We start from the raw sequence: 48,975 nt of genomic DNA, 5'->3' as shown, positions 1-48,975 counted from the left end.
GCAGGGCCGCCTCCAGGTCGAGGTCCTGCCCCGCGGCACCGCATGGCTGGACACCGGCACCTTCGACTCCCTGCTCGAAGCCTCCGACTACGTCCGCACCATCGAGCACCGCCAAGGACTCAAGGTCGGCTCCCCCGAAGAGGTCGCCTGGCGGCGCGGCTTCCTCACCGACGACGCCCTGCGCGAACGCGCCGAGAAGCTCGTCAAGTCCGGCTACGGGTCCTACCTGCTCGGACTGCTCGAGACCGACGCGCGTTGACTGCCGAGCGGGCCGTGGGAGAGACGCCCTCGTCGCCGCCCGCCCGCGGCCGCCGACGACTCCTCCTGCGAGACCCCGACAACGGGGCCACCTGGCAGCAGTGGCTGCTCCTCGCGGTGGCCCTGGCGTCGGCGGTGGGCATGCGGTACGCGCTCGCGCCCAACTCGACCGGCGACTACGAGTACTACATGGGGCCGTGGCTCGAGACGCTGCGGGCCGAGGGGTTCGCTGCGCTGGGCACGGACTTCGCCAACTACAACCCGCCCTTCCTGTACCTGCTGTACCTGGGCACCTTCCTGCCCGTCGAGTACGACCTCACGGTGGTCAAGCTCGTCGCCGGCGCGTTCGACGTGGTGCTGGCGCTGGGGGTCGCCGCCATCGCCCATCGCTTGCGCGGCAGCATCTTCGTCGCCGCGTTCGCGGGCGTCGGGATCCTGTTCGTCCCCGAGGTGTTCCTCAACTCGGCCTTCTGGGGCCAGGTCGACGCGATCTACACGTCGCTGCTCGTGTGGGCGATGTACTTCCTCCTCCGGCGCCGTGACGTCCCGGCGTGGGTCCTCTTCGGGCTCGCGTTCTCGTTCAAGCTGCAGGCGCTGTTCTTCCTGCCGTGGATGGCCGTCGCGTTCATCGTGCAGCGGCACCGGTGGCGGGCGGTGGCGGCGGGCGTGGGTGCACTCCTCCTCACCTACCTGCCTTCGTTGCTCGCTGGGCGGTCCGTGGCCTCGCTCGCCGGGATCTACGCCGAGCAGACGAGCACGCAGCCGGTCCTGGCCGCCAACGTCACGAACATGTACCAGTGGGTGCCGCAGCTCTTCTTCGACACGGTCTTCCCGGCCGGTGTCTTCTTCGCGCTCGGCGTCGTGGCACTCCTGTGCGCGCTCTACCTGAGGCGTGGGCCGCTCCTGGCCGCACCCGAGACCTGGCTGCTCCAGGTGGGTGCCGCGATCGGGGTGGTGGTGCCGTTCGTGCTGCCCGAGATGCACGACCGCTACTTCTACGCCGGCGGGGTCTTCACCCTGCTCTGCATCCTGCTTGACAGGAGGTATGTGGTGCCGGCTCTCCTGCTGCAGGTCACGGCACTGACGGCGTACTCCCAGTTCCTCTTCAACGACCCGGTGATGCCGTTGCGCGCCGCCGCCTTCCTGCAGCTCATCGCCGTCGTGTGGGTGGTCGCCCTCTCCCTCGTCGCGATGCGGACGTCGGCGCGGCCCCTGCTCGGCCTCCCCGACGCCGGGTCGACGGCTCCCGGAGTGTCCTCCCGCGACTAGTGCCACCGCGTGGTGTGCTGGTGTGGTCGAGAGGCCTGCCGTGACACCGACCTTCCCGCTGCTCACCATGACCGTGGCCGCCACCCTGCTGGTGGGTGCTGCCGGTCCGTCCGCTCTGCCCGCGACCCGGGCGGCCCAGGCACCCGCGAGCAGCACAGCTGCGCCCACGTCCGACGGGTCGACCGTGGAGCTCTCGCTCACCGGCGTGGACGCGACCGCGTTGTCCACCCTCCCCGGGTCCGCCCCGCCGCCCGCCGAGCAGTCCGTGGACGTCGCGCCGCTGACCGAGCCGGAGTCAGGGGACGCTGTCCCGCCTGCCGAGCAGGAGCCCGACACCGTCGTGCCGCCGACGGACGAGCCGCAGGAGGTCGCGCCGCCCACTGAGCAGCCCGAGGAGGTCGCGCCGCCCGAGACGGGTCGGGTGCCCTTCGCGGAGCCCCCCGCGACGACCGAGGCACCGACGGGTCCCCCTCCGGCCCCCGACGTGCTGACCGCCCCCATGGACACGGCCGCGTTCTCCGTCCTGGGCGTGACCTGGGACGAGGCTCCCAGCGGTGACGACGTCGTCATCCGGTACCGCACCAGGCAGGCGGACGTGTGGAGCGACTGGGAGGCGGTCGCGGCGTCGGACATCAGCCCGGACCCGGGGTCGCCGGACGCCGCCAGGTCGGGCACGCGCGGGGCGACGGACGCGATCGTGGCGCTGCACGCCGACGGCCTGCAGATCTGGGCGGAGTCGGCTGCCGGCGACGTCCGGGGGCTCGAGGCCGTGCTCATCGACCCGGGCGAGCAGGCCGGCGACGCCCAGCCCGCGGCGGCGACCGGTGCGGCGCAGACCCGGAACGCGGCCTATGTCCAGGCGGCCGCACCCCCGCCCCCCACGATCATCCCGCGGTCCGGCTGGGGTGCGGACGAGTCGCTGCGCACCTGCCGCCCCGACCTGTCGACCGAGGTCGTCGCGGCCGCCGTGCACCACACGGCCTCGACCACGAGCTACAGCGCCGCCGACGTGCCGGCCCTGATCCGCGGCTTCTACGAGTACCACACACGCCCCGAGGCGGCGGGTGGCCGCGGCTGGTGCGACATCGGCTACAACTTCCTCGTCGACCAGTTCGGGCGCGTGTGGGAGGGACGGGCCGGCGGCGTCGACGTCGACGTCGTGGGCGTGCACACGGGCGGATTCAACTCCCGGACGTTCGCGGTCTCGGCGATCGGCAGCTATGACACGGTCGCCCCGACGGGCGCCATGACCGAGGCGATCAGCCGGACCATCGCGTGGAAGTTCGCGATGCACCGGATCTTCGGCTCGGCGAACGTCGCGATGGTCTCGGGCGGCGGTGCGTCGAAGTACCCCGCAGGGACGGTCGTGGTGTTCCCGACGATCTTCGGCCACCGCGACGCCCAGCTGACGTCGTGCCCCGGCCAGCTCCTGTACAACCAGCTCGGAGCCATCCGCGCGCGCGTGTCGGCGCTCACCGACGCGGCGTCGAACAGCACACCGTTCGGGTCGTGGGACGGGCACACCACCACGTCGCGCAACCTCACGGTGAGCGGCTGGATCATCGACCCCGACTCGCCCGCCTCCCTGACGGTCCGCGTGGCGGTGGATGGGGTGGAGACCAGCGTCGCCGCGGACATCGACCGGCCGGACGTCGGTGCGGCCTTCCCCGGCAGCGGGTCACGGCACGGGTACTCGGTGACGATCCCCGCGAGCGCAGGTCCGCACGCGGTCTGCGTCCGGGCGACGAACATCGGCGAGGGCGCCGACCGCCTCCTCGGCTGCCGCTGGATGACGATCCAGAACGCACCGCCCGTCGGTCAGGTGGACTCCGTCGTGCTCGGGCTCGGGACCGCCACGGTCACCGGGTGGGCGCTCGACCCGGACTCCCCCGAGCCCCTGCAGGTCCATGTGTACGTCGACTCGGGCGGGACGCCGACGACGGCGAACCTCGAGCGCGGCGACCTCGCGCGGTACTTCTCGACCACGAACCACGGCTTCCAGGTGACCGTGTCGATGCCGGCTGGCACGCACCGGCTCTGCGTGTACCCGATCAACGTGCCGCCCGGCGACAACCCGGCGATCTCGTGCCGCGACGTCACCATGCCCGACCGGCCCCCCGTCGGGCAGGTCGACTCGGTGGTCCTCGGGCTGGGCACGGCGACCCTGACCGGCTGGGCGCGCGACCCCGACACCACCGCCCCGATCTGGGTGCACGTGTACGTGGACTCCGGGGCCACGCCCACCCTCGCGAACCGACCGCGCGGCGACCTGGCCCGCTACTTCCCGTCGACCGAGCACGGCTTCGAGGTGACCGTGCGGGTGCCGACGGGCACGCACACCGTGTGCGTGTACGCGATCAACGTCCCCGCCGGGGACAACCCCTCGCTCGGCTGCCGCCGGGTCACGATCGTCGACAGGCCCCCGGTCGGACAGCTGGACTCCGTCGCGCTGAGCACTGTGAACGGCAAGGGCGTCGCCACGGTCAGCGGCTGGGCCGTCGACCCCGACACCACCGCGCCGATCTGGGTGCACGTGTACGTGGACTCGGGTGGGACACCCGTGCTCGCGGACCGGGAGCGAGGTGATCTCGCGCGGTACTTCTCGACGACGAACCACGGCTACGAGGCGACCGTCACGTTCCCTGCGGGGACGCACCGGCTCTGCGCGTACGCCATCAACGTGCCCGCAGGTGGCAACCCCGAGCTCGGCTGCCGCGTGCTGACGCGCTGAGGCCGATCGGGCAGGCACCGTCACCCGGGCCGGTAGGCTGACCCGTCGTCGTCGCCGCCCGACGTCGCCGCCCGACCGAGAAGAGGAACCCGTCGTGGAGTACCGCGAGCTCACCGTCCCTGGCGCCTGGGAGATCACGCCCCGGCAGTTCGGAGACCCGCGGGGAGTGTTCCTCGAGTGGTTCAAGGCCGAGGCGTTCGAGCAGGCCGTCGGTCACGCTCTCGACCTCCAGCAGGCCAACTGCTCGGTCTCGGCGGCGGGCGTCGTCCGGGGGATCCACTTCGCCGACGTCCCCCCGGGGCAGGCCAAGTACGTGACGTGCGTGTCCGGTGCCGTGCTCGACGTCGTCGTCGACATCCGGGTGGGCTCGCCGACCTTCGGCCAGTGGGACACCGTGCTCCTGGACGACGTCGACCGCCGCGGCATCTACCTGAGCGAGGGTCTCGGCCACGCGTTCATGTCCCTCGAGGACGGCTCCACAGTGGTCTACCTGTGCTCGACGGGCTACTCGCCCGGCCGTGAGCACGGCATCCACCCGCTCGACGCCGACATCGCCGTGGCCTGGCCGACGACCGCGCGCGACGGGTCGCCCCTGACCCCGCAGCTGTCGGAGAAGGACCTCGCGGCGCCGACGCTGCAGCAGGCGCTGGCCGACGGCCTGCTGCCCAGCCTCGAGGCGGTCGACGCCCACCTCGCCTCGCTCCGGGGCTGACATGACGGCTCCCAGCCCGGGAGACGACCGCGTCGACGAGCCGCGCCGCATCGTGGCCGTGGTGGTCACCTACCGTCCCGACCTTCCCGCGACCGCAGCCCTGCTCGCGGCTCTGCGCCCCCAGGTCGACCTGACGCTCGTCATCGACAACGGGAGCGCTCCGCAGGACGTCGACGCGTTGCGCGCCCTGCTCGCCGGGTCGGACGACGACGTCGTCGCGCTCGGCAGCAACCTGGGCATCGCCGCCGCCCAGAACCTCGGCATCGCCCGGGCCCGCGAGCGGGGCGCGACGCACGTGCTCCTCTCCGACCAGGACTCGCGCCCGGCGTCCGACATGGTCGACCGCCTCGTCACCGACCTCGTGGGGTCCCCGGTGTCCGCAGCCGGTCGCCCGGTCGGGGCCGTCGGGCCGGTGATCGTCGACGAGCGCAACCCGGGGGCGATCCTCGTGTTCGCGGCCCGCCGCTGGGGTCCCCGTCGCGCCGACCTTCCTGCTGCGGACGGTGCGCGGATCGACGCGGTCTTCCTCCTGGCGTCGGGCTGCTTGATCGACGCCCGCGTCCTCGACGACGTCGGGCCCATGAACGAGGGCTGGTTCATCGACCACATCGACCTCGAGTGGGGCCTGCGGGCGCGGCGTGCCGGCTACGACCTGTTCGCTGTGGTCGGCGCGCACCTGGAGCACTCGCTGGGCGACCGCACGCAGCGCATCCCGGGCCGGGAGCGCGACGTGCACGTGCACTCCCCGGTGCGCAACTACTACATGGTCCGCAACACGCTCCTGCTCGTCCGCTCCGGCCTGCTGCCGGTGGCGTGGCGCTGGGGCTACGCCGCCTGGATCACCAAGTACTCCGGGTTCTACGTGCTCGCGGTCGCGCCGCGCGTACGGCGTGCCCGGCTGATCACCCGTGCCGTCGTCGATGCGGCCCGCCGCCGCACCGGCCCGGTCCCCACCACGACCGAGGACGCCACCGCGGCGAGCCTCCCAGCCTCCGCAGGAGCCGACTCGTGAACGCCGCCGCCGCACCGATGACCGACGTCCACCCCAGGACGGAGCGCTCTGTCCAGCGGGCACCCCTGCGCGCGCGGCTGCGGGCCCGGCTGCCCGAGATCGCGACGGTCGTCGGCCTGCTCGTCCTGCTCGAGGCGCTGCTCTTCCTGGGCTTCTTCCGCGGCGACGTGAGCCCGCAGTTCGACTTCATGGGCGGCTACAACGCGGAGGCGTTCGCCTGGTGGCGTGACGGTGGATTCGTGCACCCGCTCGAGTGGATGCCGTACACGTGGGGTGGATATCCGCAGGCCGTGGCGCTGCAGACGTCCTCCTGGTACCTGCCGCTCGGCATCCCGGCGTCGATCGTCGACTACACCAACCACGTCGCCGCGATCATCCAGGCCCTGCACGTGGCGTTCGGTGCGCTCGGGTTCTACGTGCTGGCCCGCCGGTGGGAGCTCGGTCGCGTCGCGGCCACGCTCGGTCTCGTCGCCGGGTTCTTCGCCCCGGGGTACTTCGCCAACGCCCAGCACCTCGACATCGTCCGCGGGTACGCCTGGGCGCCGTGGATCCTTCTCGTCCTGTCGCCGGTGTGGCCGTGGAAGCGCTGGTGGGGAGTTCCCCTCGCGGCCGTGATGGTGTTCCAGGCCATGGTGGGCATCTACCCCGGGATGGTCGTCGCGTTCGTGTACGCCGGCCTCGTGTGGGTGGCCATGACGCAGCTGCTCGTACGGCCGCGGCTCCGCGAGTACCTCCTGCCCATGCTCACCGCGGTCGTGCTCGGCGGCCTGATGGCGACCCTGAAGTTCCTCCCCGCCGTCCTCGTCCGAGGGGCGGGCTCGCCCACCACCTCCGAGCTGTCGGTGTTCAACCTCGGCATCCTGGGCACCGTCTTCTTCCCGTACGACGGGGAGAACCTGCCCACCGACATGTCGATGCGCTCCTACTTCCTGCCGGCGACCGTCGTCGCGCTGCTGGCGCTCGTCCCGTGGCGTGATGCCCGTGTCCGTACCGCCGCCGCGACGGCGACGTTCTGCGCCCTCGTGTCGCTGCCGATCTGGCCGTGGTTCCACGCGCTCGACGCGCTCCCCGGCTTCGACCTCAGCCGCTTCCGGTTCAGCGACTACCGGCCGCTCCTGCTGGCGGCCGTCCTCCTGATGGCGCTCGTGGCACTCTCCCGCGCGGTGCACCAGGACGGCACCCGCCGGCTCGCCGGCACCGCCTGGGCGTTCGCGTGGCGTCGGCCCGTCGCGCTCACCATGCTCGCGGGCCTGCTCCTCGGCGCGGCGCTGATCGGCCAGCTGGCAGCCTTCAGCGCGCCGCGCTGGGTGCCGCCGTGGACGATCCTGGCGACGGCGGCGTTGTTCGTCGCGGTGCTCGTGGGCGTCGGCAGCCCGCGGTGGCGCGTGCTGGTGCCCGACACGCGCCTCGTGGCGGGCGCGCTGGTGGCGCTCACCGTCGTCTCCGGCGTCTCGTGGGCGTACTCCACGACCCGCCCCTGGCGTGCGGACCGGCAGGCCATCGAGCTGCAGACGTGGGGCCGGACGGTCGACAGCATGATCGCGGCGCGGGAGGACCCGGCCACCGTGGCCCTGAGCGCCGTCGTGCCGTCGCAGCACCGACCACCGCGGACCGAGCAGACCCAGCGGCCGGTGCCGTTCCTCGAGTCGCAGAACATGTGGAACACCGCGTACTACACCGGCATCGCCTCGGTGGGCGGGTACGCCAACCTCAAGGGGCTCGAGTCGTTCACGAGGCTGTTCCACGCCTACGAGGACCCCGCCACCAGCGAAGACGCCCTGGCCCTCTACGCGGCGGGGGGCGTGGTGATCTCCGGCGACGCCGACACCGTGCCGAACCGTCGGGCGCTGCGCGACTGCGAGGCGAGCGGTGAGTGCGGCGACGACCTCGTCGTCGAGCCCGTGGAGTACGCGCCCGGCCACCTCGTCTACGACGTCACGACGTCGGGTGGTCCCGTGCAGCTGAACGAGGCCTCGTACGTCGGGTGGGAGGGCACGCTCTGCGCCACGGACGGGGGCGCCTGCCAGGACGTTCCACTGACGATCGCGCGGGCCGGCAACATCGCGGCCGACCTCCCGGCAGGCTCCTGGCAGCTGACCGTCGACTACGTGACCCCGGGGCTCAGGACGGCCTGGCTGCTGTTCTGGGCGGGCGTCGTCGGCATGGTCTCGTGGGCCGCGGTCACGGGTGCTCTGGCTCTGCGGGCGCGCCGCCGCCCGGCGTCTCCGACCGATCCTGACCCGTCCACCCAGTCGACCCCGGTAGCCTGACCCCCGGCATTCCGGCCCGAAGACCCTCCTGAGGACATCGTGACGAGCACCACCGAGACCACCGACCTGCGCGACCCGGCGCCCCCGCGGGCGACCACTCGCCTCCCGGCGTGGGTCCCTGTGGTGCTGCCGCCCCTGCTGATCGTGCTGGCCGCGTTCCTGTCCGTCGGGCTGCACGTCCGGGCGTACACGCTGGTCGGCCCGGTCGACGAGCTCCAGCACATCGACTACCTCTACAAGAGCCCGTCGCTCGTGGCCCCGGGCGACCGGGTGGACGACGAGGCCATGCAGGAGGAGGCGTGCCGCGGCCTCGACTTTCCCGGCTTCGAGCTGCCGGCCTGCCGGCCCGGTGCCGACTACACCCCCGGCGACTTCCAGGAGGACGGCTACAACACCGCGTCCGCCAACACCCCGCTCTACTACTCGGTCACGCACCTGCTCGCGCTGCCGATCCTCGCCCTGACACCTGCCGACAACCTGGTGACCGCCGGTCGGCTGGCGGGCGCCGTGTGGCTCGCCGGCGGGCTCCTGCTCGCCTACGCCGCCGGGCGGCGACTCGGTGCCCGGCGATGGGCGCTGACGTCGGTGCTCGTCGTCCTCGCCTGCGTCCCCGCGGTGGTGTATCCCAGCTCCACGATCACCCCGGACGCCGCCACGTTCGCCGTTGGGGCGGGCGCGCTGCTGGCTGCCCTGTGGTGGGAGGAGCGACCGTCCCGGCGATGGCCGGTGCTCGCCGTCGTGGGCGTCCTGGCGCTCGCGATGAAGATGACGAACGTGACGGTCCTCGTGGCGATCGGTCTGTACATGCTGCTCCGGCTGGTCATCGGCCGCTGGCGCGCGACGCGCGGAGCACCTCCGGCCCAGCCGGCCGCCGAGGACGCCGCCTACGTCACCTCCACGGCCGTGGTGGACGACCCGGGCGCCCGCGTGACGCCGCGGGGCTGGATCATCGGCGGGGTGACCCTCGCGGCGACCGCGGTCGTCGTGGCCGGCGGGTGGCTCGTGGTGCAGGGTGCGATGACGCACGGCAACCTCGACGCGATCCCGATGAACCAGCGCTTCAAGGCGACCGAGCTGTCGCTCTGGCCGCTGGTCAGCTTCCTCGGCAGCTGGCTGACGCCGCTCTCGAGCCCGTGGACGGCCGTGGGGCGCGGTGAGCTGACGGAGGTCCTCCAGCGCATCGGTGGCCTGCTCCTGGCCTCCGGCTTCCTCGCGGCCGCGATCTACGGCCTGCGGCCGCTGCGCGAGCGCGTGCTCGCGTGGGCGACGCTCCTGACCGGGATCACGGGCGCGTCGTTCTTCATCGTGCTGAGCTTCTACGCGCAGTCGGTGTACGTGCCGCCGCCGGCCCGGTACGGATACGCGCTGGTGCCGATCATGGCGGTCCTCACCGCGGCGGGCCTGCGGACCCGGACCGCCGTCCTGGCAGGGGGCGCCCTCGCGGTCGTCGCCGTGGTCTTCTCGGTCGTCCGGCTCGTCTGACCGGACGAGTCCCTGTCCGGACGGGTCGCTGTGAGGCGGGTCGCCGTCAGGCGGCGAGCGAGCCGCTGATCAGCCGTCGGAGCACGTCCGCGTGCACCGCGGCGATGCCCGCGGGCAGGGAGGTGCGCGGCATCGCGACGAGCTCCGCGTCGGTGGTCCTCGCGGCCAGCCGGGGCACGTGCAACGCGCCGAGCGCCGTCTGCACCTGACGGACGTGGGTGCGCCGGTGCGCGACCGCCTGCACGAGGTGCGCCAGCTCCCCCACGGTCGACGCCCGGTGGCTGCCGACGATGCGCATCATCGGCCCCTGCTCCCCCGGTCCGGCGGCACGCTCCAGGAGCGTCAGGCACAGGGCCGCGGCATCGTCGGTGTAGACGTAGTCGCGGGCCGTGTCGATCGGCACGTACAGCGAGATGACGCCGCGGCGGATGACCTCCATGCACATCGAGCTGATCAGCCCCTGGCCCTTGCCGAGATTCTGGCCGGGTCCGTACAGGGTCGTGATGCGGGCGACGGCGAGGCGCGGGCCCGTCGGCGCCGAGAACAGCGCGGTGAGCAGCTCCTCCTGGCGGAGCTTGGCGGTCGCGTACGGGCCGACGGGGACCGCGACGTCCGCCTCGGTGTACTCGGAGCGGCCTCCGGCGCCGTAGACGCTCGCGGACGACGCGAACAGGAAGGCACCCGCGTCGTCGGAGCGTGCCGCGACCTGCGTGGCGAGATCGAGCAGCACCCGCTCCTGGGCGGCCAGCTGCTCTGGCGTGGAGGCGACGACACCGGTGCCGGCAGCCCAGACGACGCCCCACGGCGCGCCCGGTCGACGCGACGCGTGGAACCGCTCGTGCTGCTCGGCCAGGACGGCCGAGCTCGCCTCGGGGTCGCTCCACGGGATCGCGCCCGCGGGGTGCACCCGGTGCCGGCCCGCGGCGACGCGTGCGACCGCGGAGCCGAGCAGACCTCCCGCGCCGATCAGCCAGAGGTCCACGGCGGGTCCGACGGCCTCGAGGGTGTCCGCCGGTCCAGGGTGGCGAACGCGTCCGACGTCACGACGAAGAGCGGCTTGCCCATCGACATGCCGGCGGCCATGCCGACGTACTCCGCGATGACGCCGAGGGCCAGCAGGATGATCCCGCCCACCAGGAGGACGGCCACGATGGTCGACGTCCAGCCCGCGACGTCGACCGCGCCGGCGATGCGCTGCACGATCAGGAAGAGCGCGAGCAGGAGCCCGAGGACCGCGGTGATGACACCGAGCCCAGAGACCACACGCAACGGCCGGGTGCCGGTGGAGAGCACCAGCCGCCAGAAGTGCGAGAGCAGCCGCCGCAGGTTGTAGCCCGCCGCCTCACGACCCTCGGTGCGCAGGGTCACCGGGCACGTGGCGACCGCGCCGATCACCCAGCCGAGCGCGACGTCGAGGTACACGCCGGGGCCGCAGTACGCCGACACCGCCCGTGCGTGCTCCCCGAAGATCAGGCGGAAGCTGTGGAACGGCACGGCGGTCGGTCCGGTGAGCCAGCGCAGCACGACACCCTTGGTGAGGTTCGAGGCGACGTTGCGGAACGCGGCGTGCGGCGCCTTGTTCACGGGCGAGGCGTACACGAGCGCGGAGCGGGACCCGTAGGCGACGTCGAGCATCCGGCCGATGTCCGCCGGGTCGTGCTGGCCGTCCTCGTCCATGGTGACCACCCAGGCGCCGCGAGTCGCGGCGATCCCGGCGACGGTGGCGGGGTGCTGCCCGAAGTTCCGCGAGAGCCAGACCGGCCGGACCCAGGCGTGCTCGGCGGCCAGCCGTCGGATGGCGTCGTCGCTCTTGTCCGGACCGTTGTCCCAGACCAGCACGACCTCGACCACGCGGAACGTCCGGCCGTCGGGGGTCGTCGTGGTCCGCGTCAGGGGCTCGAGCTCGGTGACCACGTCCGCGAGCGTGACCTCGCCGCGGTACACGGGGACGACGATGCTGACCTCGACCTCGTCGGCCGGAGCGACCCCCGGCTGCGTCGGTCCGGCACTCACGCGGCACCTCCCTGCTCGTGGCCGCGGTCGCGGAAGACGACGCGACTGTACAAGACGTAGTTCCACACGGCGGCGACCCCGATCGCGACGACCTTGCTGATCACGCCGACGACCGCCGGCTCGTCGACACCCGCGCTCTCCAGCACCGCGGTCATGCCCAGGATCACCGCGGGCTGCACGGCCCAGATCCCGATCCCCGCCACGAGCAGGAACAGCGGGAGCTGGCGGCGCCGGCTCGCGGTGGAGCGGAAGACGTACCGGCTGTTCCCGAGGAAGCTCACGGCGAGGCCGGCCGACGTCGATGCGAGGTTGGCCGGGACCGGGCCGACGCCGAGCGAGAACAGCAGGACGTACAGGCCCAGGTCGACGAGGGTGTTGAGGATCCCCACGGAGGCGAAGCGCCCGAGCACCGATCCGCGGACGGCTGCCAGCAGCCGGCGGATGCCGTGTCGCTCGACCCGAACCCCGGCGGGCACGACGACCTCGTGGTCGGTCATCGGGCGACCGCGCCGACGGGAGCGTTCACGACAGCACGGTCCCGGCCGCCGCCCGCCACCGGTCCGCCCAGTCGCCGATGGGCTCGACGTGCGCGGCGCTCAGCGAGTCGTGCCCGAGCACCGAGTACGCCGGCCGCGGGGCGGGCCGGACGTAGCCCTCGCTCGTCGTGGGCTTCACGATGTCGGGGTCCAGACCGGCCGCGGTGACGACCGCCTGCGCGAACCCGTGCCAGGACGTGCTCCCGGACGACGTCCCGTGATAGGTCCCCGCGGGCGCCTGCGCGACGACGAGGCGCACGATGAGGTCCGAGAGGTCCGCGGTCCACGTCGGCTGACCCACCTGGTCGTCGACGACGTCCAGGCCGCCGCGCTCCCGGGCGACCCGCGCGATCGTCTTGGGGAAGCACGCACCGCCCGCGCCGTACAGCCACGCCGTGCGGACGACGAGGTGGTCGGGAGCCTCGGCCCGTACCGCCCACTCGCCCGCGGCCTTGGTGCGTCCGTAGGCCGAGCGGGGCAGCACCGGCGCGTCCGCCGCGTACGGCGTCGTGGCCACACCGTCGAAGACGTAGTCGGTCGACACCTGCACCATGCGGGCTCCGTGACGCGCGGCGCCCCGCGCGAGGTTTGCCGCCCCGACGGCGTTGACCGTGAAGGCCGCGGCTTCCTGCGCCTCCGCGTCGTCCACCGCGGTCCACGCCGCGCAGTTCACCACCACGTCGTGGCCGCCCACCGCCTCGAGCACCGCGGCGAGGTCCGTCACGTCGAGCTCCGCCCTGTCGAGCGCCGTCACGTCGTCGCCGCGTCCGCGCAGCTGCGCGACCAGATCCTGGCCGAGCATGCCGCGGGCGCCGGTCACCAACCACTGCACGGTGTCACTCCTTCATTCGTGGGTCACGGAGTCGATCCGTCCGCTGGACAGGGTAGTCGGGCGCGGCCGTGGGGCCGCCGTCGGCGCCCTGGCCCGTCGACTAGAGTGCTCCGCGTGCCCAGCCCGATCTCGCGCGTCCTCGTCGTCCTCCCCGCGTGGAACGAGCAGATCGCCCTCCCCGCCGTCCTGGCCGAGGTGCAGGAGTACCTGCCCGAGGTCGACGTGCTCGTGGTCAACGACGGCTCGACGGACCAGACCTCGGCGGTCGCTCGCGCGAGCGGCGTCGCCGTCCTCGATCTCCCGGTCAACCTCGGCGTCGGCGGCGCGATGCGCGCCGGATTCAAGTACGCGCTGCGGCAGGGGTACGACGCGGTGATCCAGCTCGACGCGGACGGCCAGCACGACCCCCGCAACGTCCGGGACCTCCTGACCGCGATCGCCGACGAGGAGGCCGACGTCGTCATCGGCGCCCGCTTCGCCGGGACCGGGACCTACGAGGCCCGGGGGCCGCGGCGCTGGGCGATGTCCGGCCTGTCCGCGGTGCTCTCCCGGCTCGTCGGGACCCGGCTGACGGACACGACGTCGGGGTTCAAGATCTCCGGGCCCCGCGCGGTGCAGCTCTTCGCCGGCAACTACCCCGCGGAGTACCTCGGGGACACCGTCGAGTCCCTGGTCATCGCGCACCGTGCAGGGCTGACGATCAGGCAGGTCGGCGTCTCCATGCGGCCACGAGCCGGCGGTGAGCCGTCGCACAGCCCTGTGCGTGCGGCGATCTTCCTGCTCCGCGCGGGCCTCGCGCTCGCCGTGGCCCTGACCCGGCCCGGGACACCGCTGCCCGGCGAGGCGGTCCGATGAGCGGCTACCCGTTCGCGCTCGCCCTCTGTGCGCTGACGTTCGGCTTCCTGGTGTGGCTGCTGCGCTCGCGACGGCTCCGGGAGAAGTACGCGGCCATCTGGCTCGTCGTGCTCGTCGTCGTCATCGTGCTCGGCGCGTTCCCGGGCGTGCTGTTCGGGCTCGCCAAGTTCGTCGGCGTCGAGACGCCCAGCAACCTGCTGTTCGCCTCGAGCCTGATCGTCCTGCTGTTCGTCTGCATCCAGCTGAGCATCGAGATCTCGTCGCTCGAGGAGGAGACGCGCACGATCGCCGAGGAGCTCGCGCTGCTGGGACGCCGGGTCGACACGGTCGAGGGTGCGGCGCACGACCCGCAGCCCGACGTCTCGAGCGTCACGCTCGAGACCGACGACGACGCAGGTGGCGGCGGGGACGCTTCACGGTGACCTCGGCGACATCCCTGGTGCGCCGGGTCCCCGGCAGCATCCTGTGGGTCGGCGTGGGCATCGGCGTCTACGGCCTGTCCTCCTTCGCCTTCCTGGCGATCGCCGCGCAGACCCTCGGCCTCGGCGCCCCGTACACCGCGCTGGCGCTCCTGTGGACCCTGGTCAACGCCCTGGGCATCGGCCTCTACCTGCCGGTCGAGCAGGAAGCCGGGCGGAGCATCGCCGCGCGACGGTCCCTCGGCAACCCGACAGCTCCGTCCCTGCGCGTGCCCGCGAGGTACGCCGGGATCTCGCTGCTCGTCGTGGCGGGCGTCGTCGCGCTGGCGAACACCTGGATCACCGACGTGGTCTTCGACGGCCAGCCGGGCATCGCATGGGCCTTCGTCGGGTCGCTCGTCGGGATGGCCCTGGCCTACCTCGCGCGCGGCGTGCTCGCCGGCACGGGCCGGTTCCCCCGGTACGGCCTCCAGCTCGCCGTCGATGGCGCCCTGCGGGTGGTGGGGGCCGCCGTGCTGGCCGCCAACGGGGTCGACGACGCGCTCTGGTTCGGTGCCGTGCTCGGGATCGCCCCGATCGTCGCGACCGGCCTGGCCATGATCCGGACCGGCCCGGTCCTGTCCCGCGGGCCCGGCCCCCGGGTGGCGGCGGTCATGATGCCGCTGGTGCTCGCCTCCCTGACGTCGCAGGCCCTCGCGAACGCCGGCCCGGTCGCGGCACAGCTGCTCAAGGGTCCCGGGGAGGAGACCACGGCGGCCAACCTGGTCAACGCGCTGACCGTCGCGCGCATCCCGCTCTTCCTGTTCGCCGCCGTCCAGGCCGTCTTCCTCCCTCGCCTCGCCCGGTACGTCGCTCGCGACGAGCGCACGGCGTTCGTCGCCGCCCTCCGGACCGCGTCCCTGGTCACGGCGGCGATCGGGGTCCTGGGTATCGGCGCCACCGCGCTGGTCGGCCCCCAGGCCGTCCGGCTCCTCTTCGGCCCCGAGTTCGAGATCGGCCGGGGGGACATCGCGCTGCTCGCGGCGTCCGCGGCGCTGTTCATGAACGTCCAGGTGCTGGTGCAGGGTCTGCTCGCCCGCGGCCGGGACGCCGCCGCGACGGGCGCGTGGTCGATCGGCCTGGTCGCGCTGCTGGTGGCCCTGCTCATCCCGCTCCCCCTGACGGCCCGCGTCGCCTTGGCGCTCGTCATCGGCTCGGGCGCGGCCCTCGTCGCGGCGGCAGCCGCCGTCCGCCGCACGCTCGCTCGATGGTGAGGCCCACATGACGACGCCCCCGCCCGACCTGTCCGTCGTGATGCTCGCGTACGGCGACGAGCCGTACCTGCACGACGCCGTCGCCGCCGTGCTGGCCACCGAGGGCCCGACCGTCGAGCTCGTGCTCGTGGACAACGGCTGCACGAGCGACGCGGTCCGCACCCTGCCCGCGGACGACCGTGTCCGGGTGCTGCGACCGGCGCAGAACCTGGGGTTCACCGGCGGCGTCGAGCTCGGTGTGGCGCAGGTGCGCGGCCCGGTGCTCGCGCTGGTCAACTCCGACGCGATCGTCGCGCCCGACGCCTTGCCTCAGCTCGCCGCGGCTCTCGAGGACCCGGCCGTGGGGCTGGTCAGCGGGCAGATCCGGCTCGCGGACGACCCGGCCACGGTCAACTCGGTGGGTAACCCGGTGCACGTGCTCGGGCTCTCGTGGGCGGGCGGCATGGGCGACCCGGTCACGTCCCACGAGCGCCAGGTCCCCGTCGCCAGCGTGAGCGGCGCCTGCATGGCTGCGCGGACCAGCACGTGGCGGGACCTCGGGGGGTTTCCCGTGCCGTTCTTCGCGTACCTCGAGGACCTCGAGATCAGCTGGCGCTGCTGGCAGCGTGGGCTCCGGGTGGAGTACGTGCCCTCGGCCGTCGCCGTGCACCACTACGAGTTCGGGCGGAGCCCGCTCAAGATGTACCTGGTCGAGCGCAACCGGCTGCTGTTCCTGGCAACCTGCCACGAGGCCCGCACTCTGGCCCTGCTGGCGGTTCCGCTGCTGGGGTTCGAGCTCGCGATCACCGCGATCGCGGTCGCGCAGGGCTGGGGTCGGCAGAAGGTCCGGGGCTGGCGCTGGATCGCGACCCACCTGACCTGGGTCCGGGAACGGCGGCGCGAGGTCCAGGCGACGCGTGAGGTCTCCGACAAGGAGCTCGCCTGGCTCCTGACGGACCGGTTCGACCCGGCGCAGTTCCCGCTGCCGCCCGGCGGCGGTCTCGCCGAGGCGCTGCTGCGCGCGTACTGGCGGACGGTGCGCAGGCTGCTCTGAGCAGCCCGTGCCCCACGGCTGCGAGAGAGCAGGACATCCGTCCAGGAGCACCCGCTAGTATTCCCTCGCCGCGCGCCTCGCCGGCCCGACCGACGAGCCGCAAGGATGCGCAGACGTGAGCCCAGGGACGATCCTGCCCGGCGCGCACCGGCGCCCACTCGCACCCGTCGCCGCGGGCCTCGTGCTCGCGATCATCGCGGCCTGGTCGCTCGCGATGCCGCTGATGGCGTCGCCCGACGAGCCGAGCCACGTCATCAAGGCCGCGGCGGTCGTGCGAGGGCAGCTCGGCGGCGAGGTCGGCGCCGCTCCGGTCGACACCATGACGCCCGGTGCACCCACCTACGTCGACGTGCCGTCCGACCTCGGAGCGGCCGAGGACCTGGCGACCTGCTACCGGTTCGACGACGAGGAGTCGGCGGACTGCCAGCCCGGCATGCCCGAACGCGGCGCGGGGCCCACGACCGCGATCACGTACGCGGGCCAGTACCCGCCGCTCTACTACGCGCTCGTCGGCTGGCCCTCCCTGTTCCTCGAGGGCGAGGCCGCCGTCTACGCGATGCGACTGGTGAGCGGTCTGCTCGGGGGCGCGCTGATCCTGTGGGGGGTGGCGACGACGGTCCGGGGAACCGGTCGGGTCGCCGGCCTCTGGGCGGCCGCTGTCGCCCTGACGCCGATGGTCCTGTTCCTCGCCGGCACGGTGAACCCGAACGGCCTCGAGATCGCGGCCGGGTTCGCGTTCTGGGCCGCCTGCCTGGAGCTGGGTCGCAGCGCCGTTGCGCGCACGTCGGTCGTGGTGCAGGCGGTGGTCTCGGGCGCGGTGCTGGTCCTGGTCCGCACGTCAGGCCCCGTCTGGGCGGTCCTCGTGGTCGCGATCGCGCTGGTGGCCGCGCGTCCCGGCACGGTGCGGCGGCTGGCTCGCACCCGGTCGGTGCGCGCCGCGGCGCCCGCTGCCCTGGCCGTCGCCGCCCTCGCACTGGCCTGGTTCGCGTCCCACAGCGACGTGGTCACCACCAGCGGGCTCTTCCCCGAGCTGGCGGCGCCCCGGCTCGTGATCGCCCTGATGCTGCTGGCCACCCAGGACTTCCTCGAGCAGATGGTCGGCAACTTCGGGTGGCTCGACACCGCCTCCCCCTTCCCGACCGTGCTCGCCTGGTTTGCAGCCGCCGCCGTCGTCCTGCTCGTCGCGCTCGTGCTCCCCGGTGCCCGGCGCGGGCGGGCAGCGCTGGGCGCGCTCCTGCTCGCGGTCGTCGTGGTCCCCATCGCGCTCACCGTGCCGACCGCGGAGGCCGCGGGCATGGTGTGGCAGGGCCGCTACGTCCTCCCGCTGGCGGTTGGTGCGCCGCTGCTCGCGGTCCCGCTGGTGACGGCATCCATCCACACGTCGCCCGTCCTGCACCGCGGGCTGGCCAGGGCCACCGGGTTCATGCTTGCCGCCGGCCACGTCCTCGCCTTCTACTGGGCCGCTCGACGGTATGCCGAGGGCTCGGACGGCCAGTGGGTGACCTTCTCCCCCAGCTGGGAGTCACCGCTCGGCTTCGTGCCCGCCGTGGCGGTCTATGCCGTGCTCGTCGGCGCGCTGCTCGCCGTCGCGGTCAGGTACGCGGCCGACGAGCGGGACGTGGCGCTGCTCGAGCCGCTGTCGGCCGCGCTCCCGCCGGCGGCGGCCGCCCCGGCCGAGCTCACCAGCGTGGGCTAGCCCGCCGGGACCACGACGGTCCGGCAGCCCAACGACGTGTGCGCTCCGACACCACCGTTCACGATCGTGACGCACACCGTGCGGGAACCCGGCTGCGCGACGACGGTGCCGCTGAACCCGAACCGGCTCCCGTAGCCCGGGAAGGCCGCCGCGATGTCGCCCCGCTCACCCGACGCGAGCATGTACTGGCCCCGCCCGTCGAGCTCCACCCACAAGTAGGGCGACGACGTGCTGTCGGGGTCGAGCGCCCACCCGGTGAGCTGGACCCCGCCGGGGGTGCCCTTGGCCACCTCGAGGTTGCCCACCGGCGACCCGCCCGGCACGGTGACGCGCCAGCACCCGAGCTCGGTGTGCGGCCCGGCGCCGTCGTCGAGGGCCGTCAGGCAGACGGTGCGCTGCCCCGAGGCGGCGGCGAGCATCGCGGAGAACCCGTGGTCGGCGCCGAGTGCGGGGAACGCCGCGCCGACGTCCGCCCGGCGGCCCGAGGCGAGCAGGGGTCCGCTGGCGCCGTCGACGTCGGCCCAGAGGTAGATCGGGCCCGTCGTGTCGGGGTCGAGCGCCCATCCCGACACCTGCACGCCGCCCGGCCGACCGGCGACGACCTCCACGTTGCCGCGAGGCGCTCCGCCCGCGACGGTGACGGTCGCACAGCCGAGCGCGACGCCCGCACCCCCGGTCGAGTCGAGCGCCGTGACGCACGCGACGTGGGTGCCGGCCGCCACGGGGAGCACCGCGGAGAACCCGTGGGCGGATCCGTAGCCCGGGAACGCCCCCGCGATGTCGTTGCGGGTCCCGTCGGCGCGGACGGTCCGGCTGGTGCCGGCGACGTCGACGCGCACCGACACAGGATCGGTCGTGTCAGGGTCGAGGGCCCAGCCGACCACCCGCACGCCGCCGGTGTCGCCGACGATGACCTCCGCGTTGCCGCGGGGCGGTCCACCGGGCACCGTGACCGTCCGGCAGCCCAGCGTCACGGCCGACCCGGACGGCGTGTCCACCGCGCGCACGCAGATCTCGCGCTGGCCTGCGGCAGCCGTCGCGGTGAGCCGGTACCCGTGCGAGTCACCTACCCCGGGCAGCGCCGCGCCGACGTCCGGGCGCGGGAGGTTGCCCGTCGCCGTCGCCGTGAGCACGCCGTCCACCAGCAGCTGGACCGAGACCGGTGCCGTGGGGGCGTCAGGGTCGACAGCCCAGCCCTGCGCCGCCACGGTGGCGCCCGGGCTGCCGCTGCCCGGGGCCGCGGCCACCGAGTCGAACGAACCGAACGGGGCACCGGCGGACACGGTGACGGAGGCGCACCCGAGGCTCAGGTCCGTCCCCGACCCGACGTTCACCACCGTGACGCAGACGGAGACGGGACCGGCAGAGGCGGGGAAGGTCTCGTCGAAACCGTGCAGCGAACCCGATCCGGGGAAGGCCGCGCCGACGTCCGCACGCTCGAGCCGGGCGACGGTGCTGCGGGTCTGTCCGCCGTAGGTCACGCGGACCGTCACCGGGTCGGTCGTGTCGGGGTCGAGCGCCCAGCCCTTCACCCGCACACCGCCGACCGTGCCGACCGCCACCTCGAGGTTGCCTCGCGGCACCCCGACCGACGTCGGGCGCCACCAGCTGGACAGCAGGCCGAAGGCGGGGGTCGCGATCGTCGCGGTGCCCGTCGTGCACTCCAGCCGCGCGGACAGGATCCGGCCGCCGAGGTCACCCAGGCCGTCGCGGGTCAGGACCATCCTCTGCAACGTCCCGCCTGCCGGGCACGACTGCTGCACCCTCGCGACGGTCAGGGTGTCCGTCCAGCGCGTCCGGGTGTCGCCCGGCGCGGTGCCGGAGTACGGGTCCGGCTTGGCCACGAGGTACGGCCGCGAGCCGACCTTCGAGTAGCCGCCGTTGGTCGACGAGAACTGCGTGAACGCCGGGCCTCCGCCGTAGTAGCGCGCGATCCGGGCGGTCGCCAGGACCGCGGCGTCGGTGGTCGACGCGTACAGCTCGGTGACGGCGCCCGCGGCCGTCGAGGACGCAGCGCCGCCGTAGACCTGGCAGGCCGTGGTGTCGCAGAGGTCCGCGGTCCCCGACCCGGCCCGCACGGCCAGGGCGTACGAGCGGGCGGCGACGGCCTGTGCCTGCAGCGCGGCAGGCGCCCAGCCCGACGACGACTCGCGGGGCACCACGCCGCGCAGGTACTGCTCCATGGGCACGTGGGCGACCACCTCGAGGGAGGCGGTCCCGGTGGCGTTCGAGCGCAGCGTGGCGGGGTAGCGCACGCCCGCCCCCGACGCCTGGTAGGCCCACGCCTGGCCGCCGGCCACGTCACGGACGTCGACCGGCCCGGTCACGGTCGTCGCCGACCCGAGGGTCAGCGGCGTCTGCACACCGCCCAGGACGGCGGTGGCGGTGAACCCCGCCGCCGTCTTCGCGACGACGATGCGCGCCCCGGGCGCCGCGGTGACCGACTGCCCCGACGCCGTGTCCACGACGACGAGCGAGGACCCGGTCACCGGCCCGAACGTCGCGGACGCCCCGCCGAGAGCGGACAGCCGGACGCGCAGCGCATAGTCCTGACCGATGTCGAAGCGCGTGGTGCCCGGGTAGTAGAAGTCGAGGATCTGCTCCGCGGTGAGCCCCTGCAGCGCGGCACCTTGGGCGCCCCACTGGGACATCCCGATCCCGTGTCCCCAGCCGCGCCCCTCGACGGACCACGAGCCCGAGGCCGGGAGCGTGACGACCTCCTCGGCCGCCCGGGCAGGGAGCGCGGGCAGCACGGAGGCCACGACGACAAGACCGAGCCCGGCCGCCATCGCCATCCCACGGATCACTCGTCGCACGTCACTCCCCGTCGCCTGTGGATCGCCTGCCGGCGTCGGACCGATGAGCACCGTAACCCGCGCTGACCTCGCCGACGAGAGTGCGGGACGGCGTGCCGCCAGACCTCTAGGCTCTCGGTGCCGGACGGACCACGAGGGGATCAGGACGATGCATACGAATACGGGACGGACCGCCGCCATCGTCGGACTGGCGGTCCTCCTCTCCCTGCAGGTCGCACCCGCACAGGCAGCGGAGCCCACGCCCGCCCCTACCCCGTCCGCGTCGGCGTCGGCGTCCCCCGGCGTCGAGCCCGACGGCGCGGCTGACGGTCCGACGGCCGCGCCGGCGACGACCTCCGCGCCGAGCCCGACGGAGTCCAGCGCGCCGGTGCAGGCCCCCACCAGCGAGGCCGCCGCGCCCGCGCCGTCGGCCGCACCGGCGACGTCGCCGGCCACGACCCCCACGGCGACGCCGAACGCCGGGTCGACGGCGAGCTACCACGGCGTGACCGTGCCGGTGCCCGCCGGCTGGGCCGTGATCGACCTCGACGCCGACCCGTCCGCCTGCCTCCGGCTCGACGTGCACGCCGTCTACCTCGGGAGCCAGGGGCCCACCCCCACGTGCCCGTCGCGCATCGTGGACCGCACGTCGACCCTCCAGCTCCAGACCGCACCGGCGGAGCTGCCCTTCGGGACCGTGACGCTCACGCCCGGCCTCGGGTTCGGGCCGACCGCCGCGCAGCGCCTCGCGGGCGAGGTCACCGGAGTCGTCAGCGGCACCGACGTCCTCCTGACCGGCACGTTCGTCGCCGGTGACGCCTCGGTGCTCTCGACCGCGCTCGCCGGCCTGCAGACCACCGGTGCCGCCTCGACCGATGCCACGTCACGCGTGGCGGCTGCGGGCACCGTCGCCGCACTCGCCACCACGCCCCTGGACCGGTCGTTCACGTGGCACCACGGCAACGGCTTCGACGCGTGCACCGCACCCGCGCTGTCCTCGATGCAGGCCTGGAACGCCTCGCCGTACCGCTCGATCGGGGTCTACATCGGCGGCGTGTCCCGCGGCTGCCAGCAGCCGAACCTGACGGCGAGCTGGCTGCGCAGCGTGGCCTCGATGGGCTGGAAGGCCCAGCCCATCTACGTCGGGCTCCAGGCGCCGTGCTCGACCTACACCAACAAGATCACCCCCGGGCTCGAGTGGGACCAGGGTCGGCAGTCCGCGCTCGACGCGATCGCGCGCGCCCAGGCCCTCGGGCTCGGTGGCGGCTCCGACATCTACTACGACATGGAGAGCTACACGCGGGGGACGGAGTGCAGCGGCTCGGTCCGCGCGTACCTGTCCTCGTGGACGCAGACCCTGCGCGCCGGCGGCTACAGCTCGGGCGTGTACAGCAGCGCGGCCACCGGTATCGCCGACCTGGCGATCGGCGCCGCGCAGCCCGGCTTCGTGGCGCCGGACAAGATCTGGATCGCGCGGTGGAACGGGACCGGCTCCATCTACGGGCACACCGCGTGGGTCGCCGACAACCAGTGGGCGCCGTACAGCCGCATCCACCAGTACAACGGCGGGCACAACGAGACGTTCGGCGGCGTCACGATCAACATCGACAACAACCTGCTCGACACCGACCCGAACCAGGGCTCGCCCGTCGGTCAGTTCGAGGGCACCAGGACCGCGCCGAGCAGCGTGACCGCCTCCGGGTGGGCGATCGACCCGGACACGGCGTCACCGATCCTCGTGCAGCTGTACGTCGACGGCTCCCCCGTCTCCATGGCCTGGGCGGGCGGGTCGCGGCCGGACGTCGGTGAGGCGTTCCCGGCGGCGGGCCCCAACCACGGCTACCAGGTCACCGGTACCACCACGCCCGGCAGGCACACCGTCTGCGTCATCGCGGTGAACACCGGGCCGGGCACGAGCAGGGGCCTGGGCTGCCGGGCTGTCGACGTCCCGACCAGCAACCCGTTCGGCCGGGTCGACGCCGTCAGCGGCACCCCGGGCACCGTCATCGCGCGCGGCTGGACGATCGATCCCGACACGGCGTCGCCGATCATCGTGCAGATGTACCTGGAGGACGGGACGAGCGTCATGGCCTGGGCCAACCAGGAGCGCGGCGACGTCGGGGCGGCGTTCCCCGCGGCAGGCCCCAACCACGGCTACACGCTCACCCTGCCGGCGTCTGCCGGCCGGCACACCGCCTGCGTGTTCGCGGTGAACACCGGTGCGGGGAGCACCAGCTCCCTGGGGTGCTTCGCCGTGGACGTGCCGTCGAGCAACCCGTTCGGCCAGCTCGACGCGGTCTCCGCGGCCGGCGGGGTCATCACGGGCAGCGGCTGGGCGATCGACCCCGACACGGCGTCGCCGATCATCGTGCAGATGTTCGTCGACGGCTCCAGCTACGCGATGGGCTGGGCCAACGCGACGCGCGGGGACATCGGCGCGGCGTTCCCCAGCGCGGGCCCCAACCACGGGTTCACGCTCCAGCTGGCCGCCTCGCCCGGGCTGCACTCGGTGTGCATCTACGCCGTGAACACCGGCGCAGGAGCGAGCGCGACGCTCGGCTGCCGGACCGTCCGGGTCTGATGCTCCCGTCCACCCGCGCCGAGCGCGGGTGGACGGGAGGGCGTCAGCTGCGCCGGCGGCCCGGCAGCCAGCCGCGGACGCGCAGCTTGGTGCGCCGCACCAGCAGCCGTGCGGGATGGTCGTTGAGCTCCGCGACCTCGGCGCGCGCCTGTGCCAGCTCGGCCTGCAGACGCTCGGCCTCGGCACGCGCGTCGCCGAGCTGGTCCCCGGTCGCGAACAGCAGGTCGCGCGTCGACACCGCTTCCTTGAGCGCGTCGGACTCGGCCCGCCACAGTGGCGCGGGTGCGACCCCGTACGTCGGCTCGTCGAGGTTGCGCCGCAGCTCGGCCTCGACGGCGCGGCGGATCCGGGCGTGGTGCGGCGTCCCCTCGGCGGCACCCCCGATCGTCGCCTGCAGCTCCGCCTCGGTGCGGATCGCGCTCTCGACATCCTCCTCGGTGAGGACCTCGCCGGCGGCGGCGGCGATCCGCTGCACGAGCGCGGTGGCGCTCGACTCGCCCCACACGTCCAGCGGGGCCTCGTCGAGCAGGTCGCGCGCCAGCAGCAGGCCGCCGCGCACGGTGGCCTCGCGAGCGGTGAGGCTGGTCGAGCGCCACTCGTCGTCGATGATCCGCGCCTGGCCGTCGACGTAGTGGATGTTGTGCGGCAGCACGTCGAACGGCGTGCCCTCCGCGCTGGCTGCGGCCCGGCCGCGGAACAGGTCCGCCCAGACGGCGACCTCGGCGTCCAGGGTCGCGGGCTCCCGGACGATCCGGTCGACCAGCGACTCACCCTCCTCCCAGCGCTCGCCGTACGGCAGGACGGTCACGGCGCCCGCGGTCCCGGACCCGAGCCGACGGCTCGTGATCGTCACCTCGTCGGCGGCGCGGGTGACAGTCTTGGCCACCTGGAAGGGGCGCCGGCGACGCATCGAGAAGTACCGCGCCAGCTGGTCGTCCGCCCACAGCGCCGGCGCCTCAGGCCCGTCGGTGCCGGCCACGACCAGGAACGAGTTGGAGAAGTCGCCACCGACGCCGGCGGTGACCAGCTCCTGCCACAGGCTGCCCTCGTCGAGCAGCACCGGACGCGGCGTCACCCAGTCCGGGCTCGGGAAGTGCGGCGCGTTCACCGCGAGGCCGGGGGCGTGCTCCAGCAGCGAGTCGTCGAGCACGATGCGCGTCAGCTTGTAGTCCGGGAAGGCACCGAGCACGCGCGTGCCCGTGTACCCCGCCGCGGTCATGAGCTGGACCAGCCGGCGCCGGCTGAAGGTCCGCGCGGGACCGTCGTGGACGTAGCCCTGCACGGAGTGGAAGACCTCGTTCGAGTGGTCCTCCGGCGCGCCGGCGAGGTACTTCACGCCCAGCTCGTTCTCGATCGCGAGCACGAGGCGACCACCGGGTCGAAGGGTGGCCCGCAGGCGCTCCAGGAACTCGACGTACGGCGCCTCGTCGGCTCCCCCGTTGCCGACGTACTCCAGCACCCCGACGACGACCACCAGGTCGTATGCGGGCTCCTGCGGCAGGTCGTCGACCTCGGCATTGATGACGGTGACACCGGGCAGCTCCGCCGTGCGCGCGGCGGCGACACGTGCCCGGGCGAACGTGGGCTCGAGCGCGTCCACGGTCGCGCACGCCTCGCCCAGGTAGCGCGTGATCGCGCCGCAGCCGCACCCGATCTCGAGCACGGCCGCCTCGGGCGGCAGGTCGAGCGCACGGATCACGTTGGCCCGCGACGGCGACAGGTGGTACTGCTCGGGCCAGTTGGTGGCCGTCGCGAACAGCTCGTCGCTCAGCGAGTCGAGCGGGAGACCGCTGGTCATCCGCTCGTAGAGGACGCCCTCGGAGCCGTCCAGCCAGGCGGCGCCGGTCTCCCGCACCACCCGCACCCCGTCGACGACGGAGTGCGGCAGGGCGCGCAAGGGTGTGGTGGGGACGGGATCAGGCACGGGGAACTCGCTCTCGGTCCGGTCGTCAGGGGTCAACCGCGTCGTCACCCCTGCACGACGTCGCGCACGGCGCAAAGATACCCGTGCCCGTGGCGGGTTGTGGGCTCCAGCACAGCGCCCTCCGCCCACTCGTTCCAGGCGTTGACGAACACCAGGCGGTGCTCGGGGTCACGGCTCTGCACGGCGGCCGCGGTGGCGGCGAGCCACCGGCGGAACGTGTACGGGTTGGAGCCGTGCCAGATGTCGGCGCCCCACTGCCGGCGCGCGGTGTTGTCGAAGTTGACCATCACCGCGGGGAACACCGCGTCGTCGAGCGTGCCGAGCCGCTTCTCGGCCTCGTCCACCATGCTGCCGTAGCTCAGCAGGTTCCCGCGGAACTCGGCGTCGGCCCCCAGGTCGGCGTAGTCGACCCAGTCCCAGTGCGCGTTGTGCGGGGGGAACTGGTGCGTGCCGTCCAGCCCGGCGGTCGCCGCGGCCCGGTCGAGCCCGTCGAACTCCCGCGCGACGTCGACGTTGATCAGCAGCAGCTCACCGACCCCCTCCTCGCGCGCACGGGTGCGCCAGTGGGCCAGCACGGACGGATAGTCGGGGATCTGGGAGATGCGGTACACCGAGACCACCGGCTTGCCGTCGACCTTGAGGTAGCGGGGGTCCTTGAGGAACTCCATCACGTCCTCGATGAACTCCGTCGCCGGCACCTTGTCGTAGTCCTGGCCGATGAGCATGTCCGACGACCGGCCGTCCCAACGACGCGTCCAGTTCTCGTTCGCCCACATGAGGCAGAACGTCTTCGGGGTGGTGCCCGCGGCGAGGGACTCGACCGGCATCGAGAGCAGCCGCTGCCCCGCGAACCAGTAGTAGTAGTACATGAAGCCCTCGACGCCGTGCGCCGTCGCCAGGTTCTGCTGCTCCTGCCGGATCGCGTCCAGCCGCAGGTCGTAGAAGCCGAGGTCGGCGGGCAGCAGCGGCTGCTCGTGGCCCGGGTACACCGGGTGCGCTGCGGTCACGTTCTGCCACTCCGTGAAGCCCGCACCCCACCACCGGTCGTTCTCGGGGGTCGGGTGGAACTGCGGCAGGTAGAACGGCACCACGCGCACCCTGCGGGGCGGCTCAGCCCCGGCGGCCCAGCGATCGGCGGCCGCCGGGTCACCCGCGACGGAGTGATGCTCCTCGACCCGCAGCCCCGCCTCCTGCGCCAGGATGCCGACGAGGCGCTCGATGGCGTGCGCGGTCGTGCCGTCGACCTGGCCCGCCTCCGGCTCGAAGTCCTCGGTGGACAGGGCGAGCGACCGCATGCCCTGCAGCACGATGCCGCGGACCCAGTACATGGAGCCCGCCGGGAACCGCAGCGCCTCGGGATCCAGCCCGATCCCCAGCCGCTCGAGCAGCTCGCGCGCCGCCTGCTCGTCGCCGCCCCAGAACTCCGGCCCGAGCACGCTGCCGTCGGCGGTGACGACCCCGAGCGACGGGTCCTCGGCGAACGCGCCCAGGATCGCGCGCACGTTGTCCTCGCTCGCCAGCAGCGCGTCGAGGAAGGCGTCCTTCCACTGGGCTCCGTCGCCGCCCAGCTCGGCGTGCTCGGCGCGCCACGTGCTGCGCTTCGTGTGCACCTTGAGGACCAGGTCGTACGGGTCCAGGAGGCCGGCGTTGATCACGCCGATCATCGGCAGGATGTCGCGGCCGTGGTTCGGGGCGTCGAGCACCGCGACGTGCACGACCTGCGGCAGCGCGGACACGTCCACGTGGAGCGGGGTCCCCGAGGAGTTGGTCACCAGCAGGTCGACGGGCACGGGGACGTGCGCCAGCTGCGCGAGCAGCTCGGGGACCAGGTCCGGGTAGTGCACGTGCATCAGCACGGCGATCCGCGACGGCTCCGCGAACGGCAGGGCAGGGTGGACGCGCCACGCGTCGGGGAACGCACCGGTGCGGCGGCCGCGCGTCCGGCGCAGCCAGGAGTCCAGGCTGGTCCGGGATCCGGTGTCCGGTCGGCGGGGGCGCGTGCCCGCGATGCGCGAGCCGACGGAGACGCGGAGGCGCTTGATGCGGCCCACGACCCCTGCCCTGGTGATGCGTCTCATGCTCCGGTGCCCTCCTGCGACTTCGAGTGCGGCCCCTGCCGCCGGTTCACGCGTCGATCCAGTCCGCGACGTCCACCCCGTACCGCGCCCGCAGCTCCGCGGGGATGGAGTCCCCGTCGGGCGCGAGGTGCGGTGCGCGGAGGATCTCTCGCTTGACGAACGGCCAGCCGCGGTCGAGCAGCGTGCGCCACCCCGCGATGGTCGGGTTGTCGGCGGGGTCGACCACGGTGGGCGCGGGGTAGGCGGCGTCGACCGTGTACCCCTCCGCCTGCAGCAGCCGGGCCAGCCCGAGCTCGTTGCGATGGATCACGAGCTGCTTGTCGTCGTAGTGCCGGACGTCGGCCCAGAAGTGCTGGAGCGCGGGCTCGCGCAGCACCGACCGCCGGAAACCCAGGAAGAAGCTCTGCGCGTGACGCGTGAACTGGAGCGTCTCGGTGAGGCCCCAGACGTCCGCGGGCGAGGCGTGCAGCTGGTCCAGCAGCGGGGCGATCGTCGCGAACGGGCCGGCGAGGCTGTCGTTGGTCAGGACCACGTCCGTGCACGAGGCGATCTCCGGGAACCGGTGCAGCCCGATCGCCCACGAGCCGAAGTCGTAGCCGACGTTGGGCTTGCGCAGCACCGTCACGTCGGTGAGGTCGGCGTCGCCCCACCGGAGCGGCTCGGTGAACGTCGAGCTGGAGACCACGACCACCCGGTAGCCGGCGTCGACGAGCTCACCGACGAAGGTTCGCACGGAGCGGGTGACCTCGGGGCGTGACGAGTGGTGCGCCATGACGGCAGCCCTGTCGGTGCCGCCCGGTGCGCGACCGGCGTGCTCGACCAGGGTGGCACCCGCCGCGAGATCGACCACGCGGGGGTGTCGTGCACCGATCACGTCAGCGGACCCGGACGCGTCGGGACACGCGGCGCAGCGGCCAGGTCAGCCGCCACGAGGCGCTGTGCCTCATCGCCTCGATCTGTGCCCAGGCCGCGTCCCGCTGGCTGCGCAGGGCGACGACCTGCGTCTCGAGCTCGGCCACCCGTGCGTCCGGCTGAGCCGGGACGTCGCTCGGCGCACTCACACGACCACCGCCGGGGTCTGCGTCGGATCGACGACCAGCTCGCCCCACCGCCCCTCGAGGCGCACCGCGCCACCCTCGTTCTCCGACCCGGCGCGGATCGTCAGCTCGAACGCCTTGTCGAGGTGGTCGTAGGTGTGACCGTGGCTGCGCACCGCCGTCGAGATGCGCCAGTTGGCGGCGAGCAGGGGAAGCGAGTCGAAGATGTAGTCGAGGTACCCGACCCCGGGCTCGAGGCGGATCGGGTCGCCGTGGATCCGCGTGTTCGTGCCCGCGATGGCGATGCCGATCTCGTGCACGAAGCCGAGCGAGAACGTGGCGGCCGGCACCGGGGCGGTGGCGGTGAAGTGCACCCGCACGGTCAGCGGCTCCCCGGTGACGACGATCGGGAGCACCTCGCCGTCCGTGCCCAGCAGGTCGACGCCGGTGATCCGGACCTCGCCCGACCCGGTGCGCGAGGTGGCCAGGCCGGTGACGGGCTCGTCGGCGTGGTCGCCGGCGCGTGCCTCGGCCTGGTTGACCTCGGTCAGGTACTGGTCGATGACCTCGGGTGCGGGTCCGAGCGCGCGCACGACGCCGTGGTCGAGCCACACCGCCGAGTCGCACAGCTCCGCGGCCAGCCCCATCGAGTGCGTGACCAGGACGATCGTCGTGCCCTGGTTGCGCAGCCGGAACAGGTGGTCGAAGCACTTGCGCTGGAACTCCTCGTCGCCGACGGCGATGATCTCGTCGACGATGAGGATCTCGGGCTCCAGCGTCACGGCGATGGCGAAGCCCAACCGCACGTACATGCCCGACGAGTAGATCTTCACCGGCGAGTCGATGAAGTCCCCGAGACCCGAGAACTCGATGATCTCGTCCATCGCGCCCGCGATCTGCTTGCGCGACAGGCCCAGGATCGAGCCGTTGAGGAAGATGTTCTCCCGCCCGGTCAGCTCACCGTGGAACCCGGCGCCCAGCTCGAGCAGGGCCGATACCCGACCGTCGACGAGCACCCCGCCGCTCGTCGGCCGGTAGACGCCCGCGAGGATCTTCAGCAGGGTCGACTTGCCCGAGCCGTTGTGCCCGATGAGCCCGAACGTCGTCCCGCGCGGCACGTCGAACGAGACGTCGTCGAGGGCCCGGAAAAGTCCGTCGGACTTCGAGCGGCCGCGCACGACGCGCTCCTTGATGGAGTTGCGCCGCTCCGTGTGCAGCTTGAACTGCTTCGACAGCCGCTCGACCCGGATGGCCGGTGCGGCCGAGGGGGCCTTCTCCTCCGCGCTCACAGCTCCTCCCCGAGGTCGCCGCCGCGTCGCCTGTGCACGACGACTCCGAAGGCGAGCGCTGCGGCCGTCCAGCCGAGCAGGGCGAGCCAGACGCTGGGAGGCGGGGAGGTGAGCCCGTAGGTGAGCGCGCGCAGGGTCTCGACGAACAGCGACACGGGACTCCACTCCACGATCGCCCGCAGCGGGATGCCACGCAGGGTCTCCGGCACGATCGCGATCGGGTAGATGATCGGCGTCGCGTAGAACATGAGCTGCAGCCCGACGGCGACGAGGTGCGCCAGGTCCCGCACGTACACGTTGAGCACCGCGAACGCCGTGGCCAGCGACGTGACGAACACGCACAGCAGCACCGCCCACACCGGGATGAGCAACCAGGACACCCCGATGTTGCCGAGGACGGCCAGGACGGTGAGGTAGATGCCCAGCTCGATGAGGCTCTGCACGCCCATGGCGACGGTCGACCCCATCACCGGCGCGTACGCCGGGAAGTAGATCTTCTTGAGCAGGGCTCCCGTGCCGAGCAGCCCGCTGATCCCGCCGTTGACGCTCGAGGCGAAGAACGTCCACGTCGTGAGTCCCGCCCACAACCAGATGACGAAGATGCCGCCCTTGCCGTTGCCGAAGTCCGGAGGCGTCGACCGGAAGACCACCGAGAAGACCACGGTGTAGATGCCGAGCGTGGCGAGCGGAACCACGAGGGACCACGCCCAGCCGAGCGCGGAGCCCTTGAACTTGGACTTCAGGTCGCGCTGCGCGAAGTTCCAGATGAGGTTCCACTGTCGCCACATCGGCGGCGTGTGACGCACCTCTCGGACGGCAACCGTCTCGAGCGGCGCCAGGACGGGCGCTCCGGGCTTGTCGATGTGTCGTGCCTCCAGCGTCGGGGACGCGTCGAGCGTCCTGGTGGGCCCACACGGTGGGCCACGGACCGTCAGGGACCTGGTGCTCGTCACGTCGGTGGATCGACCAACGAGATTATCAGCGTGCGGCCGCGGCTCCGACCTCGGGCGCTGTGACGACGTCCGCGCCGGACCCTCCCCGGCTAGAGTAGGCCCCGTCCTCAGCGCCTCCGAAGGGTCCCCCCGTGCACCTGCTCGTCACCGGCGGAGCCGGCTTCATCGGCTCCAACTTCGTCCACCAGACCGTCCGCGAGCGTCCCGACGTCCAGGTCACGGTGCTCGACGCACTGACCTACGCGGGCGACGAGCGGAGCCTGGACCCGGTCGACGGCAAGGTCGTCTTCGCCAAGGGCGACATCGCGGACCCCGACATCGTCGACTCCCTGGTCAAGGACGTCGACCTGGTGGTGCACTTCGCCGCGGAGTCGCACAACGACAACTCGCTGCACGACCCGTGGCCGTTCCTGCGCACCAACATCATCGGCACGTACCAGCTGCTCGAGGCGGTCCGTCGGCACGACGTGCGCTTCCACCACATCTCGACCGACGAGGTCTACGGCGACCTCGAGCTGGACGACCCGGCGAAGTTCACGCCGGAGACCCCGTACAACCCGTCCAGCCCGTACTCGTCGACGAAGGCGTCGTCCGACCTGCTGGTGCGGGCGTGGTCCCGCAGCTTCGGCGTCCGCGCGACCATCTCCAACTGCTCGAACAACTACGGTCCGTACCAGCACGTGGAGAAGTTCATCCCGCGGCAGATCACCAACGTGATCGACGGGGTGCGTCCCAAGCTCTACGGCTCGGGCGAGAACGTGCGCGACTGGATCCACGTCGAGGACCACAACAGCGCGGTCTGGGCGATCATCGAGCGCGGTCGCCTGGGCGAGACGTACCTGATCGGTGCCGACGGCGAGGAGAACAACAAGACCGTCGTCGAGGACATCCTCGAGATCATGGGGCAGTCGGCCGACGCGTACGACCTCGTCAGCGACCGGCCCGGCCACGACCTGCGCTACGCGATCGACTCCACCAAGCTGCGCGAGGAGCTCGGCTGGGCACCGCGGTACGCCAACTTCCGGGCAGGCCTGGAGGCGACGGTCGCCTGGTACCAGGCCAACGAGGCGTGGTGGCGGCCGCAGAAGGACGCGACCGAGGCCAAGTACGCGCAGCTGGGGCGCTGACGTCGGCGGGGGCACGCCGCTGATCTGCACAGATCCTCCACGACGCCCCTGCCCACGCTCCGCCGGACGACCGGCACGGCCTCCTACGATCGTCGGGTGACCTCCCGCCACGCTGCCGTCCCACGCCCTCGTGCCGCCCGGCACGCCCGCACCCTGCGCGCCCACGGCGTGATCCGGGCGATCGCGCTCGGGGTGGCAGCCGTCGTCGTGTTCGGCGCCAGCGGTGTCGCAGCGGTCGCCGCCAAGCTCAACGGCAACCTGGACAGGGTCGACGTCTCGGCGCTGGTGAACCCGATGCCCGAGCCGAGCACGGAGCCGGACCCTGACGACCCCAACGCGGGTCAGGCGGTGAACATCCTGATCCTCGGCTCCGACCAGCGCGACGGGGTGAACGCCACGATCGGCGGCGAGGCCGAGGGCATGCGCTCGGACACCGCGATGGTGCTGCACATCTCGGCCGACCGGTCGCGGGTCGAGCTGGTCTCCATCCCGCGCGACTCCCTGGTCGACATCCCGTCGTGCACCATGACGAACGGCAAGACCACGCGAGCCACGCACGGCATGTTCAACTCCGCCTTCGCGACCGGCTGGGACAACGGCGGGGACCTGACGTCGGCGGCCGCGTGCACGATCAACACGGTGCAGCTGAACACCGGCGTCGCGATCGACCACTTCGTCGTCGTCGACTTCGCCGGCTTCCAGGACATGGTCACCTCCATCGGCGGCGTGCCCATGTGCATCCCGAACGACATGACGTCGAAGCTGGCGGGGCTCTCCCTGAAGGCGGGCTTCCAGACGCTCGACGGTCCGACCGCGCTCGCCTACGCCCGGGCGCGCAAGGGTGAGGGCATCGGCAACGGCTCAGACACCAACCGCATCGGCAACCAGCAGAAGCTCATCGCGGCGATGGTGCGCGAGGTGCTCTCCCGCGACGTGCTGACCAACCCGCAGAAGCTGATCTCGTTCCTGAGCGCCGCCACGGGGTCGCTGACGACCGACAACGGGATGTCGATCAGCAACATGACCGGCCTCGCCTACAACCTCCGGAACATCAACACTGGCAACATCACGTTCATGACGATCCCGTTCGCTGCTGCGAAGTCGGACCCCAACCGCGTCGAGTGGACCTCTGCCGCCGACGAGGTGTGGGGGAACCTCGCGAGCGACCTCCCTGCGCTCGGCGAGGCGCCCACGGCCACCGCGACGACGGCCCCGGGCGCGACGACGGCCCCGGGCGCGACGACCGACCCCGCGACGCCCGTCACGCCGGCCCCGGTGGAGACCAAGAAGGCCGGCGAAGAGGCGTTCAGCGCCGACGACACGACAGACGTCTGCTGAGGCATGGCTTCCGACGAGCGGACGTCGCGCACCCCACCACCGAGCTTCGCCCCCGGATCGTCTGCGCGTCCGGTCCGCCCGACCGACGCCGAGCCGATCGTCGTCGGCCGGCCGTCGCGACCGAGCACGCCCGCACGCACGCCCCCGCGCACGCCGCGTCCCGACGCCCGTCGCCCGGCCCCGGCGTCGACCCCGGCGACGCCCCAGCCTGACCGGACCGCACCCTCGGGCCGACCCCCCACGATCACTCCCGCCGCGCAGTCCGCGCGGCCGACGCGCACCGCGGGGCCCGTCGAGGTCCCCGGACGTGCCACCAGACCGACCGGCTCGGCGGTCCCGCCGCCGGCGCCCGCGCCGTCGTCGCGATCGACGTCGTCGCGACCGGCGACAGGTCGTCCGCCTGCCCGGCCCGCCGGTGCCCGCCCACCCGCTCCGCCGACGGGACCGCGCTCCCCGGACGCACCGGGCACGCAGCCCGAGGCTCGTCGCAGCCGCAAGCGGCTCGTCGGAGCCGTCGCCGTGCTCGTGCTCGTCGCCCTCCTGGCGTGGCCGATCGGCCTGCTGGTCTGGGCCAACGGCAAGGTCCAGCACACCGCCGCCCTCAGCGGCGCGGCGAACACCCCCGGCACGACGTACCTGCTGACGGGTTCGGACTCGCGGGCCGACGGCGGGATCGCGCAGGACGGCACGGAGGGCGCCCGGACCGACACGATCCTCCTGCTCCACGTCCCGGACAGCGGCCCCACGGCGCTGATCTCGCTCCCCCGTGACACGTACGTCGACATCCCCGGGCAGGGCGCGGCCAAGCTCAACGCGGCCTTCGCGTGGGGCAAGGCACCGCTCCTGGTCCAGACGGTCGAGGGGCTCACCGGCCTGACGATCGACCACTACGCCGAGATCGGCATGGCCGGCGTCGAGCAGATCGTCGACGCGGTCGGCGGCGTGAACCTCTGCCACGACGTCGACGTGAACGACGCCGACTCGGGCATGGTCTGGACGGCGGGCTGCCACGACGTCGACGGCGTCCAGGCGCTCGCGTTCGCCCGCATGCGCAAGGCGGACCCCACGGGTGATGTCGGCCGCGCCGAGCGTCAGCGTCAGCTCATCGGCGCCGTGATGGGCAAGGTGCAGCCGACCCAGCTGCTGTTCCGGCCGAGCCAGCAGGTCTCGCTCATCGATGCGGGCACGAGGGCGCTGACGGTGAGCGACGAGACCGGGATCGTCGACATGGCCAAGCTGGCCCTCGCGTTCCGGAGGGCCAACAGCGCCGAGGGCATCACGGGCACGCCGCCGATCGCGAGCATCGACTACCGACCGGGCGGCAACGCCGGGTCCACGGTCCTCCTGGATCCCGAGACGGCTCCCGCGTTCTGGGTCGCGATCAGGGACGGCTCGCTGCCGCCCGGTCCCGTCGGCGGGATGCCCGGGGCCTGAGCCGGCGTCAGGACATCGCCTCCACGAGTCGTGGTCCGCGCATGACGCGGTCCAGCACAGCCGCGCGGGGTCGCTCCAGGGCGGCGAGCGTGGCACGCCGGAACGCAGGACCGCACGGGACCTCGACATACCGGTGCACCGCCCACGCCATCCCGGTCACCAGCGCGAGCGCCGCGCCGAGGGCTGCCGCGGCCGGCACGTGGTCCGCCAGCGCCCGGATCACCGCGAGGCCCCAGTACTCGTGCACGAGGTACAGCGGGTAGGTGAGCGCGCCGAGGGCGACCAGGCCCCGGTGCTCCCAGTGCTGCACCCGCGTCAGCACGACGGCCGCGACGGCGGCGACGCACCCGACCACGGCGACGCCGAGCAGCGCGGTCGACGGCGAGTACCCGGTGGTCCGCTCGAGCACCGACGCCCGCGCCGGGACGACGAGGGCGACGGCCAGCGCGGTGTTCACCCCGACCGCGAGCCACGGCAGCAGCCGGCGACCGCCCGCCCTGCGGTCCTCGACCAGCACGAACAGCGCCATCCCTGCCGCGAACAGCGGGGCGTAGTCGGCGATCAGGAGCGACGCGAGGCCGGTGGCCCCGGCCTGCTCGGCGAGCAGCGCGACCCAGGGCCAGGCGAGCGCGACGCCGACGACACGTGCGCGTGTGATCCCGACCAGCGAGAGCACGCCCAGCAGGAGGTAGAAGCGCAGCTCCGTCCAGAGGGTCCAGTAGACCCCGTCGACGTGGTCGACCCCGACCGCCGACTGGAACATCGTGAGGTTGACCAGCACCTGCTGGGGCGTGATGGCCTTGCCCTCCGGCCACACGACCAGCAGGAGCGCCCCGGTGGCCAGCACCGCGACCCAGTACGCCGGGTAGAGGCGGGCGATGCGGGACGCCACGACGTGGGCGGTCGGCCGGCCCCAGGCCGTCATGAGGATGACGAACCCGCTGATGACGAAGAACAGCTCCGGGCCGAGCGACCCGTAGCCGGTCCACCGGCCCATCCCGCCGAGACGGTCCGCCTGCCCCTCGCCCCACGCTGTGCTCGTCCGGCCGGTGAAGTGGTAGAGCACCACGGCGGCGGCGGCGAGGAAGCGGAGCCCGTCGAGGGCCGCGAGGCGCGGGCGGGAGGACGTCATCCCCTCGACGCTAAGCAGACCCGGTGCGGCTCGCACGCCGAGACGAGCGCGCTCACCGAGCCTTCACACGGTCAGACGCTGAACCCCACGCTCGGCCGCGCGCTCGTCTGCGCCCGCAGCCGCTCCCCCTTGCCGTCGGCCTGGCCCTGGAGGTCGTCCTGGAACGCGGCCATCGCCGCGCGCAGCCGGGCGGCCTGCTCGCCCTCGCCCGAGGCGAGGATGCGGACCGCCAGCAGGCCGGCGTTGCGCGCCCCTCCGATGGAGACGGTGGCCACGGGGACGCCAGCCGGCATCTGCACGATCGAGAGCAGCGAGTCCATGCCGTCGAGGTAGGCGAGCGGCACGGGCACCCCCACGACGGGCAGGGTGGTGACCGCGGCGAGCATGCCGGGCAGGTGCGCGGCCCCGCCCGCGCCGGCGATCACCACGCGCAGACCGCGGTCCGCGGCGGTGCGGCCGTACGCGATCATCTTCTCCGGCTGCCGGTGGGCGGACACCACGTCGACCTCGACCGGGACGTCGAACTCCGCGAGCACCTCCGCGGCGGCCTTCATGACGGGCCAGTCCGAGTCCGACCCCATGACGATCCCCACCAGGGCCTGCGCTGCCATCACCGTCTCCGTCCGTGCACCTCATGAGCCACGGCGACGCCGCGCGCCCATCATGTCCCAGCCTCCGGGCCGTGCGGTCCCCTGTTCGCGTCAGGCGGACGCGTCTCCCCGCAGCACCGCCGCTGCGGCGATCGCCCGCCGCCGGACGTCGGCGAGGTCCTCGCCGCTGACGTTCACGTGCCCGAGCTTGCGGCCGGCGCGCACCTCCTTGCCGTACAGGTGCACCTTGGCGCCCGGGTCGAGCAGGGCGACGTCGGCCAGCGCCTCCGTGGGGTCCGCCAAGGTGCTGCCCAGCACGTTGGCCATCACGGTCCACGGCGAGCGTGCGGACGTGTCACCGAGCGGCAGGTCCAGCACGGCGCGCAGGTGCTGCTCGAACTGGCTGGTAACGGCGCCGTCGATGGTCCAGTGGCCGGAGTTGTGCGGCCGCATCGCCAGCTCGTTGACCAGCACCCGCGGTGGTCCGCCGGCGGCGTCCGCGACCTCGAAGAGCTCCACGGCGAGCACCCCGACGACGCCGAGCCCGTCGGCGATGCGCAGGGCCACGTCGACCGCCTCGGACTGCGTCGCCGGGTCCAGGTGCGGCGCCGGCGCGACGACCTCGGAGCACACGCCGTCGCGCTGCACCGACTCGACGACCGGCCACGTGCGCATCTCCCCGCTCGGCCGACGCGCCACCAGGACCGCCAGCTCGCGGGTGAACGGGACCTTCGCCTCCGCGAGCAGCGGCACCCCGGTGCCGTCGGCGACGGCCGCGAACCAGTCTGCGACGTCGGCGGCGGTGCGCACGACGCGGACGCCCTTCCCGTCGTACCCCCCGCGGGCCGTCTTCACCACGGCCACCCCGTCATGGTCCGCGAGGAAGGTCTCGAGGTGGGCGCCGGACGGCAGGCTCGCCCAGTCCGGCACCGGGACGCCGAGCTCCGCCAGGCGGGTGCGCATGACGATCTTGTCCTGGGCGTGCACCAGGGCGGCGGCGTCGGGTCGGACCGCGACGCCGGACGCCTCCAGGCGGTCGAGCAGCGCGTTCGGGACGTGCTCGTGCTCGAACGTCAGGGCGTCGGCACCGTCGACGAGGCGGACGATGGCGGCCTCGTCGGACGCGGCGCCGACCGGGGCGTCGACGACCACCTGGGCCGCCGACGACGTCGGGCTCTCGACGAGGACCCGCAGGTGGAGCCCGAGAGCGGTCGCCGCCGGCGCCATCATGCGGGCCAGCTGGCCACCTCCGACCACGGCCACCACGGGTGCTGTCACGGGCGACGACACTAGCCGAGGGTCCGGAGGGCGCCGAAACGCTTCGCCGCCGTCCCGGACAGGTATCACCCAGGATCGAGGGATATCCTCGGCGGACCGTACCGGCCGACCCACGCCCCGAGGAGCTCCGTGAGCGCGAGCGACGAGCTGACCGCCCCCGTGGCCGTCGTCGTCCCCGTCGTCCCCGCAGTCCGGGGCTCCGACCTGCGGGCGCGGGCGTACGAGCTGGCCCGCTTCCTGTCCGTCGGTGGCGTCGCGTTCGTCGTCGACCTCGGCCTGTTCAACCTGCTGCGCTTCGGACCGGGGCAGCTGCTCGAGCACAAGCCCCTCACCGCGAAGGTCATCTCCGTCGTCGCGGCGACCCTCGTCTCCTGGCTCGGCAACCGGCACTGGACGTTCTCGCACCAGCGCACGAGCCGCCCGACGCGCGAGCTCGTCGTGTTCGCCGTCATCAACCTCGTGTGCGCGGTCGTCCCGGTGCTGACGCTCGCGTTCTCGCACTACGCGCTCGGGCAGACCTCCGCCCTGGCGGACAACGTCGCCACGGTGCTCGGCATCGGCATCGGCACCGCCCTGCGGTACCTCGGCTACAAGCGCTGGGTCTTCACCGGCGCGCCGGTGCCCGTCGCGCCCTGACGGATCCGGTCAGGGGACGTCGGCCTGCACGATGACGGCGTCTCCGGACGCGGTCAGCACGCCGTCGGACGCGGGGGCGAAGGCGGCCTGGCCCCGCGTGAGCAGCGTCCGCCGGCCGTCCGCGGCATCGATCTCCACCTCACCCTCGAGGCAGAGCAGGATCCTCGGGCCGCGGCCGGGCAGCCGGGCAGGACCGTCGTCGGTGAGCCGGGTGACCGAGAGCTCGAAGTCGTCCACCGGCGCGTAGAAGATGCGGGTCGACGTGAACACCTTCTCCGGGGCGATCCGGATGGGCGGCGCCGCCACGCAGTCGACGTTGCGGAGCAGCTCGTCGACGTCGACGTGCTTGCTGGTCAGGCCCGCGCGCAGCACGTTGTCCGAGTTCGCCATGATCTCGACGCCCACCCCGTGCAGGTAGGCGTGGACCGTGCCGGCAGGCACGAACAGCGCCTCCCCGGGGCGCAGGGTCACCGGGTTGAGCAGGACCGAGGTGACCGCGCCGGGGTCACCCGGGAAGGCGGCGACCAGTCGCTTGACCGTCCGGTCGGTCCGCGGCGACGGTGAGCCGTCGGCCAGCCGGCGCGCGCACGCCTCCGCGAACTTGGCCACGTCGGCCTCCCCGGGACGAGTGTCCGGCCGCAGCAGCCACTCGAACGCGGCGCGGACGCCCTCGGAGGTCGGGTCCGCGACGAGGATCGCGTGGAGGTCCGCCGCGAGCGGCGTGTCGAGGCCGGCCAGGAGCTCGGCGGCCCGCCGGGGGGCGCGGAAGCCGACCATGGCGTCCAGCCGGCTGAGCGCGTAGACCATCTCCGGCTTGTGGTTGCGGTCCCGGTAGCTGCGCTCCGGCGCCGAGAGCGGGATGCCCGCCGCGTCCTCGGCCGCGAAGCCGGCGCGCGCGCGAGCGAGGGTGGGGTGCACCTGGAGCGACAGGGGCGCGTCCGCCGCGATGATCTTGAGCAGGTACGGCAGGTGCACACCGAACCGTGAGGTGACGTCCGGCCCCAGGTGGCGGTCGGGGTCCTCCTCGATGACCTCGTCCAGGCGTCGCGGGCCGTCGGCGGTCTGCGCGATCGCCGGGGCGCTCACGTGGGCGCCGAACCACGCCTCGGCCACCGGGCGCCCGTCCGGCACGGCGGCGAGCACGTCCGGGATCGCCGTCGTCGAACCCCAGGAGTAGCTCTGGGTGGCGGGCGTGATCCGGTACACGGTAGGCGTCTCCTGCTGGTCAGTGCTTCGTCGGCTTCGTGGGCCAGGCGTGGCATCACGGTATCTCGCACGGTCCTCGCCGAGGACCGACAGTCCAGGCGATGCGGGACGAGCGGGACAGGCGGATCAGCGGCGGCGCCGGTCCGGGCGCGCGGAGACGACCGCTCCGAGCGGCAGCACGACGTCGGGGCGCAGGGACGCCGGGACGCCGGACAGGAACAGCGCGAACACCGCGGGGCGGCGCTGCGCGAGCTCGAGCCGGCCCCCGTCGGCGGAGGCGAGGTCGCGAGCGAGCGCCAGACCGAGGCCGGTGCCCTTCCCCGAGGTGACGGAACGCTCGAAGATCCGGGGGGCGAGGTCGTCGGGGACGCCGGCTCCCTCGTCCGCCACCTCGATGACGACCGCACCCGAGGGACCTCCCGGACGGGACCGGACGGTCGTCGTCCCGGCACCGTGCTTCAGGGAGTTCTCGACGAGCGTGGCGATCACCTGCGCCAGCGCGCCGGGCGTCGCGAGCACCTGCGTCGCGCGGTCCACGTCGACGACGAGGCGGCGGCCGTTCGCCTGGAACGTCGGCTGCCACTCCTCCTCCTGCTGGTGCACCACCTCGAACAGCCGGACCGCCTCCGTGGTGCCGCCCGCGACGCGGCGCGAGCTCGCCAGCAGGTCGTCGACCACGCGGACGAGGCGCTCGACCTGCTCGAGCGAGATGCGCGCCTCCTCCCCCACGGTCGGGTCGTCGGTGGCGAGCATGATCTCCTCGAGCCGCATCGAGAGCGCGGTCAGGGGCGTCCGGAGCTGGTGGGAGGCGTCGGAGGCGAACTGTCGCTCGGCGGCAAGGCGGCCGGCCATCCGGTCGGCGCTGCGTGCGAGCTCGGCGGCGACCAGGTCGATCTCCTCGACCCCCGACGGCTCCAGGCGCGGTCGCACCTGCCCCGCACCCAGCTGCTCGGCCGAGGCGGCCAGGTAGACGAGCGGGGCCGTCAGTCGGTTGGCCTGCCAGATCGCCATGGCGATGCCCGCCGCGAAGGCGACGACGGCCGCCACGACGACCAGCGCGATCACCCGGGCACTGACCCAGAAGACGTCCCACCACGACACGTAGAGCGTGACCGTCGCGCCGGTGTCGGAGTCGACCTCCACGGACAGTGCGCGGCCGCTGATGCGGTCGCCCGCCCGGTACACCCCACCGTCCGGCGACTGCACGACGACGGAGGCGGGGATGTCCCCGGGACCACCCGCGTAGTTCTCGAACATGCGGTCGGTCAGAGTGATGTCCTGCTCCAGGCGGAAGTCCACCGCGCGGGCGGCGTCCGCGGCACGCGACTGCAGCGCCTGCATCTCGTTCTCGCGGACCAGCTGGGCACCGAGGAAGGCCAGGGGGAAGCCGAGCAGGACCACCGCGACGGTGACCGCCGCGATCGTCGCCTGCAGGACGCGACGACGCAAAGCTCAGGCCCGCTCGGACGCGCCCGCGCCGCCGGTCTCGAACCGGAAGCCCATGCCGCGCACCGTGGTGACGTAGCGGGGTGCGTTGGCGTCGTCGCCAAGCTTGCGGCGCAGCCAGGACACGTGCATGTCGAGCGTCTTGGTGGAGCCCGTCGGGTCCGAGCCCCAGACCTCGCGCATGAGAGTCTCGCGCGCCACGACGGTGCCCGCCGCGCCGACGAGCACACGCAGCAGGTCGAACTCCTTGGCGGTCAGGTGCAGCTCCCGCTCCCCCTGGAACGCGCGGTGGGCGGCCACGTCGACTCGCACGTTCTGCGCGTGCAGCTCGTCCTCGTCCGCCGGGTCGCCGACGCTGCGTCGCAGCAGCGCCCGCACCCGCGCCAGCAGCTCGGCGAGCCGGAACGGCTTGGTGACGTAGTCGTCGGCGCCCGCGTCCAGGCCGACCACGAGGTCCACCTCGTCGGCGCGCGCGGTGAGCACGAGCAGCGGCGTGGTCAGGCCGAGGTTGCGGATGGCGCGGGCGACGTCGAGGCCGTCCATGTCCGGCAGGCCGAGGTCGAGGACCACCAGGTCAGCTGCCGCGGCGCCGTCGATCGCACCTTGACCCGTGCCTTGCACGCGCACGTCGTAACCTTCACGCCCGAGGGCGCGGGCCAAAGGCTCGGCAATCGCGGGATCGTCCTCGGCCAGCAGCACCTGGGTCATTCGCCCATGCTAGGTCATGGGACGGTCTTGACCGCCACACGGGCACGCCCAGATGTCCACGTGAACCAGGTGCCCCCACGGGCGGACGGCCGAGGCGTTCGGGTCGTCCTGCGGGAGCACTCCCCCGGGCGTCGCCACGCCTACCCTCGTGGGGTGACGAGATGGGAGCGCCTGCTGCGCTGGGAGGAGTCCCACCGGTTCGCCATCGACGCCACCGGCACCGGCTTCCTGCTCGTCCTCATGGTCGTCACGGCAACGGACATCGTCGACGGTGCCAGCAACGCGATGCGGTCGTACGCGTCGCCGCTGATCTCCATCGCGGTTGTCGCCCCGCTGGCCTGGCGACGCGTGCGCCCGGCCGCGTCCGCCGCGGCGGTGTACACGGCGGCGCTGCTGCAGCTCGCGTTCTGGACCCCCCTCGTCGTGCCCGCGGACCTCGCCGTGCTGGTGGCCCTGTACTCCGTCACGGTGCACGGCCCACGGTGGGCGCACCGGGTGGCGATCGTGGGAGCACTCGTCGGCTCGGTGCTGCTGGGCCTGTCGATGTACGGCTGGTTCGACGTCCCCGGCACCGTCTCGACGGCTGTGTTCGCCGGCGTCGTCTCCCTGTCCGTGTGGGCGTTCGGCCTGGTCCGGCGGTCGCGCAGGGAGACCATCGAGGCGCTCGTCGACCGCGCGCGGCAGCTCGAGGTCGAGCGTGACCAGCAGTCGCAGATCGCGACGGCGGCGGAGCGCGCCCGCATCGCCCGCGAGATGCACGACATCGTCGCGCACTCCTTGACCGTGATGATCGCGCAGGCCGACGGGGGCAGGTACGCCGCCGACGCCGACCCCGGCGCCGCCATCCGCGCGCTGGGCACGATCGCCGAGACGGGCCGCGCGGCGCTCACCGACATGCGTCGCCTGCTCGGCGTCCTGCGCGGCAGCGACGAGCGCGAGCAGTCGACGGAGCTGCCCGGTCCCGGCGGGCTGGGCCACGGCGCCTCCCCGGGGTTCGCCCCGCAGCCGGCGGAGTCCGACATCGGCACCCTCGTCGACCAGCTCCGCGCCAGCGGCCTGCGCGCGTCGCTCGTGCGCATGGGCGAGCCCCGCAACCTCCCGCCAGGCGCCGGTCTGACCGTGTTCCGGATCGCTCAGGAGGCGCTGACCAACGTCCTCAAGCACGCGGGTCCCGACCCGTTGGTCACGGTGCTCGTCCAGTGGCTCCCGGACGGGATCGTGCTCGAGGTGACCGACGACGGCCGGGGCGCCTCCGCCGACTCCGACGGGCTCGGGCAGGGTCTGCTCGGGATGCGCGAACGCACCACGATGTTCGGCGGGACGGTCACCGCCGGCCCCCGACCGGGCGGCGGCTTCCGGGTCCGCGCCCAGCTACCCACCCCCGGGGACGCAGCGAGCAGTCGCACCCCCACCGACGAGAGGACCCCCGTGTCGCACAGCCAGGACGAGGCCACCCGATGAGCGAGCGCCCGATCCGCGTCGCGCTCGTGGACGACCAGCAGCTGGTCCGCGCCGGGTTCCGGATGGTCATCGACTCGCAGGCCGACCTCGAGGTCGTGCTCGAGGCCGGCGACGGGGCGCAGGCGGTCCGTGCGCTCGACCCCGCCGCGCGCACCGCGACCGGGCCGGTCGACGTCGTGCTCATGGACGTCCGCATGCCCACCATGGACGGCCTCACCGCGACGGCGCAGATCACCGCACGGGCCACCGACGACCTCCCGGCCCCCCGCGTGATCGTCCTGACCACGTTCGACCTCGACGAGTACGTCCTGTCGGCCATCCGCGCCGGCGCCAGCGGGTTCCTGCTCAAGGACGCGCCGCCCGAGGAGATGCTCGGCGCCATCCGCACGGTCCACCGCGGGGACGCCGTGATCGCCCCGTCCAGCACCAAGCGCCTGCTCGAGCACCTGGTCACCGCCCTGCCGCCGGACGAGCCCGGCGCCCCGACCGACCCGGCACGTCTCGCCGTGGCGGACCTCACCGACCGCGAGCGCGAGGTCCTCGTCCTCATGGCGCGCGGCCGCTCCAACACGGAGATCGGGTCCGACCTGTTCGTCGCCGAGGCCACCGTCAAGACGCACGTCGGCCGCATCCTGGCCAAGCTGCACGCCCGCGACCGGGTGCAGGCCGTCGTGGTCGCGTACGAGACCGGTCTGGTGCGGCCCGGCTCCTGATGGGCCCACGGGATGACGGACGACCCCACCACGGCCTGATGTGCGCGGTGCGGCGGCGTCCGTAGCGTCGGACGCGTCATCACCGCCTCGAAGGAGCTCTCGTGGACACCACCGTCTTCCGCCCGCTGGACACCCCGCACACCCCCGCCACGGTGGCGGTGAGCGCGCGGTCGCTGACCAAGGTCTACGGGAAGGGCGCCGCCGAGGTCCGGGCGCTCGACGGCGTCGACGTCGACTTCGCGGCCGGCGCGTTCACCGCGATCATGGGCCCGTCGGGGTCCGGCAAGTCGACGCTCATGCACGTCCTGGCGGGGCTCGACGGAGCCACCGCGGGCACCGCCCGGCTCGGCGCCACGGAGATCACGTCTCTCGACGACACCGCGCTGACGCGCCTGCGCCGGGACCGCGTCGGGTTCGTCTTCCAGAGCTTCAACCTGCTGCCGATGTTCACTGCCGAGCAGAACATCCTGCTGCCGCTCGAGCTGGCGGGGTCGGCGGTCGACCGGGAGTGGTTCGACACCCTCGTGTCCACGCTCGGGCTGGGTCAGCGCCTGACGCACCGGCCCGCCGAGCTGTCCGGTGGGCAGCAGCAGCGGGTGGCCATCGCCCGGGCGCTCATCGCCAAGCCGGAGGTCGTCTTCGCCGACGAGCCGACGGGCAACCTCGACTCGCGCTCGGGCGCGGAGGTGCTCAGCTTCCTGCGCCGCTCGGTGCGCGAGCTGGGACGCACGATCATCATGGTCACGCACGACCCGACGGCCGCCGCGTACGCGGACCGGGTGGTCCTGCTCGCCGACGGCCGGATCGCGGGCGACATCGCCGACCCGACGCCGGAGTCGGTGCTCATGGGCCTCGAGGCCCTCCGCACGCTCGACCAGGTGGCCCTCTGATGCTGCGACTCACCCTGGCGCAGATGCGCCGCAGCCTCGGTCGACTGACCGCCGCCGCCGTCGCGATCGCGATCGGCACGGCGTTCCTGGCCACCACCCTGCTCGCCGGCAACGTCATGACCCGCACCGGGTACGACGCGGTGACGGCGACCTACGCCGACGCCGACATCGTGGTGAACGGCGAGCTCACCCCTGCCCAGCTGGACGACGTGCGCGCCCTGGCGGACGTGCAGTCCGCCGAGGTGCTCGCCCCGACCGGCATCGAGTTCCGCAAGGGGGGCACGAGCCGCTGGGAGCTCGTGCTGCCCACCACGGACGATCCCCGTCTGAGCTCGCTCGCGGTCGAGGACGGTGACCTGCCGTCCGCCACGGGCGAGGTCGCCCTGCCCGCCGCGGCGGCGAAGGCGCTCGGCGTCGGCGTGGGGGACACGGTGCAGGTCCGGTGGACCACGCCCGTGCCCAGCGACGAGTCCACCGCGGAGGCGGGCGCCGACGCGCCCACCCTGACCGAGGAGACCTGGGAGACCGTCGACGACGACGTGCTGGTGACCGGCATCGCGTCGGACCGGTCGAACGCCTGGTCGCAGGCGGGTGGGGCCGGTCTGGTCACCACCGCGGACCTGCTGCGCTGGACCGGGACCGACTCCGTCACCGAGCTCGGCTCGGACATCCTGGTGGTCGCGAGCCCGGGAGTGAACCCTGAGGCGCTCCGCGACGAGCTCGCACCCGTCGTCCCGGGGGCCTCGGTGCTCACCAAGGACCAGGCGGCCGCCGAGGCGGTCTCGCAGTTCTCCGACGGTGGGAACGTGCTGGTCACCATCGTCCTGGGCTTCGCGTCCGTCGCGCTGCTCGTCGCCGCGCTCGTCATCGCCAACACCTTCCAGGTGCTCGTCGCGCAGCGCACCCGCACGCTGGCGCTCCTGCGCTGCGTCGGTGCCGGCAAGGGGCAGCTGCGCCGCTCCGTGCTGACGGAGGCGGCGATCCTCGGGTCCACCGCGTCCGTGGTCGGCCTCGTCTTCGGGCTGGTGCTCGGCCAGACGGCGCTGATCGTGCTGGGTCGGCTGGACCTCGGCGTCCCCCTGCCCAGCACCATCGAGATCACGCTGCCCGTGGTGCTGGTGCCCCTGCTCGTGGGCACGCTCGTCACCGTGCTCGCGTCGCTGGTCCCGGCACGGGAGGCGACGAGGGTCTCCCCGATCGCGGCACTGCGTCCGGCGGACGCCCCTGCCGTCGGCGCCCGTGCCGGTCGCGTCCGGCTCGCCGCGTCGCTCCTGCTCATGGTGGGCGGCGTCGGAGTCCTGCTGCTCACGACCGGGCTGGCCACCGCGGGCGGCGCGGACCCCACGCTGCTGCTGGGCGTCGGCGTGCTCGCCGGCGCGCTCTCCTTCGTCGGCCTCCTGCTCGGTGCGGTGTTCTGGGTCCCGAAGGTCGTCTCGCTCGCCGGGCGACTGCTGGCCCGCACCGGGACCAGCGCCCGCCTCGCCGCGGCGAACACGGTCCGCAACCCGCGCCGGACCGCTGCGACGAGCACAGCCCTGCTCATCGGCGTCACCCTCGTCGCGATGATGAGCACGGGTGCCGCGAGCGCCCGGGTGTCGCTTGCCCAGGAGCTGGACGAGCACTTCCCCGTGGACCTGACGGTCGACGCGTCGGTGCTGGGTGCTGACGCGGCCCTGCCCGCCGACGTCACCGACGCCGTGTCCGGAGTCGGCGGGGTGGACACGGTGCTCGAGATGCGTGCCGCACCGGTGATGCTGGCGGAGGACACGTGGATCACGGTCGTCGCGCCCGCCGCGGGCGCCGCCACGGACGTCCTGCGCGATCCGCGCACCGCGGACGGCCTGGCCGACGGCACGCTTCTCCTGCCCAAGCAGTACGCCGAGCAGGCCACGGATGCGACCGTTCCGGTGTCCGCCTACGCGACCCCGTGGGACACCTCCGAACCCGCACCCGGTGGTGCACAGGTCCCGCTCGAGCTGGTGGCGACCGACCTCGGCGGGATCTACGGGCTCGTCACGCCGGCCACCCTCGAGGCGCTGGCGCCCAGCGCACCCGTGTCGATGCTCTGGGTGGCGCTCGACCCCGACGCCGACGCGGCGCTCGTGCTCCAGGACGTCCGGTCGGCGCTGCCCGACACCCCCGCGGAGGTCAGCAGCGCCGGCGCCCAGCGCGCGGGCGACGAGGCGGTCATCGACTCGCTCCTCGCGATCGTGGTCGGGCTGCTGGGCGTGGCCGTCGTGATCGCCCTCATCGGCGTCGCGAACACCCTGTCGCTCTCGGTCCTGGAGCGGCGCCGCGAGTCGGCGACCCTGCGGGCGATCGGGCTGTCCCGACGCCAGCTGCGCTGGATGCTCGCGGTCGAGGGGATGCTCATCGCCGGCGTCGGCGCGGTGATCGGTGCCGGGCTCGGGCTGCTGTACGGCTGGGCCGGTGCGGTCGTCGTGTTCGGCGAGGTCGGGGACGTGGTCCTGGTGATCCCGTGGCCCCACCTCGCGCTCCTGCTGGCCGTGGCCATCGGTGCGGGACTGGTCGCCTCGGTGCTGCCGGGACGGTCCGCCGCCCGGACCTCACCCGTTGCGGCCCTCGCGGTCGACTGAGCCGCTCGCCCGCAGGCCCACCGAGACGACCGGTGGGCCTGTGGGCGGTGCGCTCGCTCCCGCACGCGGGCACGACCCCGTCCGTGCGGACCGGCTGCGCGGCAGGGTCGTCGCGTGCGGTTCACCCTGCTCCACCCCGACCCGGCCCGCGGTCCCGGGCTCCACGCCACCGACGTCGAGGCGGACGCCGGCACCGCCCTGTCCGTGCTTCGACCCGCCCTGGCCCGGGTGAGCGGCTACGCGGGATGGACCAGCGCCGGAGTGCGCCCCGCCGTCGGCGACGCGGTGCTCGACGAGCACCACACGGTCGGGCAGCCTCCGTTCCTGGACGGGTGCGTGCTGCGCACGGAGCCGGGGCCGCGCCCGTCGGTCGCCCTCTCCGTGGCGTCGGCGTGGCACGTCGCGGTCGTCGCCGGGCCTGACAGCGGAGGCCTCGTCGCGGTTCCGACGGACGCAACCGTGACCGTCGGGCCGGCGGGCTCCGCCTTGGCCGTGCACGACGCGACACTCCCCGTCGTGCAGGTCCGGTCCCGGCGAGGGCGGGTGCAGACGCGGACCGGTCGCCTGGGTCGCTGGAGCCGATGGCACCCCGGGCGCCCGCGTCGGCTCGGCAGCACCACGCTCGTCCTGCGCGAGGCGCCCGGCACCGCGCCGGAGGTCGCCGTGGTCGATCCGGCACCGGCCGCTCGCCCGGCCACCTGGCTCACCCCGCTGGTCGGCTCCGTGGCCCTCGCGGCGGCGCTGCGCCAGCCGCTGCTGGCCCTCGTGGGTCTGACCGTCCCGCTCGTCGTCCTCGCCGGCGCGGCCGCCGCGCGGTGGCGCACCCGGCACCGGGCGGCCGACGACCGCTCCGTGCAGGACCCCGCTGCGCTCGTGGCCGCGACGGCGAGCGCGTGCGCCGCCCCTGCCGAGCCGGCCACCCTCGACCAGCCCTGGGACGCCGGAGGCTCGCTGGCGATCGTGGGCCCGCGGGAGCTCGCCCTGCCCGCGGCACGCGCCGCGGTGCTGGGGACCCTCGGTACACACCTCTGCGGGACGCTCGCGGTGCGCACCCGGCACGCCGAGGCGTGGAGCTGGTGCGCCTGGGTGACGGCACCCGACGCGCCTCTTCCGCGGGGGTCGGACGATGCCCTCGTGGTCGCGGACGACCCGGTCGACCCCGCCGAGATCGCCCGGTGGCGGGCGTCCGCGCCGCCGTCGCAACGCCTGCTCGTCGTCGCGGGCTCGGCGGCCGCGGTGCCGGCATGGTGCCGCTCGCGGGTCGAGGTGGGTCCGCGCTCGGTCCGCCTGCACGCCGAGACCGGCCCCGTGCGGGACGTCCCCCGGCACACCCTGAGCGCGCCGCGCGCGCTCGACCAGGCCCGGCGCGCCGCCGCCGCGCGGGCCAGCTC

General features: G+C 73.4%; 37 protein-coding genes and 2 pseudogenes. 22 read left to right on the top strand and 17 right to left on the bottom strand.

The annotated features are described in order from the left end of the window. The 7 genes and pseudogenes from AC1DXT_RS20730 to AC1DXT_RS20700 all read left to right on the top strand — a co-directional run. Window positions 1-259: pseudogene (locus AC1DXT_RS20730) on the top strand (glucose-1-phosphate thymidylyltransferase); the annotation flags it as partial. Between the two features lie 14 nt (window positions 260-273). Further along, window positions 274-1,527 (top strand): glycosyltransferase 87 family protein, encoded by a 1,254-nt coding sequence (locus AC1DXT_RS20725; protein WP_477063164.1) that lies wholly within the window; start codon window positions 274-276, stop codon window positions 1,525-1,527. A gap of 40 nt (window positions 1,528-1,567) precedes the next feature. Then, a complete protein-coding gene (locus AC1DXT_RS20720) occupies window positions 1,568-4,258 on the top strand; it encodes an N-acetylmuramoyl-L-alanine amidase (RefSeq protein ID WP_477063163.1) in 2,691 nt (896 codons plus the stop codon). Window positions 4,259-4,352: 94 nt separating this feature from the next. Continuing rightward, window positions 4,353-4,970, top strand: coding sequence for a dTDP-4-dehydrorhamnose 3,5-epimerase family protein (locus AC1DXT_RS20715; protein ID WP_477063162.1), 618 nt, complete (start codon window positions 4,353-4,355; stop codon window positions 4,968-4,970). Between the two features lies 1 nt (window position 4,971). Then, window positions 4,972-5,982, top strand: a complete 1,011-nt coding sequence (locus AC1DXT_RS20710) for a glycosyltransferase family 2 protein (RefSeq protein ID WP_477063161.1) — start codon at window positions 4,972-4,974, stop codon at window positions 5,980-5,982. Next, window positions 5,979-8,252, top strand: coding sequence for a hypothetical protein (locus tag AC1DXT_RS20705; protein WP_477063160.1), 2,274 nt, complete (start codon window positions 5,979-5,981; stop codon window positions 8,250-8,252). Before AC1DXT_RS20710 ends, AC1DXT_RS20705 begins: the two co-directional genes overlap by 4 nt. A 39-nt stretch (window positions 8,253-8,291) precedes the next feature. Continuing rightward, entirely contained in the window at window positions 8,292-9,734 is a 1,443-nt protein-coding gene (locus AC1DXT_RS20700; protein ID WP_477063159.1) for a glycosyltransferase family 39 protein, read from the top strand. Between the two features lie 46 nt (window positions 9,735-9,780). Here AC1DXT_RS20700 and AC1DXT_RS20695 read toward each other — a convergent pair whose 3' ends face one another. Genes AC1DXT_RS20695 through rfbD form a run of 4 tightly spaced genes read right to left on the bottom strand, consistent with a single transcriptional unit; the run spans window position 9,781 to window position 13,115 of the window. Then, window positions 9,781-10,716, bottom strand: a complete 936-nt coding sequence (locus AC1DXT_RS20695) for an NAD-dependent epimerase/dehydratase family protein (protein ID WP_477063158.1) — start codon at window positions 10,714-10,716, stop codon at window positions 9,781-9,783. After that, window positions 10,701-11,747, bottom strand: a complete 1,047-nt coding sequence (locus tag AC1DXT_RS20690) for a glycosyltransferase (RefSeq protein ID WP_477063157.1) — start codon at window positions 11,745-11,747, stop codon at window positions 10,701-10,703. Before AC1DXT_RS20690 ends, AC1DXT_RS20695 begins: the two co-directional genes overlap by 16 nt. Next, window positions 11,744-12,244, bottom strand: a complete 501-nt coding sequence (locus tag AC1DXT_RS20685) for a GtrA family protein (protein WP_477063156.1) — start codon at window positions 12,242-12,244, stop codon at window positions 11,744-11,746. The genes AC1DXT_RS20690 and AC1DXT_RS20685 overlap by 4 nt, the downstream gene beginning before the upstream one ends. Window positions 12,245-12,269: 25 nt before the next feature. Further along, window positions 12,270-13,115, bottom strand: a complete 846-nt coding sequence (gene rfbD, locus AC1DXT_RS20680) for a dTDP-4-dehydrorhamnose reductase (protein WP_477063155.1) — start codon at window positions 13,113-13,115, stop codon at window positions 12,270-12,272. A 114-nt stretch (window positions 13,116-13,229) separates the two neighbouring features. On the opposite strand from rfbD, the gene AC1DXT_RS20675 reads away from it, so the two are divergent. From AC1DXT_RS20675 to AC1DXT_RS20655, 5 genes are all read left to right on the top strand, one after another. Continuing rightward, entirely contained in the window at window positions 13,230-13,970 is a 741-nt protein-coding gene (locus AC1DXT_RS20675; RefSeq protein ID WP_477063154.1) for a glycosyltransferase family 2 protein, read from the top strand. Continuing rightward, window positions 13,967-14,392 carry a DUF2304 domain-containing protein gene (locus AC1DXT_RS20670; RefSeq protein ID WP_477063153.1) on the top strand — a complete coding sequence of 142 codons (426 nt, stop codon included), beginning with the start codon at window positions 13,967-13,969 and terminating at the stop codon, window positions 14,390-14,392. The genes AC1DXT_RS20675 and AC1DXT_RS20670 overlap by 4 nt, the downstream gene beginning before the upstream one ends. Next, the gene (locus tag AC1DXT_RS20665; RefSeq protein ID WP_477063152.1) at window positions 14,389-15,642 is read left to right on the top strand and encodes a lipopolysaccharide biosynthesis protein; all 1,254 of its coding nucleotides are present in this window, start codon (window positions 14,389-14,391) and stop codon (window positions 15,640-15,642) included. Before AC1DXT_RS20670 ends, AC1DXT_RS20665 begins: the two co-directional genes overlap by 4 nt. Before the next feature lie 7 nt (window positions 15,643-15,649). Beyond that, window positions 15,650-16,675: a glycosyltransferase family 2 protein gene (locus tag AC1DXT_RS20660; RefSeq protein ID WP_477063151.1), complete on the top strand. Its 1,026-nt coding sequence runs from the start codon at window positions 15,650-15,652 to the stop codon at window positions 16,673-16,675. 115 nt (window positions 16,676-16,790) lie between these two features. Next, window positions 16,791-18,371 carry a DUF2142 domain-containing protein gene (locus tag AC1DXT_RS20655; protein ID WP_477063150.1) on the top strand — a complete coding sequence of 527 codons (1,581 nt, stop codon included), beginning with the start codon at window positions 16,791-16,793 and terminating at the stop codon, window positions 18,369-18,371. Here the strand turns inward: AC1DXT_RS20655 and AC1DXT_RS20650 are convergent. Continuing rightward, on the bottom strand, window positions 18,368-21,187 hold the full coding sequence (locus tag AC1DXT_RS20650; protein WP_477063149.1) for a SpoIID/LytB domain-containing protein: 2,820 nt from the start codon (window positions 21,185-21,187) through the stop codon (window positions 18,368-18,370). The genes AC1DXT_RS20655 and AC1DXT_RS20650 overlap by 4 nt on opposite strands. A 148-nt stretch (window positions 21,188-21,335) precedes the next feature. On the opposite strand from AC1DXT_RS20650, the gene AC1DXT_RS20645 reads away from it, so the two are divergent. Further along, complete coding sequence (locus AC1DXT_RS20645) at window positions 21,336-23,747, top strand: DUF1906 domain-containing protein (RefSeq protein WP_477063148.1); 2,412 nt, start codon at window positions 21,336-21,338, stop codon at window positions 23,745-23,747. A 43-nt stretch (window positions 23,748-23,790) separates the two neighbouring features. Here AC1DXT_RS20645 and AC1DXT_RS20640 read toward each other — a convergent pair whose 3' ends face one another. The 6 genes from AC1DXT_RS20640 to AC1DXT_RS20615 are packed head-to-tail and all read right to left on the bottom strand — an operon-like array spanning window position 23,791 to window position 30,863. Beyond that, window positions 23,791-25,671, bottom strand: coding sequence for a class I SAM-dependent methyltransferase (locus AC1DXT_RS20640; RefSeq protein WP_477063147.1), 1,881 nt, complete (start codon window positions 25,669-25,671; stop codon window positions 23,791-23,793). Between the two features lie 44 nt (window positions 25,672-25,715). Then, window positions 25,716-27,749, bottom strand: coding sequence for a glycoside hydrolase family 99-like domain-containing protein (locus AC1DXT_RS20635; RefSeq protein ID WP_477063146.1), 2,034 nt, complete (start codon window positions 27,747-27,749; stop codon window positions 25,716-25,718). A 46-nt stretch (window positions 27,750-27,795) separates the two neighbouring features. Continuing rightward, the gene (locus AC1DXT_RS20630) at window positions 27,796-28,599 is read right to left on the bottom strand and encodes a rhamnan synthesis F family protein (protein ID WP_477063145.1); all 804 of its coding nucleotides are present in this window, start codon (window positions 28,597-28,599) and stop codon (window positions 27,796-27,798) included. 25 nt (window positions 28,600-28,624) lie between these two features. Beyond that, window positions 28,625-28,810 carry a hypothetical protein gene (locus AC1DXT_RS20625; protein ID WP_477063144.1) on the bottom strand — a complete coding sequence of 62 codons (186 nt, stop codon included), beginning with the start codon at window positions 28,808-28,810 and terminating at the stop codon, window positions 28,625-28,627. Beyond that, entirely contained in the window at window positions 28,807-30,075 is a 1,269-nt protein-coding gene (locus AC1DXT_RS20620) for an ABC transporter ATP-binding protein (protein WP_477063143.1), read from the bottom strand. Before AC1DXT_RS20620 ends, AC1DXT_RS20625 begins: the two co-directional genes overlap by 4 nt. Beyond that, window positions 30,072-30,863 (bottom strand): ABC transporter permease, encoded by a 792-nt coding sequence (locus tag AC1DXT_RS20615; protein WP_477063142.1) that lies wholly within the window; start codon window positions 30,861-30,863, stop codon window positions 30,072-30,074. The genes AC1DXT_RS20620 and AC1DXT_RS20615 overlap by 4 nt, the downstream gene beginning before the upstream one ends. A 296-nt stretch (window positions 30,864-31,159) precedes the next feature. Between AC1DXT_RS20615 and rfbB the strand changes: the two genes are divergently transcribed. From rfbB to AC1DXT_RS20600, 3 genes are all read left to right on the top strand, one after another. Then, a complete protein-coding gene (gene rfbB, locus AC1DXT_RS20610; protein WP_477063141.1) occupies window positions 31,160-32,155 on the top strand; it encodes a dTDP-glucose 4,6-dehydratase in 996 nt (331 codons plus the stop codon). Window positions 32,156-32,251: 96 nt separating this feature from the next. After that, entirely contained in the window at window positions 32,252-33,493 is a 1,242-nt protein-coding gene (locus AC1DXT_RS20605; protein WP_477063140.1) for an LCP family protein, read from the top strand. Window positions 33,494-34,012: 519 nt separating this feature from the next. Beyond that, window positions 34,013-34,927 (top strand): LCP family protein, encoded by a 915-nt coding sequence (locus AC1DXT_RS20600; protein WP_477063139.1) that lies wholly within the window; start codon window positions 34,013-34,015, stop codon window positions 34,925-34,927. Window positions 34,928-34,934: 7 nt separating this feature from the next. Here AC1DXT_RS20600 and AC1DXT_RS20595 read toward each other — a convergent pair whose 3' ends face one another. The 3 genes from AC1DXT_RS20595 to AC1DXT_RS20585 form a co-directional block, all read right to left on the bottom strand. Continuing rightward, window positions 34,935-36,059 (bottom strand): acyltransferase family protein, encoded by a 1,125-nt coding sequence (locus AC1DXT_RS20595; RefSeq protein ID WP_477063138.1) that lies wholly within the window; start codon window positions 36,057-36,059, stop codon window positions 34,935-34,937. Window positions 36,060-36,130: 71 nt separating this feature from the next. After that, complete coding sequence (gene purE, locus AC1DXT_RS20590; RefSeq protein ID WP_477063137.1) at window positions 36,131-36,670, bottom strand: 5-(carboxyamino)imidazole ribonucleotide mutase; 540 nt, start codon at window positions 36,668-36,670, stop codon at window positions 36,131-36,133. Between the two features lie 90 nt (window positions 36,671-36,760). Beyond that, window positions 36,761-37,927, bottom strand: coding sequence for a 5-(carboxyamino)imidazole ribonucleotide synthase (locus AC1DXT_RS20585; RefSeq protein WP_477063136.1), 1,167 nt, complete (start codon window positions 37,925-37,927; stop codon window positions 36,761-36,763). A gap of 129 nt (window positions 37,928-38,056) precedes the next feature. Here AC1DXT_RS20585 and AC1DXT_RS20580 point away from each other — a divergent pair, with 129 nt between their 5' ends. Continuing rightward, on the top strand, window positions 38,057-38,563 hold the full coding sequence (locus tag AC1DXT_RS20580; RefSeq protein ID WP_477063135.1) for a GtrA family protein: 507 nt from the start codon (window positions 38,057-38,059) through the stop codon (window positions 38,561-38,563). 9 nt (window positions 38,564-38,572) lie between these two features. On the opposite strand, the gene manA is transcribed toward AC1DXT_RS20580, so the two are convergent. The 3 genes from manA to AC1DXT_RS20565 all read right to left on the bottom strand — a co-directional run bounded on the left by manA (window position 38,573) and on the right by AC1DXT_RS20565 (window position 41,923). Continuing rightward, window positions 38,573-39,769 carry a mannose-6-phosphate isomerase, class I gene (manA, locus tag AC1DXT_RS20575; protein ID WP_477063134.1) on the bottom strand — a complete coding sequence of 399 codons (1,197 nt, stop codon included), beginning with the start codon at window positions 39,767-39,769 and terminating at the stop codon, window positions 38,573-38,575. Between the two features lie 126 nt (window positions 39,770-39,895). Continuing rightward, window positions 39,896-41,218 (bottom strand): ATP-binding protein, encoded by a 1,323-nt coding sequence (locus tag AC1DXT_RS20570; protein ID WP_477063133.1) that lies wholly within the window; start codon window positions 41,216-41,218, stop codon window positions 39,896-39,898. 3 nt (window positions 41,219-41,221) lie between these two features. After that, complete coding sequence (locus AC1DXT_RS20565) at window positions 41,222-41,923, bottom strand: response regulator transcription factor (protein ID WP_056089661.1); 702 nt, start codon at window positions 41,921-41,923, stop codon at window positions 41,222-41,224. Window positions 41,924-42,076: 153 nt separating this feature from the next. On the opposite strand from AC1DXT_RS20565, the gene AC1DXT_RS20560 reads away from it, so the two are divergent. The 5 genes and pseudogenes from AC1DXT_RS20560 to AC1DXT_RS20540 all read left to right on the top strand — a co-directional run. Next, window positions 42,077-43,384 carry a sensor histidine kinase gene (locus AC1DXT_RS20560; RefSeq protein WP_477063132.1) on the top strand — a complete coding sequence of 436 codons (1,308 nt, stop codon included), beginning with the start codon at window positions 42,077-42,079 and terminating at the stop codon, window positions 43,382-43,384. Further along, a complete protein-coding gene (locus AC1DXT_RS20555) occupies window positions 43,381-44,097 on the top strand; it encodes a response regulator (protein ID WP_477063131.1) in 717 nt (238 codons plus the stop codon). The genes AC1DXT_RS20560 and AC1DXT_RS20555 overlap by 4 nt, the downstream gene beginning before the upstream one ends. 101 nt (window positions 44,098-44,198) lie before the next feature. Then, window positions 44,199-44,987: an ABC transporter ATP-binding protein gene (locus AC1DXT_RS20550; protein WP_477063130.1), complete on the top strand. Its 789-nt coding sequence runs from the start codon at window positions 44,199-44,201 to the stop codon at window positions 44,985-44,987. Further along, entirely contained in the window at window positions 44,987-47,584 is a 2,598-nt protein-coding gene (locus AC1DXT_RS20545) for an ABC transporter permease (protein WP_477063129.1), read from the top strand. The genes AC1DXT_RS20550 and AC1DXT_RS20545 overlap by 1 nt, the downstream gene beginning before the upstream one ends. Before the next feature lie 114 nt (window positions 47,585-47,698). After that, window positions 47,699-48,975 (top strand): annotated as a pseudogene (locus AC1DXT_RS20540) (hypothetical protein); the annotation flags it as partial.

This window comes from Cellulomonas sp. P1_G12_2 (genome assembly GCF_056405535.1).
This window is presented reverse-complemented; position numbering and strand designations above follow the sequence as displayed.

Bases quoted from the DNA above. Each gene is read 5' to 3' on its own strand.
- AC1DXT_RS20660 (WP_477063151.1), top strand. From the start codon at position 15,650: ATGACGACGCCCCCGCCCGACCTGTCCGTCGTGATGCTCGCGTACGGC.
- purE (WP_477063137.1), bottom strand. From the start codon at position 36,670: ATGGCAGCGCAGGCCCTGGTGGGGATCGTCATGGGGTCGGACTCGGAC.
- AC1DXT_RS20555 (WP_477063131.1), top strand. From the start codon at position 43,381: ATGAGCGAGCGCCCGATCCGCGTCGCGCTCGTGGACGACCAGCAGCTG.
- AC1DXT_RS20645 (WP_477063148.1), top strand. From the start codon at position 21,336: ATGCATACGAATACGGGACGGACCGCCGCCATCGTCGGACTGGCGGTC.
- AC1DXT_RS20670 (WP_477063153.1), top strand. From the start codon at position 13,967: ATGAGCGGCTACCCGTTCGCGCTCGCCCTCTGTGCGCTGACGTTCGGC.
- AC1DXT_RS20635 (WP_477063146.1), bottom strand. From the start codon at position 27,749: ATGAGACGCATCACCAGGGCAGGGGTCGTGGGCCGCATCAAGCGCCTC.
- AC1DXT_RS20595 (WP_477063138.1), bottom strand. From the start codon at position 36,059: ATGACGTCCTCCCGCCCGCGCCTCGCGGCCCTCGACGGGCTCCGCTTC.
- AC1DXT_RS20615 (WP_477063142.1), bottom strand. From the start codon at position 30,863: ATGTGGCGACAGTGGAACCTCATCTGGAACTTCGCGCAGCGCGACCTG.
- AC1DXT_RS20710 (WP_477063161.1), top strand. From the start codon at position 4,972: ATGACGGCTCCCAGCCCGGGAGACGACCGCGTCGACGAGCCGCGCCGC.
- AC1DXT_RS20545 (WP_477063129.1), top strand. From the start codon at position 44,987: ATGCTGCGACTCACCCTGGCGCAGATGCGCCGCAGCCTCGGTCGACTG.
- AC1DXT_RS20685 (WP_477063156.1), bottom strand. From the start codon at position 12,244: ATGACCGACCACGAGGTCGTCGTGCCCGCCGGGGTTCGGGTCGAGCGA.
- AC1DXT_RS20565 (WP_056089661.1), bottom strand. From the start codon at position 41,923: ATGACCCAGGTGCTGCTGGCCGAGGACGATCCCGCGATTGCCGAGCCT.